We start from the raw sequence: 57,671 nt of genomic DNA, 5'->3' as shown, positions 1-57,671 counted from the left end.
CCGCCGACTCTTTGAGACGACCCAGTGCTCTAGCCACGTTCGAGGAGCCACTCTCGCGCTGGTACTCTTTGAGATCCTGATCCAGCAACGGATCGTCAAGCCGAGCAGCAAATCCCGGCTTGTTATTATCAAAGAGCCAACGACCAAAGCCGAGAAGAGAATTTACATGGTCCGTGACCGTGCGCTCCCCGACCTTACCGGCATAGAGTGCTGACCGCAGCCCTTCGACAACGGTCGCATCGTTGGAATAAAGAGGACGCTTGTCGCGACCGGAGACCACTACTGGAGGATCTGGCTGCACCGCCGCCGGCATAGAACGAGCATGGTCACGCAACTCGAACGGTGCGGGGGGATTCAGATCAACCACTGACGAATCCGGCGCATGATGATGGCGTGTTTCCCCGGGAACAACGTCCCGTACGAACACCGAGTCTGGGTTGCCTTGGTCCGGCGCGACTGGAGCCAGGGCTCTGTCGTGCAACGCTCGCGCTGACTGGCCGAGCCGCTTGATCCGCTGGTGAAACGTCCCAACGGGGCTTTCCTTAACCGCGTCTCGCGCCTGTCGGTCCATGAGTTCAAAGTTCGTGAGATAATTTGCCGTTCCAGATGTATCGTCACCCATGAGTCGGGTTTGTAGTGCCTGCCGATTGACGACGAGGTTGTTGAGGTTCAGGTCTGGCTGGTCTGGCTGCCATCTTTGCAATCGCCCAACCAGCGCCCGCGTGCCGTCCACCACGTAGACTCCGCAATCCCACTCGTTGCTCTGCTGGGCGATGCGGGGTAAGTCCACGCGGGTCTCCAGGCTGGCGCCCAGCCTTTCTGCGAGGTGTTTTGCAAGCTTGTCATGCCATCCGCTGACGGAGTCATAATGATAGGCAACCGGCCGTTCCCGGTCGCTGCGATCAACGAACAGCAGCGACCAATGTTTGCCGCGCTCCGCAAGAGTCTTACCGCCATCGCTCACTGGCACGAACAGGAAGTCGGCTGTGTCGTTACCGTTCTGATTATGGACGATGCGCTGGAATGCGCTTAGCTTGTCGCTCTCGGAGCCCAAGCGCAGATGATAATTGGCTACGAGGGGATCCACGAACCGCGTCCGGGCGGCGAGTTCTGGATTGTTCCCCTGCAACTCCTGCTCCAGGAGCTGGTAATCCCTCTGGATATGTTCGTCGCCTAGCAATTGCAATGCGCCGAGCACCCGCCCGCTGGGGTCGCCGAAAACACCAAAAAACCCTTCGACCGCGGGGGACATCCCCTCAGGAAAGAGCTCTGGCGAGGCGGAATTCCCCGCCCGCAAGCTGGGCGGAGCGAATTCCGGTGGCCTCAGTGGCACCTCCTCGCTTGGTAGCAGGTTGCTCCTGTCCTGTGCAGCGATCCGCTCGTCCGGCGCGCGCTGGTCGCCGTCGCGCCAGATCAGGGGACGAAAGGACTCTGCGGGATCCGAGGCTTGGTGATGGTGCCCAGTTGGTACGAAAGACGATGGCAGAACAGCGGCGTCTTCATTAGCTTCCCCAGGGAGCTTCTCTGGCCGACCCAATGCCTTCTGCGGCCCGCTGTGCTGCGCAGCGGCGTCCCCAATGGCACGAGCCTCCATGCCGACTGCGTCTTCCGGACGAGCAGCAAGGGCAATTTCGCGCCCGAGTGCGGCGGACGGCAGGAACTTCCGGAGATGAGCTAGTGCAATGATCCTCCGGTCACCACTGGAGTCCTTATAGCGCTTGGCATCTTCATCCAGCGACTCCTCGTGAAGCCGAGCCGCAATCCCCGGCTTGTTGTTTTCAACCAGGTATTCACTGAAACGTCTAAGAGTAGCTCCATAGTCGTGAATGGTTTGGCGATTCGGCCCGGTCGCAGGCGCTCCCTTGTACTCTTTGATGAGAGCCGCTTTGTACTCTTTGATGAGCACGGCGTCGGCAGGGTCGGGATTCAGGACAGCGCGGCCCACCATTGGCACTCCGCCCGCCGACTCTCTGAGACGACGCAGTGCCACAGCCACAGTCGAGGAGCCACCACTGCTCTCGTACTCCTTGAGATCTTCATCCAGCGACTCCTCGTGAAGCCGAGCAGCAAATCCCGGCTTGTTATTTTTAAAGAGCCAACGACCAAAGCCGTAAAGAGAATTTACATGGCGCTTGACCGTGTCCTCCTTGGCCTTACCCGCGTAGAGTGACCTCAGCCCTTCGACAACGGTCGCATCGTTGGAATAAAGAGGACGCTTGCAGCCGCGACCGTCGGAGACCACTATTGGAGGATCTGGCTGCACCGCCGCCGGCACGGCGGAACGAGCATGGTCACGCAACTCGAACGGTGCGGAAGGATTCAGATCACCCACTGACGAATCCGGCGCATGATGATGGCGCGCCGTTGAGTGACCCGGCTGCAGCACCGAGGCACCTAGCATCGACCCACTGCCTCCGGCGTACGGCGCCGCGGCGTGTTCTTGTCCGCTCCCTTGCATCATGGGCTGCGCTTCCCATGGGGCCGCGCCTTCGATGAGGCTCAGGTCTCCCTGAGACGGATGAGGATGGAACGGGTCTGGCAGAGCCGGAACGCCGGGGGCGGGAATTTGGGCAGCGGCTTGGCGCGCCTCGCCCGAGCGCTGCTCAAAGCCCTCTTGCCCGGCCTGTGCCGCTTGCTCTTGAGATGCCGGGGGCTGCACCTGCCGCCAACCTGTTACATTGGATAGGTCAAATTTGTGCCGGTTCACGCTAGCCTCACGTCCACAGATCAGCTGAGCAACCTACTCGGGCATACTTACGAGAAGCTGACGAGGTCCGCGGTCCCGGAGCGGGTAGGCCTAATTTTCTGCGCGCCGATTGCGCTGGCGCGACGTAGCCCGGCCTTTTGCCAGCTCGGCAGCTACGGCTCGCAAAGAGCGTCGTAAGGCTTGCGGAGCCGCCCCTCAGCTCCCGTCGAGGAGCAATCCACAATTCACATATTTGGAGATGGCTCGCTGGTTTACCGGTCTGCGAGCCCTGCAAGCCCATGCTTCAGATGCCGCCCGTGCAGAGGTATTTCATTTCGAGGTAGTCCTCGAGGCAATGGCGGGAACCCTGCGTCAGCGGGAGCGTCAGCTACATAGTCGATAACACGCGCTTTTTACCTCGGTCTCGGCTCGCAACGATGGATTGCTAACGGCGAACTCATGCTGGTCGGCAAGGCGATACTGGCTGGAGCATCAACTCGGCCGACGAGAGTGGCCACACCATCCTAGACAGGATCGGCCGATATGCCCGGCATCGCCGCTCTGCAAAAAGCACAGCGGGCATCCAGACGTTGCCGGGTTGACTATGGGTGTCCGAACCGCGAAAAGAGGCCGCTCTTTATGAGTGGCGTGCGCTGGCAGTCTAACCCCAAGCCCCCCGCCCGGGCTGCCGGCGCGCTTCTAGGAACATCGAGGTAGATGACGAGACTCCGAACTACATTTCCAAAGCTATCGGTGGATTCACATTTCAAGCCCAATCGATTTCCTACAGCCAGGCGCGAACGTTCGATTGGAACATTCAGAATTCACATCAAGGTGCACCGCTATTGCGTCCCGAACAGGTTCGGCTGCTCGATGACGACTACGAGATTGTTCTCATCAAAGGTCTGCCACCATTAAAATTGAGGAAGGTGCGATATTTTTCGGATCGCATTCTGAAACGCATCTTTGAACGCCAGACAGGCGCCCTCCCGGAGCCGGCGCCCTTGACGGGAGCAGAGGAGGCGCTCTCCGCAGAATCTCAACTCGATGACCCGCTGTGTGAATTGGCGCAGGACTTTGACGATACAGTTTGATGTGAGGCTAGTATGAACCCGCGAAATAGTAATCCATCCCGTGTAACAGCTTTGTCGCAGGTGCAGGACGCCGGCTTGGAAGACGGGCAAGCGGTCCAGGCCCGGCGAGTGGGCTTTGAGCAGCACGTGTCCGAGGCGCTCCGGCCGCTGTTCGATGGTCGAGCTGACGAGCCGCCTACCGGTCCAGAGGAGCTTCTGCGACTGGAAAAGGGGTTTCGCGAGGTGCTTCAGCGAGGGCAGGATCATCAAGCCGCCTCGTCTTTTTTCAGCGATCCAAGGATGCCCGCTGGACGGGATGACCCCAAGGGAAGCGTGTCGGACGCTTTCGCAGCAGCCGGCTCTAGGCACGCCGGAGTTGAGGCCGCCGCCCCGCCAGTGTTAGCTGCCAGCCAACAGCAGATCCGGCCCTCGCCAGTTGCGTTTGACCGACCGGTATCATCCTCGGCTGCTGCAGGCGTGCGCTTGTATGCCCCTTCGATGATCTCTCGGAAGACCAGTTCCGAAAACTGCGATCAGTTGCCCGCCTTGTGCTGCCGCCTCGCCGTCGAGGTCGAAACGCCCGCGAATCAATGGAAGGTCAGCGGGCCATCGGGGCAGAGTGCAACGGCGTCTACACCGCCTATTTGAGGGGAGAGGTACACTTGGCTTTCCTGTTCCAGCAGCATCCGGCCGCACACCGACGCGATGGGGAGCTAGAATTCAAATCGGACCTTCGCAAGGCACGCACCGCGGATCAAACGCCGTTCGTTTGGGAAAAATGGCTCAGTACCGACAAAGCTTCTGTAATGGCCCTAGTGGCCTCGGTTGCGCTCTTGGTCGCGATACAGTGGCAAGACCCCCAGATCAACGAGGCGGTCCTAAGCGAACTGCGGACGATTCAGATCAACTACGCATTGCTCCAGCGAGACGTCGCCCGCGCCGACATGGTATTGGACTTCCGTTCCGTTGCTTCTACCGGGCAAGCATTAAAAAGGAACCTCCAAAACTACCAACGCCTTGTTGAGATTTCGCCCAATGAGAGCTCCGGGGTGCACTCCAGGTTGGTTGCACAGCTCAAAAATTCCCTCGAAAACACAGAAGCTGCCATCTCGGCCTCGGCCGCGCAAAATGAGCTTCTGCAAAGCTCTCTCGTACGCTTTGCTCGCTCGGCTAATCGCCTTCGGGGGGGAGTGTCGAACAGGCCTGAATTTTCCAATCTGATCCTTCAATTTTCGGCCAGACCGGGATTCAGCCTCGCATTACAAATCGATCAGTCTCTCCGCCGACTTCCTCCTAGCCAGGACCAAGTCACGGAGGATGTTGCCCGCGAGGGCCGCGCTATCCTGTCCTCAATGTTGAGGTTGGACCGCGCTGTCAATCGGATCCCATCCTTCGACACGTTCGCCAAGGCTGCCGAATTGGAGCGAGAACATCTGAAAGCCTACAGCTTCGCCAGCGCGCAAGCGCAGCGTACACGACTTTTCTTTGGCTTGGTGTCCATATGCCTCTGCTTGTTTGCGACCATTCGAGCCTCCACGCTGCATGTGCGGACGAACCGGTTGGAAAGGCGGTTAGAGCTTGAAGCGGCGATGAGTGAGATCGAAGCTTGTTTCATCGACAGTCAAGCAACGAAGGCTTCGCGGCGCTTCTCCACCGAAGCAGCGCTTAGACTCATTCAATGCGTTTTCGATGCGGATCAATGCGCGCTTGCTCTGGTGGATCCGAGTATCAGCAGGAATACCGAGTACTTTGTCGCGAACAAGCGCATGCGCGTCTGGAACGCCACGCTAATCAATGAAGTCGTCTCACTTGTACACCCGGAACAGCCAGTGTTTCGCGTCGTTCCCGCGTCGGAAGTGGTTCGGACTGCCGTAGGCACTACCGGTGTTTGTCAAATTGTTGGTTGCAGGGCCTCCGATCAGCAGGCTGCGGTTTGTATCCTTGTTTTTGAAGGAGATCGCTCACCACCCTCCACAGACGACCTCCTGGTTCTGGCGAGCGCTACTGTGCGTTTAGGCAACCATCTTGAAATGCAACGTGTACACACGGAACGTAACCTTTTTGAGAGTCGATGGGAGCATGCGGAAAGGCTGACGGCTGTCGGCACAATCGCAAGCGGCGTTACACATGAATTCAATAATGTTCTAGGAGCAATAGTCGGCTACGCAGAGATGGCTAAAGGTCTTGTGCGTCGCCCCTCGAGAATTCGGGGCCACATCGGCCAAATTATCTTGGCCAGCAACCGAGCCAAACTGATTATTGATCAAATTTTGTCACTAAGCCGAAATCGGAAGCGCGTGACGATGCCTTTCGACGTCTCGGAGAGTGTAATGGATCTCGCGCCATTGCTGCGGGTTGCACTTCGTGTGGATGTTCAGTTGAACTTCAAGATCAACGAGTGGCAAACGGTGATCGAGGGCAGCCCGACCGAGATACAGCAGATCCTTATGAATCTATGCAAGAACGCGTCGGAGGCTCTCTTGAATGAGGGCCGTGTCGAGATTAGCGTTTCTCGCGCTCACGTCTGTCAAACGAAGCCCGTGGCTAAGGGCACCTTGAAACCGGGAGATTACGTTCTCCTCTCCATCAGCGACGATGGCCAAGGAATCGCAAGTTCGGTGCTTCCGCATATCTTTGAGCCCTTTTTTACCACGCGCTCTCGCGTCGGCGGGACCGGACTGGGTCTTGCTGCAGTGGACCGCCATGTGAGCGCGCTCGCAGGATGCCTTGACGTCACCTCGGCTGTTGGCCGAGGTACACGCTTCGATCTCTACTTACCGGCCTGCGCTGAGGAGCAGGTCAGAGCTGATAGCGCTTTCGGCCCATGCGATGGATCACTTGGCAACGGAGAAATCATTGCAGTCGTTGACCCCGATCCAGCAGCGTTGGAGATCTACAAGGATAAGATCGCCGCGCTGGGTTATAAGCCGGTCGGCTTCGCGACCTTCGAGAGTCTTTGCGACTGGATCGAGAGCGGGAAGGCAGCCGACCTCCTAATTTTCGATAAAGCGACTTTCCTCGGGCCAGGACAGCCCGAAGCCGTACGTACCACCCTGATGACGGTGCCCATCATCGTCGTTGGTGGAAGCGACCCCATGCCGATCACATCTGGTAATCAGACCTTCGTCCTTTGGCTAGCCAAACCGGTCTCGTCCAGGACGATGGAGCATGCAATTCGTAGGATGATAATGGCATGATGCCGCCGACGCGCTCAGGATACCGAGCTACCGAGGCAGTCGGAGGCGGAGCCGGCTGGGATCCAGCAAATACAAGAGCGTCGGACGATCTCTGCGCACCCGGCTCATGGCGAGTTCCCCTCGAACACTGTCGTCGGCTTCCGCCCAAGGAAGGGCTCCCCGACCACGGCAAACCTGCCGCCGTGCTCGTTACCGTCAAGGACAAGTCGCCGCGCGATGGGGTCTGCGGGCCTCCATCCTTGACAAGTCACTGCGCGCTGGCGGCGACAGGCGACGGGTAATATAAGGTCGGGACGAGGAGATGGTCGCCAATCGGTCACGCAAGATGGTTGACGAAATGACTCGAGAGCAAAGATTGACAATCATCGCCCCATTCACGCCAGACTTCTCCTGTGCGTTCATCATCGGCTACGGCTCCTCGCTGCCCCGACAAGGCTATCGCCGCCCGGCCGGGCAAGCGATATCCCAGGTTCCGACGTGTTCCTTTCATGCTAGATGGACCTAGGCCCGGCAGGGCGGGAGCATGAGGCTGGGTTCTCGGTCGCGGATCTGTGAGGCAAGCACGGGGTAAGCGACGGCTCGACCCACCATTGGGAAGGCCGGCTTCGGCACGGAGGTGCGGCCTCGGCGTTGAGAGGCATCGGATCGGGTGTAGCAGGACTTTCGAACTAACTGCCGACAACACACTGGATAGGCTGTTCTCGTCGTTCGGTCCAGTTCACCAACGCCTATGTCGACATTTTACGGCGCTTCACTACTAACCGGGCACCGCACGATGGCAGCTCGTTCTCTCCGGCAAAAGATACTCCCTGTGTTAGCTTCCGTGTGTGTGCTTGCCCTCACCTGCGGGATACGTAAGGCCATCGCTAAAAGCATCGAATGCGGCAGCGACAGCGCGAATCCCAAAGCGATGCTCCCGCCGTACGCGGACAAAACCGTTTTCGAAGTCCACTATTCCGTCCTTGGCCAGCATCGCCAAGCGCTCATCTGAACCGCGAAGACGGATCGGATCAGATCCGTGGGCGACACAGATTGCCGGCACGTCAGCCTCGAAATCGCACATTAATCGCTCGATGATTGCGGCTCGCACGCGGTCGTCGTCTGTGAGGCGATGGCCCTTCGATGTCGCCAGTCGGCCAGCTGCGATGTGCCGGATGTAGAAATCCCGTGTAACTTCGTTTTGAACGTACCCTGGCCGATGCGGCCGATAGCCGACGCGCCGAAACCGATCAGGGTTCTGCAGGTATCGGCAGAGTAGCCCAACGAGTTACGTCGCAGGCGACCTGTTTCCTGTGCCAGCGCGAGCTCGTCGTGCGGCAAGGCGAAATGGTCGAGCCCGATCTCCCGGTAGCCGGCGGCAACCAGCGTCACGGCGACAGCCGCATGCTGTTCAGCGCGGGCAGCGCTGTGGGGAAGAAATTCCGCCTCGATGAGGCGCTGGTTCTTTATTTGGGATGGGATATGCGAGTAGCCGAACAAGGCAAGCCGGTCGGGGCGCATGGCGACCGCTGCCCTCGCCGTCTCGACCCACGACACCACCGTTTGACGCGGCAGGCGTCCCATGGTGATAACAAACCACCTTGCCGCTGAGCTCGCCTGTGTCTTTGCGTTATGCCAGTCCGTTCCGCTTAGATGTCTTGGCTGTTCCCGCCGAGACCTCACGCGCACCGTTTTATTCCCACCATCCCTCCCCGTCAGCTCCGCCTGGGAAATTCTGCCAGCTTGCCGGATCCGACGAGATAATGCAGCGCTGGGACGGACTTTGCTCGCCAGCTAGCGACCGTGGTGATCTCTGCCAAAAGGACGAGGCCATGAACGCGATCGGCGCTAACGGTGGCGGTTTGTATAAGCCTTGGGGTGGGAACTGGGCCTTCTATGCTGGCGCCACATACAAGCTCAACGAGACAACTTCGTTCTACCTTCGGCTCTCCCGGTGACCAGCTCTCAGTAGCGTCGCGGCAAACGTTGCCTATGGGCTTCTTTTCGATTTCACAGCTACGGCCACTCCAAACTCAGCAGTCGGCAAGATGGAAGGCTCCAACGGGAACTGCCCAATGCGAACAAGAAGAGCAGTGTCGGCAGTAATCCTGCGCCTCGAACGCTCATCCTAACGCCGTGAAGCGTTGAGCTCCGAGGTTGAGCAGACCAAGCCCGCAACACGCTCCAAGAGAACGGCGCATAGAAGCCATACGAGATTGCAGCCTAGCCTCGGGGCCGGACGTTGTTTCATATCAGACCGGTGGGGATGAAGCCTGCCATCCAGCACCCGGTCAGTTTCAGGTCAAACTTGAACTCCCAGTCGGGTCAGAACGCGATCAACTGGCAGTCCGGGCACTTAAAAATGACAAATGGATCGCCTGCTTTTGGGCCATCCATGGGGAATTCGGGCGCGAGAGAACAAGCTCACACAGCATAAGCGAAGCTCCAGGCGAATGTTGCGCTGGCCGAGGCAGAACCATGTTTAAAGCTGCCTGTTTTCCACCTCGAACCTGTCTGAGTCCGGCCGATCGTCATGGATCGGCCAAAGCATCGGCCAGATGGCTCCCTCAATTACGGTTTGTGCATAGTTGTCAGTGCGATAGGCCTGCCGAACATCGGCCATGATCATCATCGGCAGCATCGATTTGTGTCCAAGCCTGGCAGCGGTGGCAGTGCCGAGGCCCGCAAGTCCGCATGCCGACGATCGGCCAGAAGATCGGCCAAACAATCTGGTCAACTGAAAATTTAGGTTAATAATCATGCATTTGGCGGAACCCAAGATCGGCCAATATGGAAGAGAGCGTACAGCGCATCGAACCGGCACGCCTACCCGATCTATCCGAAACTATCTCGGATGCGCTGGTAGAGCTGTCGGCGACGTCGGCTGTTTTGGGCAAAAGCCTGCACTCGCGTACCGCAGCCAACCTCGCCCATCTCGTGCGCATCATGAACACCTACTACAGCAACCTGATCGAAGGCCACGATACGCGCCCGCGCGACATCGAACGGGCGCTGGTCGGAAATTTCGATCGAGACGAGAACCGCCGCAATCTGCAGCTCGAGGCGGCCGCGCACGTTCGCCTGCAAGCCGAGATCGACCGCCTGGCTGCCGATGGGCAGTTGCCGGAACCGGCATCGGTAGGTTTTCTTCGATGGCTGCACGCGGAATTCTATCGCGATGCCGAAGCGCCCATGCTGACCATCAAGGGTGCCGGCCGTGAGTTCGTCACGGCGCCAGGTGAGTGGCGATCGAAGCCAGAGCATGATGTCGCCATCGGCCGGCATGAACCGCCTTCGAGCGATCGCGTCAACGATTTCATGCAATACTTTGCCATGCGTTATCGCTTCGTTAAGCTGGGCAAGGCCGGACGCATCCTGACCATTCCTGCCGCGCATCACCGCTTCAACTACATTCACCCGTTTCCGGACGGCAACGGACGCGTCAGCCGATTGATGAGCCACGCCATGGCCCATCAGGCCGGGATCGCCGCGCACGGGCTGTGGTCGATCTCACGAGGCTTGGCACGTGGCGTGAAAAGCCGAACGGATTACAAGAGCATGATGGATCATGCCGATATGCCCCGCCAGGGTGATCTCGACGGACGTGGCAACCTCTCCGAACGCGCACTCGGCGATTTTACCTTATGGTTCCTGCAGGCGTGTATCGATCAGGTGAGCTTCATGACCGGACTGTTCGATCTCGACACGTTGGCCAAGCGGCTGTATCGGCATGTGGAGCGCAGTGGTCTGAAGCCCGAAGCCGGCCGCCTCGTGGAGGAAGCGCTCACGCGCGGTGAGTTTGACCGCGGCGAGGCATCCCGTATTAGCGGACTACCCGAACGTACGGCGCGTCGAGTGTTCAATGACGTAATCGCGCTCGGACTATTGGCGTCGGAAACGCCAAAGGGCCCAGTGTCCCTACGCTTTCCGGCGGACGCTCTGGACGCGCTGTTTCCGAAGCTTTTTCCGGAAACGTAAGAGCATAGGGCGCACACGATCTTAGGTCACTTCTCCTCGGAACCAGAAAGATTTTCACCGGATCACCCGCGGGTTCGTCATTCCGCGTTCTGAGACGCGGGAAAAGCCGGCGCACTAGAGCCGAGGCCGCCGATGCAGACATATTTGGTGTCGAGGTAATCCTCGATGCCCTGATGTCCGCCTTCCTTGCCGAGGCCCGATTCCTTGACGCCGCCGAACGGTGCCTCCGGCGTGGTGATGAGGCCTTCATTGACACCGACCATGCCATATTTCAGCCCTTCCATGACGCGGAAGGCGCGGCCGAGATCGCCGGTGTAGAAATAGCAGGCGAGGCCAAATTCGGTGTCGTTGGCAAGCGCGACGGCTTCCTCTTCGGTCTCGAACTTGAACACCGGTGCGACCGGGCCAAAGATCTCTTCCTTCATGAAGCGCATCTTGGGTGTCGCGTTGGCGATGACCGTCGGCTGGAAGAACGAACCGCCGAGCGCATGGCGCTTGCCGCCGGCAACGATCTTACCGCCCTTGGAAGTCGCGTCCGCGATCAGTTCCTCGACCTTCTCGACCGCCTTCTCGTCGATCAGCGGTCCCTGCTGCACGCCGTCCTCGAGGCCGGAACCGACCTTCAGCCCGTTGCTGGCGGCGGCGAGCTTCTCGACGAATTTTTCGTAGACGCCAGCCTGGACCAGGAAGCGGTTGGTGCAAACGCAGGTCTGACCGGAATTGCGATACTTGGCGGTGATCGCACCGGCGACGGCACGCTCGATGTCGGCGTCATCGAAGACGATGAACGGCGCGTTGCCGCCGAGCTCCATCGACACCTTCTTGACGGTGACGGACGACTTCTGAATGAGAAGTTTTCCGACCTCGGTCGAGCCGGTGAAGGTGATCTTCGACACCAGCGGATTTGCGCAGATCTCATCGCCGATCTCGCTGGCCGAGCCGGTCAGGACATTGATGACACCCTTCGGGAAACCGACCTCCTCGGCGAGCGCGCCCCAGGCAAGACCCGAGTACGGCGTCTGCGAGGCGGGCTTTACGACCGCGGTGCAGCCGGCGGCGTGCGCCGGGCCGAGCTTGCGGGCCAGCATCGAGGACGGAAAATTCCACGGCGTGATAGCGGCGATGACGCCGACCGGCTCCTTGGTCACCAGAATGCGGCGATCCGCCCAGGGTGACGGCACCACGCCGCCATAGGTGCGGCGGCCTTCCTCGGCGAACCAGAGGATATAGGCCGCGGCCGAGCCGATCTCGCCCTTCGATTCGAACAGCGACTTGCCCTGCTCGATGGTCAGCAGTTCGGCCAACACGTCCTGATTGTCCATCATCGCGTCATGCAGCTTGCGCAGCAGCTTCGAGCGCTCGAGCGCGGTCGTCTTGCGCCAGGTCTTGAAAGCTTCTGCAGCGGCTTCGATGGCGCGGCGGGTCTCGGCCTTGCCCGACTTCGGCACGGTGCCGATCTTGAGACCGGTGGCCGGGTTGTTGACGTCGACCGTCAGTCCGCTGTCGGCCTGCACCCACTCGCCGTTGATGAGATTGGCCTGGCGCATGAAATGGCTGGTTTTCTGAAGCATGGTCTGGCCTCCGTTCGGATAAGACAATCAGGATCCTGTATGCTGGCTGCGGCTCGCGCTTGCCCAAGCGCCTTTCGCGCGGCCGGCCCCTCCAGCGATGTCTCGCCGCCTCGCCGGGCGGGTTCATGCCGACTGGTCAGTCCGCGCATGGGCCGCCGCGGTCTCATCAAGAGCCGCGCGAATGCCATCAATCATGTAATCGATCTCTTTAGGGGCGATGACGTAGGGCGGGCAGATTGCCAGCACGTCGCCCATGTTGCGGATCATGACTCCGTGCTCGCGGCACCGCCGCTCGACATCGGTGCCAATTCGCAGCTCCGGCGCAAAGGCGCGACGGGTGGCGCGATCCTCGACGATCTGGATCCCCGCTATAAAACCGCGGCCGCGGACCTCGCCGACCAGTGTATGGTCGTTGAGCGCGTCCGCGAGCGCTGCATGCAGATAATCGCCGAGACGGCGCGCCTGGCTCACGAGATCGATCTCGCGGTAGATCCTGATCGCCTCGGCGGCGACGGCGGCTGTCACCGGATGGCCGGAATAGGTGAAACCGTGGCCGAACACGCCGACCTTGTGGGCCTCATCGGCGACGCACTGGTAGACCTTGTCGGAGATAATGACGCCGCCAATGGGCAGATGACCGGATGAAAGCCCCTTGGCGACCGACAGCATGTCCGGTTCCATGCCAAAAGTCTGGCTGCCGAACCAATTTCCGGTGCGTCCGAAGCCGCAGACCACCTCGTCGGACAGCATCAGGATGTCGTATTTGCGCAGCACCGCCTGAACCTTTGGAAAATAACCCTCCGGCGGTACCAGCACGCCGCCGGCGCCCATGACTGGCTCGGCGATCATCGCGGCGATCGTCTCTGGCCCCTCCGCCAGGATCAGGGCCTCGAGTTCCTGGGCCAGGCGCGTGGCGTAGTCATGCTCCGCCTCGGCCGGCAGACCGTCGAGATAGTGAAATGGCCGCGCCGCGAATATGACGGGAAGCGGCGGCAGGTTGAAGGACTTGTGCATATGCGGCAGGCCACTCAGCGCCGCGCCCATGATCGTACTGCCGTGGAAGGCGCCAAACCTGCTGATGATCTTGCGTTTCTCCGGGCGCCCCCGCGCGGCTTGGTAGTACCAGGCGAGCTTGACCATCGTATCATTGGCTTCGGAACCGGAGCCGACCAGAAAAACGCGCGCGTTGTCGAACGGCGCCAACGCGGTAAGCTGCTCGACGAGTTCGACGGTGGGCTCGTTCGAGCGGTGGTTGAAGGTGTGGTAGACGGCGAGCTTGCGCATCTGGCGGTCAGCAGCGACAGCCAGCCGGCTGTCGCTGAAGCCAAGCGAGGCGCACCAGAGTCCGCCCATGCCCTCGATATAGCGGTTGCCCGCGTCATCCGTGACGGTCGCGCCTTCGCCGGCCACGATCGTCAACGGACCATGATCCTCATGCAGGCGTGGATCGGTTTGGGAATGAAAGTGCCTGGCCATGTCCAGCACGCGCGATTCGTTGTTCATCAAAATTCTCCTTGCGACCAGATAGGCGGTTGCTTCAGCGACAAATATCTTATAACTTATAAGTTGTCGAGAAAAAATGATCCCGAGAGTGACGTCCAATGGCCAACGCACCCACTCCTTCAAACAACACCCTGCCACCCGACGCGGAGCGGATCGCCCTGTTGCGCGACAGGGCAGAGTTCGTCCGCCTCGAGACGCTGCGTCTCATCCAGATCGCCAAGGTGGGCCACTATTCGTCGGTGTTCTCCTGCGCGGAAATATTCGCCACGCTCTACTACGATGCGATGCGGCTGAGGCGCGGCGAGCCGCAATGGCCGGACCGCGACCGCTTCCTTATGGGCAAAGGGCACGCCGCGGTCGGCCTTTATCCGCTGCTGGTCGACTGGGGCTTCTTCTCCAAGGACGTTCTCGATGGCTATACCCGGCTCGGCAATCCGCTTGGCGATCATCCCGACATGCGCAAGGTGCCCGGCGTCGATTTCAGCTCCGGCTCGATCGGCCATGCTTTGTCCGGCGGCCTCGGTATGGTGCTTGGCGGCCGTGCGGCTGACCGGCGCTTCGATGTCTATGTCCTGCTCGGTGACGGCGAGATGCAGGAGGGCCAGGTCTGGGAAGCGGCGCTGTCTGCCGCCCACCATAAGGCCGGCAATCTGATCGCCATCGTCGATCGTAACGGATACCAGCTCGACGGGCAGGTCGACGACATCATCGGCATCGAACCGTTGGCCGACAAATGGGCGGCGTTCGGCTGGCAGGTGCACGAGGTCGATGGGCACGACGTCGTCGCTCTCGCGACGCTGCTGCGACAGTTGAAGGCCGAGGCAGACCGCACCCGGCCCGTCTGCATCATTGCCAAGACCTCCAAAGGCAAGGGCGTTGGTTACATGGAAACCGAACCCGGCTGGCATCTGGGCTATCTCGCGCCATCGGACGAGGCCCTGGCCGCCGAAGAGATCAAGCGTGGAGGCAAAACACAATGAACGGCCCGATCGATACCAACTCCTGGCAGTACCGCCAGATCAACGCGCGCGCGCCTGGCCTGAGTTACCTGGCCAATGCGCTCATCGATCTGGTCGAAGACGGTTATCCGGTCGTGGCCGGTACGGCCGACCTTCAATATTCCAACGGGCTGGTGCGGTTCGCGCAACGCTTTCCCGAACGCTTCACGCAATTTGGCATTTCCGAGCAGAACATGGTTTCGGCTGCTGCCGGCATGGCCAGCACCGGCGCCATGCCGTTCGTCGCTACATTCGCTTCTTTCCTGGCGCTGCTGTGCTGCGAACAGATCAGAACCGACGTCGCCTATTCGGCGCTGCCGGTGCGGCTGATCGGTCATCATGCCGGTATTTCACTCGGCTTCTACGGCACCTCCCACCATGCGACGGAAGATCTTGCCATCATGCGAAGCATCGCCGACCTCACGGTCGTCGCGCCGGCTGACGGCCCGCAACTGGCGGCCGCCGTCAAGGCGTCTGTCAATCATGCCCAGCCAATCTACTTCCGCATTGGCCGCGGCCAGGAACCGCTGGTCTATGAAGACGACGGCGTCGACTTCCAGTTCGGCAAGGCGATCGTTCACGGCGAAGGATCGGACCTGACCATCATCGCCTGTGGCTCGATGGTCCATCCCTCAAGGGAGGCTTACCGCGCGCTGCGTGCGGCGGGCAAATCCGTCGGACTGATCGACATGCATACGGTGAAGCCACTGGATACGAAGGCAGTGCTCTCGGCCGCGGCTCACTCCCGCTTCATTCTAACCATCGAGGAACACAATATCCTGGGCGGTCTGGGCGGCGCCGTGGCGGAAATCCTGGCGGAGGCGGGCAGCCCGGCACGGTTGATACGCCATGGCATCCGCGACGAATACAGCCTGATTGCGCCGCCAACGCATCTCTACAAGCACTACCGGCTGGACGCGGCGGGAATCGAGGCCACCGTTCTTGAAGCCCTCGGCTGAGCCGGCGGACAACCATAGCCATGCACGGACACGGACATTCCGATGACCGATCAGAATAACACGGCCCGACTCATCGAGCGCGCCGGTGCGGTGATGCCGGGCGGATTGCTCAGCCCGAGCCGCAGGCTCGGCGCGCCGCATGTATTTGCCCGGGCGCAGGGTGCGTTTCTCTACGACGTCGAGGGACACCAGTACACCGACTTCCACTGCGGCTTCGGCGCCAACGTGCTTGGCCACTGTCATCCGGCGGTGCGTGAACGCATCGCTGCGGTCTCCCAGGACATCGATCTTGTCGGCGCGGGAACGATGCGGCTGGAGATCGAGGTGGCGGAGGCGCTGGTCGACTGCATCCCTTGCGCGGATCTCGTCGCCTTCTGCAATTCCGGATCAGAGGCGACCTATCACGCCCTGCGCCTTGCCCGCGCCGCCACCGGTCGCAAGCGCATCATCAAGTTCCAAGGCGGATATCATGGCTGGCACGACTATGTCGCCATGAACGTACAGTCGCACGCGCAGGCGATCGGCAAGTACGATCCCATCAGCGCCGGCATCCTCGAGGATGCCGCCCGTCACACCATCGTGCTGCCTTACAACGATGCCGGCGCCGTCGAGGATTATCTCAAGGCCAATCCGGGCGAGGTCGCGGCGATCATCATCGAGCCAATCGCTCACAATATGGGGTCGGTGATCGCGACGGATGTTTTCCTGCGCGAGCTGCGTCGCCTGACCAGCGATCATGGTGTCGTGCTGATCTTCGACGAGGTCATCACCGGCTTTCGCCACGCGCTCGGCGGCTATCAGTCGATCGCCGACGTCACGCCTGATCTCGCGACCTTCGGCAAGGCGGCCTCCTCAGGCTATCCCGTTGGCGTGGTGGCCGGTCGTCGCGATCTCATGGCGCTCGTCGGCCGGACCGGGGAAGGATCCGTGTTCATGGGCGGTACTTTCAACGGCACGCCGTCGACGCTCGCCGCCATGCAGGCGACGATCGAGGAGCTGTCGAAACCAGGCTTCTACGACCGCCTGTTTGCCCTCGGCGCTTTCATGCGCACGCAGCTGGATGGCATTATCGATCGCCTCGGCCTGCCCGCGCAGAGCGCCGGGTTTGGCTCGGTCTGGCTGATCTATTTCCTCAGCGGTCCTTACCGCGACTACCAGGACTTGCTGGGCAACGACGATGTCTTCGATCTTGCATTCCGCAGAGAGATGGTGGCGAACCGGCTGATCGGCCAGCCGCTTCCGCTCAAGCGTCTCTACCTGTCAGGGAGCCATGACCGGGCGACAGTCGAGAAATCGCTGGATATCATCGAGACAATCCTGCGCAAGCTCTCCGCTGGGAAACCCGCCAGCTCCTAGCCATGTTTCGCAACGGACTTATAGGATATAAGAGCGTCTCGCACTATCCGTTGTCGATTCGGTGCGGCCAAGATTGCAGCGGTGGACCATGAGCACGATGCAGCCAATCGAGCAAGGCAGTCTGTCGGCGAGAACTTATATCTCGCTGCGCGAAGCCCTGATCGCCGGCAATTTCCGGCCCGGCGAAAGACTGTTGATGCAGGATCTGGCGCAACGGCTGGGCACCAGCGTCACGCCTGTGCGCGAGGCCTGTTTCAGGCTCGTCAGCGAGCAGGCGCTGGAACTGCGGTCGGGGCGGTTCATCACCGTTCCAGAGCTGACCCGGTCGCGTTATTGGCAGGTCCGGCTCATTCGCATCGCGCTCGAGGGACTAGCGGCCGAACTCGCCGTCGAGCATGTTTCGGAGAAGGACATTGCAAAACTGGTCGAGATCCATCGCGATTTCGTGGCCGGCGAAACGTCCGGCGACGCTGACCGCGCCCGTCGCGCCAATCGTGAATTCCACTTCGGCGTCTACCGCCTGTCCAAGATGGATATGCTGATCGCCCAGATCGAAAGCCTGTGGGTCTCGATGGGCCCTATCCTCAACGTGTATTATCTGCAGGCCGAGAACGATTACATCGGCGCGGAGGAGCACGAGACGCTGATCGAAGCGTTCCGGACCCGCAACAAGAAGGTGGCGCGTAAGGCGATCGAACGCGACATCGTGCGCGGTGGCATGAACCTGTTGCGGTACTTCGACGAGCAGGACGCGGCCGCCAAGCGGGCGTGATCGAAGCCGCCGGTCATTTGCTGGCGACCTCTCTTCGCGCTGGCTCAGGCCGCCCGAAGGCGCGCGGTGGCATCCTGGTCGACGACCCAGACGCCCTGTTCGGCGTCCAGCACCAGGGCCGCCTTGTAGGATTGGCGAGCCGCTTCGCTCGTCAGCCAGCCGCGGTCAACGCTGGCCGCGACACGGCGGACATCGCGCTTGGTCGGGTCGCCATAGCCACCGCCGCCACAGGCAACGAACTCGATGCGCTCGCCGGCGCGACACGCCTCCTCATGGAACGCAGGCAATTCCACCAGCTTGCCGTCCGTGCCGCGCTTGGCGCTGCGACTGGCCTTGGCGTCACCGCCGCCGAGCACGCCGCGCGGCGGAAAGGTTGTGCCATCGGCCGAGTAGACCAGTGTCATCTCGTGGTCGACGGGATAGAAGACACCGCCCACCGCGGGAGCACCCTCGAACTCGCCAATGCCTTGGGTATCCGCCACCACGCCGCGCGATTCAATGATGATGGGATACATGGATTCGTCCACCTCCACGGAATCCAGCGCGATCAGGCCGCCATTCGCCGGCCCGCAATATGTCAACCAGCCGTCATAGCCGTGACGCGCCCCGCCGCCGGCGTAGCCAATGAAGACCTGGTTGACGTAGGGCTGCCCGTCCTTGAACGGATCCTTGCCTGAAATCACCCCGATCCCCGCCGGCAGGTGCGAGCCGCTCTCGGCCTGGCCATAGGGTTCTCCCATCGTCGAGAACACGCAATTGCCGGCGATGATCAACCGGTCGTTGACATTGGTGGTCGCCACCGAGGTGCCTACGGGGTAGCGGGGTTTGCCAACCACGCTTCCCTCCCGCATCAACACCTTGATCCGGCTCTTGGCGCCCTCGTTGTGCGGGATGCCGTCGTCGAGATTGTTGAAGACGCCAATGCGGCACGAGCCCGTGCAGGTGTTTTCCGACAGATTGAGACCGCCAGGGACGTTGTCCATGTTGTCACGCACATCGACCGTGATCTCGCCGGCTTCAGGGTCGACATCGATGGTGATCCTGACCGGGATGCCCTCCTCCGCCACGCCGGGGACCGGGTCATGGCGGACCTCGTAGGAGAACTTGCCCTTCGGCAATTTGGCGATTTCGGCCATGGCGCGACGTGCACCGTAGTCGAACCAGTCCTCGACAAAATCCAGCAGCGTGTCGCGGCCGTATTTTTCAAGCAGTTCCAAGAGACGGCGTCGACCGGTCCTGCAGGCGCCGATCTGGGCTCGCACGTCGCCCAGCCAGATGTCTGGAACACGGTTGCGCATCATGCCGATGCGCAGGATGTCCTGCTTCTCCCGGTGCTGTTCGACCACACGCACGCAGGGAAAGTGGATGCCTTCCTCATAAACGTTCTTGGCAAATGGCAGATAGGTCGAAGGTGTCGGCGCGCCAGTATCGGCGTGATGGGAAAGCGCCACGGCCCAGAACAGCGGCTTGCCGTCGAAAAAGATCGGCATCGCCATGATCAGGTCGGCATGATGGGTGCCGCCAGTGTATGGGCAGTTGTTGAGGAAGATGTCGCCGTCGGCGATATCGTCGAACAACTCCGTTATCGGACGGGTCGCCAGATCCATCGACATGACGTGGATCGGCAGCGCGTCCTCGGTGGAAACGAGGCGGTGATCATAGGTCAGGATCGCACAGCTCAGGTCGCGGGCGTTCTTGATCACCGCTGAGCGGCTGGCCCGCATCACGACCAGCGTCATTTCCCGCACGACGGCCTCGAACCGGCTTTTCAGAACCGACATCAGAAACGGATCGACGCGGCGCGTTGGTGTCTCCAGGCGAATGACAGGTGAATTCATTTTGCGGTGCCTTGTTAGCGAAGGTTGGAGTCAATCGACTGTCACGACAATGTTGCCTTGCGGGTCGACGCGCCCACGGTGTCCGTCCTTGAGGAAGGCGGTGAACGTCGTCGCCTCCACCAGGCAGGGGCCGTCAAGCGCCGCCCCCGCGCCCAGCTGGTCCATGTCGTAGACGGGCAGAGAACTCGTCCGCCGGGTTTCATGCAAATAAGCTGGCCGATGGGCCTTGGCGACCGGCGACGTCGCCTGGTCGGCCAGCCTGAAGTCCTTCCAGGCATCCTGATTAGCCCGCTTGCCGACCGCGCGCAGCTTCCAGTTGGTGAATTCGACGACGTCGCGATCGGATCTGATCGAATAGATGCGTTCGTGCATCTGATGGAACGCTTCGACCAGACTTGGGAGTTTTTCCGCTTCGAGGCGCGGCTCATTGGCCTCGAAATGGACCTCGATCTCCCAGGACTGGTACTCGTAGCGACCAAGAAAGGAGAACTCGAAACGCCGGAGATCTGGCTCAACACCAGCCTGTTCGAGGAATGCCTCGCCCGACACCTTCAACCGCGCCAGGATGTCGGAGACGCCAGCGGCGTCGAAGCGCCGGGTCGAGGTCAGGAAAACCGCGCTTTCCTCGCGCGTGATATCAGAGATCAACCCGCCGAACGCGCTCAACCCAGCCATGAAGCGCGGGATCATGTAGCGTTTCAAGCCCAATATGTCGGCCATCTCGGCGATGTGGATGGCGGTCGCGCCGCCGCCGCAGACAAAGAAACTGTCGCGTGGGTTTATGCCCTCGCGAATGGTGATTTCCTCGATGGCCCCGACCATGTTGTGGTTGCTGGTGGTCTGGATGGCGTAAGCCGCGTCGAGCAGCGGGATGCCGAGCCGCGTCGCGATGCTCGCGACCGCTTTCTCGGCCAGTTCGCGGCTGATCTTGATCCGCCCGCCAAGAAAATAATCCGGGTCAATGATGCCGAGCACGACATTGGCATCGGTGACCGTCGGCGCGGTTCCGCCCGCTCCGTAGCATGCCGGCCCGGGCCGCGCGCCAGCGCTCTGTGGACCGACCCGCAGCAGGCCGCCATCATCGACCCAGGCAATCGACCCGCCGCCGGCGCCGACCGATCTCACATCCACCTTCGCGATGCCGAGCGAGTCGTCGTGGATCATGCTGTCCGGGGTGACGATGATCTGGTGGTCACGCAAAGCCGAGACGTCGAAGGTGGTGCCGCCCATGTCACCGACGATGACGTTGGCTTCGTCGCTCAGCGCCAGCGCCGCCATCGGCGCCAGCGTCGGCCCCGACATGACGCTGTAGATTGGCCGCCGCAGCATCTCGGCGGGAGGCATCATTCCACCGACGCAGTTGGCCAGCAGCAGCTCGCCCTGGAAACCAGCCTGCGAAAGTGCTTGCCGCAAGTCCTCGATATAGGTTCGCACGATCGGATTGATCGACGCGTCGATAGCGGCCGCGATGATGCGCTTGTACTCGCGCGACATCGGATTGACTTCATGGCTAAGCGTCACCGGGATCTCCGGCCATGCCTGCGCGATGATATCGCGCACCGTCGTTTCATGGATGGGATTGACGACCGACCAAAGCAGACCGACCGCTATCGCTTCGACCCCATAGCGCCGGAAGTCGGCTATCGCCGCCTCGACATCGGATCTCGACAGAGGCGTGAGCTCCCGCCCGCGCGCATCGACGCGGCCCCGCGCCGTCTTCGTCAGGTGGCGCGAGACGTAAGGCTCCGGATAGTCGAGCCGCCACTGGAAGGCGCCCTTGCGCGGGCCCTCGCGCAAGACGAGGATGTCCTGATGTCCTTCGTTGAGGATCAACCCGACCTTGACGGTCTTGCGCTCGACCAGCGCGTTGGTCGAGACGGTCGAGCCGTGTACGATCAAGTCGATCTTGGTCATGAACGTCGCGGGATCGAGCCCGTATCCGGCCGCCGCCACGTGCAGCACGTTGATGAACCCCTTCTCGAATTCGCCGGGCGTCGTCGGCGATTTGAAGATCGAGATTTTCCCACCGGGCTCGGAAACCAGGCAATCGGTGAACGTTCCGCCGATATCGATGCAGACTTGATAAGCCATTTATAGGTCCGAAGCTGTTAGCGTTTCTTGTGATCGCGGCCCAGTATCAGGCTGGCCAGAATGATGAGGCCCAACAAAACCTGCTGGAGATACCCGTCGACCTGCATGAGGTTCATGGCGTTGGAAATGACCGTGATGAACAGGGCACCCAGCAGAGCCGCGGTGACGCCTCCCTCGCCGCCGGTCAGCCGCACGCCACCAACCACCGCCGCCGCTATCGATTCCAGGGTCAGGTTGCCGCCGAGATTGGGCTCGCCCGATCCGGTGCGCGCGGTGAGCAGCATGGCGCCAATCGCGGCCAGCAGCGAGCAGACCACGTAGTCGATCGCAACGACACGTCCGGTTCGAACGCCCGCCGCCTTCGCCGCGCGAGGATTGGCGCCGATGAGATACAGGCCGCGGCCGAACACGGTGAAGCGCAGGACCAGGAACAGCAGTGCGAAACACAGCGCGGCGAACAGGATGGGCACCGGAATGCCGATCAGCCGTCCCTCCGCCAAGGCGTCCGTGAAGGCCTCGGGAATGCCCGGCACGGGAAAGCCGCCGCTGACGGTTGACGCCAGTGCCATGACAATGTTGGCCATGCCAAGCGTCGTCACGAGTGGATTGATGCCGACACCGGCGATGAGGAAGCCGTTCAGCCCGCCGATAAGCAGCCCGACGCCAAGGCCGGCGACGATTCCCCACAGGATCGGCATATCGCCGCTTCCGGTCATCACCATCGCCGATATGACGCTGACGAGCGAGACGGTAAAACCAAGCGAAAGGTCGAAGCCGCGCGTCAGCAGCACCATGGTCTGCGCCATGGCAAACAGTGCGAGATAACTGGTCTGGATCGCGATGTTCCAGAGATTGCCGCTTGAAACAATACGCGGGTCGAGCAGACCGAGAACCAGCAGGGCCAGGAATACAAGCCCCGGCAGCTTGGCCTGCGCCGCGAACTGGCGGATGTCCGGGCGAGCGCGGTCAAGAACAACCGGAGCCGCCATGTCTGGACGATCAGACATTGGCCCGCCTCCCCTGAACAATTCGGTCGAAAGCCAGTGCGCCGATGAGCACCGAACCGAGAACCAGCGTCTGGAATTTGCTGTCGATCTGCGTGAGGTTCATCGCATTGGCGATGATTGAGAGGCACAGCGCCGCCATGGCGACGTTCTCGGCGCGGCCTGAGCCGCCGCGCAATGAAACGCCGCCGATCACCGCCGCTGCGATCGTCTCCAGTCCCAGCGTGCCGCCGATCGTCGACTGGCCAGAACCGATGCGAGCGGTGATCAGGACGCCGGTGAGCGCGGCCAGGAGACCGGAGACCACATAGGCGGTAATCAACACGCGGTGAGTCCGCACGCCCGACAGCCGGGCGGCGCCGACGTTGCCGCCGACGGCGTAGAAGTGGCGCCCGAGCGCGGTCCGACGCTGCAGAATGATGGCGATGGCGATCACCGCGATCGCCAGCAGCAAGACCGGCGGCAGGCCAAGCACCTGGCCTCGCCCGATGGCATCGACGAAAGCGTCGGAAACGCCATAGATCGGGATGCCCTGCGTGTAATAGAGCGTAATTCCTGCGACGATCGACAACGATGCCAATGTCACCATGAAGGGTGAGAGGGAAAGCCGCGCCACCAGCGTGCCGTTTACCAGGCCAACACAAGCGCCGCTGGTCAAGGCCAGCGCCACTGGGACCAGCAGTTGGACCCCATTTGCGTCGGGCATCGCGGCCATCGCCGCGGCCGTGACCACGGACGCCAAGGCCATGGTGGCGCCGACCGACAGATCAAAGCCACCGGTGGTCATGACGATCATCTGGCCGATCGCCGGAATCGCCAAGAAGGAAAAATTGCGCAGGACGTTGAGGATGTTCAGGCGGTTCAGAAAACGCGGTTCGACGATCGCGGCCACGGCCGCGACCGCGACCAGAAGCAGGATGACGATCCCGCCGGTTTCCAGAAAACGGCGCCGCAGCGTGTCAGGGCTCATGCCGCCTCCGTGGCGCCGGTTTCGGCGTCGAAATAGTGACGCAGCACCGCGGCCTCGGTGATGCCGTCGTCTTTGAGTTCGGCGACAATGCGCGCTTCGCGCATGACGTAGACGCGGTTCGCCAGGTGAACGAGTTCTGGCAGTTCGGACGATGACAGCAGAATGGCCGCGCCGTTCTCGACCAGGGTCTTCATAAGCCGGTAGACCTCGCTTTTGGCGCCGACGTCGATGCCAACCGTCGGTTCATCGAAGATATGGACCGAGACCGGGCGCATCAGACCGCGCGCCAGCACGAGTTTCTGCTGGTTTCCTCCCGAAAAGGACGACGCCGCGCGTTCGGGCGCCATCGGTCGCAGACCCAGGGTCTTCAACGGCGCGGCTATCGCCCGGCGCTCGCGCCACGACTTGAGCAGTCCGGCCTGGGACAGTCTCGGGTCGTCGAGCGCCGCCATGGTCACATTCTCGCGGCCTGGCCGGCCAAGCGCCAGTCCCTCGGCGCCGCGATCGGCCGGGTAGTAACAAAGTCCAGCACGCAACATGCTGTGCGGCACTGGCGCTCTGACCACCTCGCCATGGAGTTCGATCTCACCGGACGTCACACGCTCCAGGCCGAATACGGCTCGGCAAAGTTTGCTACGACCGCAGCCAACCAGGCCCGCCAGGCCGACGATTTCGCCAGCTCTGACCACGATGGAGGCATCGGATAGGGTGCCGGAGACACTGATCCCCCTGGTCGCCAGCACTATTTCGGCGGGGCGCTGGCTGATTGACGGATAAAGTCGTTCGACCGGCTGGCCGACCATCATCTCGATCAGCGTCGCGTCCGATGCCGCGGCGATGGCCACGGTGTCGATCTTGCGCCCTCCTCGCAAGACCGTGACACGGTCCGCGAGCCGACGGATCTCGGCCATACGGTGCGACACATAGATGATCCCGACACCCCGTGCCTTGAGGCCCGCGATGGCGGCGAACAATTTTTCCGCTTCACCGTCGGTAAGCGACGCGGTCGGTTCGTCGAGGATGAGTATCTTGGCATCCGAAAGCATGCCTTTGGCAATCTCGACCATCTGCTTTTGCGCCCGGGTCAGCGTTTCGATCTTGCTGTCCAGCTCGACGTGGAAGCCAATGTCGCGGAAGCGTTCTTCCGCGCGGGCACGCATCGCGCGCCGATTCAGGAAAAGCCTTCCTTTGATCTCGCGTCCAAGAAACAGGTTCTCCTCGACCGTGAGGTCGGGGACGAGACTGAATTCCTGGAACACAGCCGCGACGCCCGCATCGCGGGATTTCTGCGGGGTCAGCGCGGAAACGGTTTGGCCGTCGATACGGCACGAGCCTTCGGTCCAGCCATAGGTTCCCGCTATCAGATTGATGAGCGTCGACTTGCCGGCGCCGTTTTCGCCGAGAAGGGCGTGGACCTCACCGCTCAGCAGTGTGAAATCAACGCCGTCAAGCGCCACCACACCCCCGAAACGCTTCGTCATACCCGTAAGTTCAAGCATCGCTGACACCACCGAACTCGAAGCTAAAAGGGCGGCAGGCCAAGGCCGAGGTCTACCGCCCATCGAAGATGCGACTATTGTACCGAAAATTCAGGCTTCCACCCATCGGGCGCGAAAATCTGCGTCGGGTCGATTTTGTCGACGTTGTCCTTGGTCACGATACCCGGCGCGACCAGCAGAACCTTCTCATAGTCCTTCTTTTCCAAGGCGCGCACCGCGAGGTCGACGCTGATGCGGCCCATCATCACCGGATACTCGGCGGCAAAGCCAAGCACCTTGCCTTCCTTGACCAGCTTCAGCATCGTCTGGTTCTCGTAAGACGACATGATCACGACATCGTCGCGGCCAGCGTCGGCGACGGCGCTGACGGCCGCTTCCGCCGCAGCAGCCCCGCCCCAGATGACATTGAGATCGGGATAGGTCTGCAGGGCGTCCTCGACGAGGCGCAGGCTTTGCGGAACGCCGGGCTCACCATAGAGCTCGGCCGCGAGCTTGATGTTGCCGGTTTTGATGCTGTCGCGAAAGCCCGCCATATAGCTCTCCGCCCAACCCGATCCCTGCGGACCTGGCAGGCCGATCGCGGTCGTCTTTTTGTCGCCGAGGTACTTCTTGAGGTACTCACCCTCCTGAAAACCCTTCTGGTAGGTATCGGGAGTGATGCGCGCGGTGATCGGAGTTTCCAGAATGGGATTGGCGACGGCGATCTGGACAAGGCCTGTGGCGTCGCCCTCCTTCAGCTTGGCCGCCAGACCGGCTTCCGAGATGGCGGCGACGAGGATACCCTGGGCACCGGATGCGACGCAATCGTCGTATTGCGACAGCTGCTTGGGCAGCGCGTCATAGCCGCCAGCCTGCAGGACCGTCACTTTGACACCCAGGCGCTTTGCTTCCTCAACAATACCGTAGTCCACCGAGACCCAGTAGCTGTCCTTGAGGTGCGGAAACAAGACGCACAGGTTCCAGGGCTTCTCGGCCTTTTCCAGCGGCACATAGTCGAGTGCCTCGACTTTTTTCAGATCGCCGCCTCTGGCCGCGTTGATCTTGAAGGGCCACCAATCCTTGGCCTGCGCGGCGTTGGGCAGGACGGCCACGCCGGTGACGAAAGCCGCCGCGAGGATGGATCGGAAAGCGTGATTCTTGGTCATGTGATTCCCCATTTTCGTGTGTTCCCGGGTCCGGAGCCGGCGATTTCGCCGGCTCCGCGGTCTGCCTTGGGAGCAGAGGCTTGCTGGCGGATCGTAGTACCGTCTAGGCGAGTTCGCCTTCAGGGCCATCCGCGCCGTTGTTCATTTTCACAGTGCTACCGTACTACTTATAAGTTATAAGTCAATAGGGTTTTCATTAGCCGGTGCTCAGCCGGGAAGGTGTCTTCAATCGCGGTTTCGCTGCCTCGACCGGGATCACAATCCATTTGACGAAAGACGAGGTCGGAGACAGCAGCCATGCAACTGGCCTCGGCGATGTGGGCTTCCTCGCGACCGACCGGTATGCGGCTTGTCGATCGAGTTGCCTGACATCAAGCGCCGGCGAATAAGTCAAAGCGATCAGCGTGGCCTTCGAATACAGAGCCATTGGTCAGCAGCCGCACTTCGCTATCGACCAAATCGTCATAGGGTCTTTAGGGAGGAGATGTGCCCAGTGCATTCGCGTGCTGCAACAGCCGCGCTGAACCGCACGGCAGCGTGCCATAACACGCTGCGGTCGGATGATTGTTGAAATGACGGTTCCCCGCGCACGACCGTGCCGCTTTCCAACTTCTCTCGTCTGGCGCTTGCCAGCCTGAGTTCTTCCTAGAGGTCGGCGCCCGGATTGCGGGTGTTGTCTTGCGACTTCATTCTCCCGGCAGCCGGGCAAAGGCCCGCAACGTGGAGGCTTCTAAATGGAACGCGGGTTCCCGATGCTTAGTGGGTGGTGCTGCTTGAGCAGGGGCAGGGCAGCACAGCCTCCGCCGGCAAGCCGTCGCGGCCGGTTCCCTTGATAGCGTGCCGGCGCAAGGTCCCGCGTCACCAGGCTCGCAAATCGCGATGCACGTCCAGCCATTGCGACATGGTTTTGTCAGCTGAGAGACCGATCCCGTGTGCCGCGAACAGTCGAAACACTGATTGGGGGTGTGCGTTCTTGGCGTTGTGCAGCACTTCTGGCATTACTGGCCTTGCGGGGATGACGAGTCGGTCATGCGACAGTATGGATGTCCCCATCGGAATAGCCGGTCCGCCTTATCGGTCGTCACACCCGCATATCGCTCCGCTTCTAGGGAACACCCCATCACGCGAGGAAAGACATGGCCACATGCGCAGTGTCGCCAATCTAGCCGTTGGACCGACGGCCCGGCGCTTGGGCCAGTCCACCGGCTTTAACCTGCGTCACAACTTGATCCACTGATCCTAGGAGACGACAACGTTGTTCGTCATGATTTGATGGGGCGGGGATTGGCCCAAAAGCGAGCCCCACAAACTGTGCGGTTGCCAAATGCGTAATGGAGTGAATTGGAATGATCATCGTAACAGGCGCCACGCACGGGATTGGGCGGGCCTGCGTGGAGAAACTTGCGTCTGCCGGTTCCAGAGTGGTGGCGACCGGCCGAGATGCAGAAGCGGGCGCGGCGCTCGAACGCGCCAATCACGGTGTCACGTTCGTTGCCGGTGACATCATCCGTGAAGACGATTGCCGCCGTGTCGTCGACCGTGCGCTTGAACTTGGCAACGGCCGGCTCGCGGGGCTCGTGAACAATGCCGGCATGTCGAAGCGCATTGCCTTCGCCACCGCCACCCAGGACGATTGGGATGAGGTCCTTGCGGTTAATGCACGCAGCGTCTTTTTCTTCATCCGTCATGCGCTGGACGGCTTGCGGCATGGGAGGGGTTCAGTTGTCAACATGGCCAGCATCGCCGGAAAGACGGGCGAAGAAGGGCTCGCTGCCTACTGCGCCTCGAAGGCCGCGGTCATCGGGCTGACGCAGGCACTCGCGCTGGAGTTCGGCGAGGAGATCCGCTTCAACGCTGTCTGCCCCGGCCAGATCGAAACACGCATGATGGGCAACATCATAAGCGATGCACTGCGCAAGAAGCAGCTCGAACTGCGGATCCCTGCCAACCGCTTCGGTGCCCCTGAAGAGATCGCTGATGTCGTCGCTTGGTTACTTTCGAGTCAATCGAGCTATGTCAACGGCACGGTGGTGACTGTAGACGGCGGGGAAACAGCCGGCCTGCGCACACCGCGCGTCGCGCAAATCGATGGTGCTTAGGGCAATTCAGCTCAGACGGAGCCGCGCTCGTCGAAATAGCGCAGAAAACCATGTGAGCCTCGCTGGATGTCGTTCTCGATCGCCTCGCGGGCCCTCTTCCTGTCGCCAGCCCTCAAGGCCTCGATGAGATGGTCATGTTCTTCCGCGCCGGTGTACCCGCGCGGAATTTCCCGATCGTAAACGTTAAGGATTGGACCCATCGAGGCCCACATGCTTTCGATCTGTCCGATCAGCATCGGCATACGCGACAGGCGGTAGACGCCGAAGTGGAAAGCGCGATTGGAGGATCGCGCTTCCTTGATATTACCGGCCTTATTGCTCTCTACAAATGAGGCGCGGAAGGTCTCAAGCTGTTCGAGATCGGGGGGGGCAAAATGGTCGGCAGCGTGTTCTGCCGCAAGCCCTTCAAGTGCCACGCGGATCAGCTTGATCTGAATGTAGCGGGCGCGGCTGAGGTCTGGCACCGCGGCGAACCTGCCGGAGCGCAACTCGAGCGCCTGCTCGCTGACGAGCCGCAGACAGGCTTCGCGCACCGGCGTAATGCTGGTTCCGAGCTGCCCGGCAAGATCCTGCATAAGGAGACGGTCGCCCGGCGCGAAATTGCCGATGATCAAGCCATCCCGCACCTTGCTGTAAATCCGCGCGGACAGGCTGCCCATCTCCTCAGGCTGCATCTTCATAGGGCCCATGGGACTCCCCTCGCCTCTGCTGCAGATGTACGGAAATGTCCGATTGACGCGTTTCACTACGTTTATAAGTTATAATCGCTGTCTATATTTTGTTATTCAGCAGCAGACAAGTACGTGTACGTTAATTGTCTGCAGCAAACATGTCCGTTTTCATAATTATTTGTGAAATTATTGTTTCAGCCATATAAAAAACAAGGAACCCCTTCTTTTCCGATCCTGATAATGGAATGTGACCAAAGAAGAAGGCGCGATCTCATCTGCGTGGCATGAGATGGTGTGCGAGAGATGATGACATCTGAAGGAGCCGGGAAGCTTACATGTCAATTTCCAGTCTGATGGGCAGAAAATTCCGATTCTGAGGCGACTCCGAACCGGCTGGACCGACGATGACGTCGGCACCGTCGAGATGATCCGGCAGGCCAGCAAGTCCAAAAGCTGCGTATGGCGTTGGCAGAGCGTTTCGCCGCCGAAGGGCTTCAAGGGCTGTTGCGCGACAAGACGCGGCCCTCGCGCATTGCGGCTCTTGGGCCCGAAAGCCCGCCGAGCGCAGCTCTGACAAGGCCGCGACAGGAATCGAACGACGACTGGCCAGAATTATGAAATCCCTTGCGACACTATGCAATTTCAGACATTTCAGTAACAAATGGATTTAACATTCTCTTCACTTGCACTTTGGGGCGCGTTACCCGAATTAGCTGGAGCGCCCGAAACCCCCGCAAGATCAAGCGCGTAGTCGAAATCCAATCTTGCTGGTGCTTGTCGAGGGATGCGACGCGATGGGCCGGCGCAGGTGCGCTGTGAAGCAGCACTGAGCGCGCCGAAGAACGGCTTCCCAACAGGAGATTGATTTGGATTATGTGCAGTATTTCGCCGGAAGAATCGAGCAACTCAAAGGCCGTGGCGGGTATCGTGAATTTGCCGATCTGGAGCGTCAGTCTGGCAACTTCCCAAAGGCCTGGCTCAATAGGCCCGACGGCCGAAAAGAGATAACCATTTGGTGCACTAATGATTATCTCGGTATGGGGCAGCACCCCAAAGTGCTATCGGCAATGAAGCGCGCCATCGATGCCAACGGCGCAGGATCGGGAGGATCCCGCAACATTGGTGGCACCAACCATTATCACGTGTTGCTCGAGCGGGAGCTTGCAGGTTTCCACAATAAGGAAGCAGGATTGATTTTTGTTTCCGGCTTCAGCTCAAACGATTCATCATTGAGTACATTGGCATCTTTGATGCCGGACACAATTATTTTTTCTGACGAGCACAACCACGCTTCAATTATTAGTGGATGCCGCAACAGCCGGGCCGAAAAGCGCGTCTTCCGGCATAACGACGTTGCGCATTTGCGGGAGCTTCTGCGCAGTGTAAATCCTGCAAGACCCAAGATCATTGTTTTTGAATCGGTATATTCAATGGACGGTGACATTTCACCGATCAAAGATATCTGTGACATGGCGGACGAATTTGGCGCAATGACGTTTCTGGATGAAGTTCATGCATCGGGAATGTACGGTCCGAAAGGCGCCGGCATTGCCGCGGAACTTGGCATCATGGATCGTCCAACCATCATCGAAGGAACGCTAGGTAAGGCGTTCGGCTCGATGGGGGGTTATGTGACCGGACCTGCCTCCATTGTTGACAGCATACGAAGCTTCTCGATAGGTTTCATTTTCACCACGGCGCTTGCGCCAGCCCTAGCGGCTGGTGCGCTGGAAGCGCTGCGCCATCTTCGCGATTCAGATTCAGAACGAATTGATCTGCACCGGAAAACGAAACTTTTAGTCGGATTGCTGAAAGAGGCGGGCATCCCCGTCATGCCGACCCGAAGCCACATCATTCCTGTGCTTATTGGTGATCCATTCCGTTGCAAGGAAGCGTCCCGCCAGCTTCTAGATCAGCATGGAATATACGTTCAGCCAATTCTGGCGCCGAGTGTTCCGGTGGGAACCGAGCGGTTCAGGGTGACGGTTACGCCTGCCCATAGTACGACAGATATTCGGACGTTCGTCGATGCGCTCAGGCAGGTTCTGCAGCGGGACAATCTTGGCAAGGCTGCCTAATGTAAATGCTGGGAACGACAGGGCGCGCAGCCTCAGACCTGATTATATCAGCCGGGCTCGCCGAGGTGGAAGCGGCGGTCCGCGATCCGGTTCTGACGCCCGATCGCATCTTCGAATGTCATCGGAAAGCAGTTCCGTAACCCGCAATGACAGCTTTCGCGATCTTAAATGATGTGACTCCATGATTGAATGGGGCCGTTTGACGACTCGCTGCTTACACATCGGGCCGGTTCCAGATTCAGGGCTCACCATGAGCCGGTATGACCAGAGCGCATGTTCTTGTGCTGCGAGTTTGATGTGGCTTGGCGTGCCCTACCCGAGGGGTAGGTCACGCCCAGGCCCACGGGATCACACACCAACCGCAGCTAACCTGGTTTGAACGGAGCAAGCCTCCGACGCCGCCCTAATCAACAACGCTGCAACAGATCCTTCAAATCAATTTACAAGATTTTTACAACCGTCAGTCGTTGACAATGGTACGGCACCGCGAGTCTGAGGTCCGGCACGGCCATAAAAGTGACGCCGGTACCCTCGGACCGCCGCCAGCACGCAACATCGGGATTAACAGCAATGGTAAGAAGAAGAGCGCTCATATTGGTCGAAGGCCATAGGGGTACTGGTCAGCTATACGTCCAAGCGGCTCAGTGTCTTGGTCTTCATCCAATTACTCTGACGGCTGATCCACCTCGGTACGACTATCTTTCGGCGGAAAACGTTGAGGCAATCCGTGTCGACACTGGCAATCTCGAAGCGTTGGTCCGCGAATGTTCGCGGCTGCGTGCTACCCACGACATTGCTGGCATTACTGGCTTTGCCGGGGACCATGAATCGATCTATGCGACAGTTGGCAAGCTTTGCCGGCATTTCGATCTACCGGGACCGAACCCTGAATCGATTGAACGAAGCTGCGACAAATTCAAGCAACGCCAACTCCTCGCGCAGGCCGGCGTTCCAATACCGGCCTATCGGTTGGCAACGAATGCGGCGGAGGTAGAAAGCTCGGCTGCAGAGATCGGCCTGCCCGTGATTCTTAAGCCGGCAGTAGGCAGCGGCAGCATCGGTGTCCGATTGTGCCGCAGCCTCGAAGACGTAGCCGAACATACGACTTATCTATTGGGCGGAAAGCACATATGGCGGTCTACACCGAAAATACTCGTCGAAGAATTCGCACAGGGCCCGTTCTATAGCATTAATGTTATGGGGAATGAGGTCGTTGCGATTTGCGCCAATGACTTTGGTCCCCTCCCCCATTTCGTCATTCGTGAGGTGACCTATCCGGCCCTGCTGACTGATCAGGAGCGTGAGCGCATCGCCGATGTTTCGCTGAGCTGTTTGCGGGCTCTCGGCCTTGGCTGGGGGCCAACTAACATTGAACTCCGGTGCACGAAACGCGGTCCAGTTGTCATTGAAATCAATCCGCGTCTTAGTGGCGCGCCCGACCCTCAGCTGGTCCAGTTAGCTTACGGTGTCGACCTCGTAACCGAGCACATCAAGCTTGTCATTGGCGAGGAATGGGATCTGCGCAAAAAGCATTCGCATACTGCGGCCGCGCGATTCCTGCTTCCTGATCAAGATGGCACCCTCGACTGGATTGGTGGCGACACTCAGGCAGCTGCTATATCAGGTGTGGCCGAGGTCAAATTGAATGTTGAACCCAAGACACCGATCGTCAGGAAGGGGGATTTCCGAGACTGGATTGGACATGTCATTGCCACTTCGCCCAGCCGTGCTGAAACCGAGGGCGCCCTTCAGCGAGCGGTCGACTTGATCGATTGGTCGATCACCCCTTTTCCGGCGACAATAAGAGGTGATCGAGAGCACGATGTTTGTGGGGCGTTCGGGCGGCCCACCAGTTCTGTTCCGATCAGGCGTTGACGGCTTAAGATCCTTGAAACGCAGCAGTTCCGTCTACGTCAATGTCACATCAAGTTTGACGAGGCAAATGCAGCTTTGGCCACACCTGCCCTATCTCCCGCGGAACTTCTCCGCGACCCATGGCGAGGCCGTCGGCCCAATTTGGGCCCAATTTGATTGCCGCCCACCGCCGCCGCAGGACGAACATGCGCTTGACAAGACAACGCCGGCCCGTTCAACTTGAGGCATTCACCAGGGGAGTCCCGGCAAGGGGCTGAGATACTGCTGGCTTTCGCGGCGCAGTGACCCGTTGAACCTGATCCAGTTCATACTGGCGTAGGGACGGTGCAAGCGCTCTGCGGGAGTTCACGCCCGAGGTCCTGTTTCGGCAGGTCGACAGAAGCGTCTTTTCATCCTTCCGGCACAGAACTGGGTCTCCAATGCATGAGCAAAGGAGCCTCAAGATGAATGCCCTCACCCCAGCCGTCTCAACGGGACCGCTGCCTGCTTCGCGTAAGATCCACAAGCCCGGTGCCATCCACCCGCAGATCAGGGTGCCGATGCGCGAAATCTCCGTCCATCCGACAGCCGGCGAACCGCCCGTCACCGTCTACGACCCGTCGGGCTCCTATACCGATCCGGCTGTCGAAACCAGCATCCAAAAAGGCCTGGCCCGGCTTCGCCACGAATGGATCTTGGCGCGCGGCGATGTCGAGGACTGTGACGGCCGCCACGTCCGGCCGGAGGACAACGGATTCGCGACGGGCGAACGCCTGACGCCAGAATTTCCCATCCGCCACCGACCGCTCAGAGCCAAAGCAGGCAAGAGGGTGACGCAGCTTGCCTATGCACGCGCCGGCATCATCACACCCGAAATGGAGTTCGTCGCCGTCCGCGAGAACCTTGGCCGCGAGATCCGGCGCGGCAAGCTCGAGCGCGACGGCGAAGCCTTCGGCGCGGCGATCCCCGACTTCGTCACGCCTGAATTCGTGCGTGATGAGGTGGCGCGCGGACGCGCGATCATTCCCGCCAACATCAATCATCCCGAGAGCGAACCGATGATCATCGGCCGCAATTTCCTGGTCAAGATCAACGCCAATATCGGTAACTCCGCCGTCACATCGTCGATGGCTGAAGAGGTCGAAAAGATGGTGTGGGCGATCCGCTGGGGCGCCGACACGGTGATGGATCTGTCGACCGGCCGCAACATCCACAACATCCGCGAATGGATCGTGCGCAACTCGCCGGTGCCGATCGGCACGGTGCCGCTCTACCAGGCGCTCGAAAAGGTTGGTGGCATCGCCGAGGACCTGACCTGGGAGGTCTACCGCGACACGTTGATCGAGCAGGCCGAGCAAGGCGTTGACTATTTCACCATCCACGCCGGCGTGCGGCTGCATTACATCCCGCTGACCGTTGACCGGGTCACGGGTATCGTCTCGCGCGGTGGCTCGATCATGGCAAAATGGTGCCTGCACCATCACCGGGAAAGCTTCCTCTACGAGCACTTCGCGGAGATCTGCGACATCTGCGGCGCCTATGACGTCTCCTTCTCGCTCGGCGACGGCCTTCGTCCCGGCTCGATCGCCGATGCCAACGATGCGGCGCAGTTCGCCGAGCTGGAAACGCTTGGCGAGCTGACGAAGATCGCCTGGGCGAAGGATTGCCAGGTGATGATCGAGGGGCCTGGCCACGTGCCGATGCACAAGATCAAGCAGAACATGGACAAGCAACTCGCCGTTTGCGGCGAGGCGCCGTTCTATACGCTTGGACCGCTGACGACCGACATCGCGCCGGGCTACGACCACATCACTTCCGGCATCGGCGCGGCGATGATCGGCTGGTTCGGAACGGCCATGCTCTGCTACGTCACGCCCAAGGAGCATCTCGGCCTTCCCGACCGCGATGACGTCAAGACCGGCGTGATCACCTACAAGATCGCAGCGCACGCGGCCGACCTGGCGAAGGGCCACCCGGCGGCGAAAGTCAGGGATGACGCCCTTTCCCGCGCGCGCTTCGAGTTCCGCTGGGAGGACCAGTTCAACCTGTCGCTCGACCCCGAAACCGCACGGTCCTTCCACGACCAGACCTTGCCCAAGGAGGCGCACAAGCTGGCGCATTTCTGCTCGATGTGCGGGCCGAAATTCTGCTCGATGCGTATCTCTCACGACATCCGCGCCGAGGCACAGAAAGAGGGCATGGCGGCGATGGCGGCGAAATACCGCGAGGGCGGCGATCTCTACGTGCCAGCGGACGAGACCGTCGCACCGCTCACGCCTCAGCCAGGTAAGCCGTCATGAAGGTGCTGATAAAGGGGGCCGGCGTCGCCGGCCTCACCGCCGCCTTCGAACTCGCCGCCCGCGGCGCGACGGTCACGGTCGCCGAGATCCGGCATGGCCTTGGAGGCAATGCGTCGTGGTTCGCCGGCGGCATGCTGGCGCCATGGTGCGAGCGTGAAAGCGCCGAGCAGCCGGTGCTGGACCTTGGACGTGACGCTGCCGACTGGTGGGATGCGGTGCTGCCGGGTCAGGTGACACGGGGCGGAACACTTGTCGTGGCCGCCCCGCGTGATGCCGGCGAGCTCGACCGCCTCGCCAGCCGCACGTCGGGCCATCGGCGTGTCGACGAAGACGAAATTGCGCTCCTGGAGCCCGACTTAGCCGGCCGCTTTCGCCGCGGATTGCTCTTTCCCGATGAGGGCCATCTCGATCCGCGCCAGGCGATGGCAGCACTTCATGACAAGCTCGCAGCCATGGGTGTCAAATTCCACTTCGGCACCGACGCCCGGCATGTTTCCGGTTTCGATCGTCAGATCGATTGCACGGGAATGGCAGCCGCCGATGACAGGCTTCGCGGCGTTCGCGGCGAAATGCTGATCCTAAACACGCCAGACTTCTCGCTGTCGCGCCCGGTCCGGTTGCTGCATCCGCGCTTTCCGCTCTATGCGGTACCGCGTGCCGACGCCCAGTTCATGATCGGTGCGACGATGATTGAAAGCCGGTCCGCCAGACCGGTCACGGCGCGCTCCATGATGGAGCTTCTGGGTACCGCCTATGCCCTCCATCCGGCCTTTGGCGAGGCCGAGATCGTTGAAACCGGTGTCGGCGTCCGTCCAGCCTTTCCCGACAATCTGCCGCGCGTCGAAATGAGCGGAGACACCGTCGCGATCAACGGGCTCTATCGCCATGGCTTTCTTCTCGCCCCCGCCATGGCGCGCCTGGCGGGCGAAATTGTCTTCAATCACGACAAACCCGTGGAGCTTGCTCATGAAACTGATGGTCAACGGCAAAGTGCATGAGGTTGCCGCCACCACGCTGGCCGAGCTGCTTGCCGCGCTTGACTATGAGGGCGATTGGCTCGCGACCGCGGTCAACAACGACCTCGTGCACAAAGCCAGCCGGGCGGAATTCCAATTGAACGACGGCGACCGGATCGAAATCCTCTCGCCCATGCAGGGAGGCTAGCATGTTCGATCTTCTCGGGACGACGCTTCCCTCCCGCCTGCTTCTCGGCACCGCTCAATATCCTTCGCCGGCCATCCTTGCCGATGCAGTCAGGGCATCGGGCACCTCGGTGGTGACCGTCTCGTTGCGCCGTGAAATGGCAGGCGGCAGGGCTGGCGAAAAATTCTGGTCGTTGATCCGGTCGCTTGGTGTCAGAATCCTGCCCAACACTGCTGGCTGCCACTCCGTCAAGGAAGCGGTCACGACCGCACAAATGGCGCGCGAAGTCTTCGGCACGCCCTGGATCAAGCTCGAAGTGATCGGCAATCACGACACGCTGCAGCCGGACGTGTTCGGTCTGCTCGAAGCCGCCCGCATCCTGTGCGAGGACGGTTTTGCGGTGTTCCCGTATACTACCGACGACCTTGTCGTCGCCGAGCGGCTGCTTGCGGCGGGCTGCAAGGTCTTGATGCCCTGGTGCGCACCGATCGGTTCCGCCCTCGGGCCGGTCAACATCATGGCGCTGCGCTCGATGCGCGGGCATTTCCCTGATGTCCCGCTGATCGTGGATGCTGGTCTCGGACGGCCATCGCACGCGGCAACAGTCATGGAGTTCGGCTTTGATGCCGTGCTCCTGAACACAGCGGTCGCCAAGGCGGCCGATCCGGTCGGCATGGCGCGTGCGTTCGGCAAGGCGGTCGACGCCGGTCGAGAAGCTTTCAGCTCGGGGATGCTCGAACCCCGCGACGTCGCGGTGCCATCGACACCGACATTCGGCAGGGCGGTTTTCTCATGAAGCTCGATCCCTTCTACCTGGTCGTCGACAGCGCCGCCTGGATCGAACGGCTGGTGCCACTTGGCGTCAAGCTGGTTCAGTTGCGCATCAAGGATAGGGACGAGGCCACGCTGCGGACGGAAATCCGCCGCGCGAACGGCGTCTGCGTGGTCCATGGTTGCCAACTGATCGTCAACGATTATTGGCGGCTCGCCATTGAGGAAGGCTGCGACTTCGTCCATCTCGGCCAAGAGGATTTGGCTGCGGCCGACCTGCTGGCGATTAAGTACGCCGGATTGAAGCTCGGGCTCAGCACGCACGATCATCTCGAACTGGAAACGGCCATCGCTGCCGAGCCCGACTATATCGCGCTCGGCCCCATCTATCCCACCATCCTGAAGCAGATGAAATGGGCGCCGCAAGGGCTCGAGCGGATCAGCGAGTGGAAGCATCGGGTGGCGCCGATCCCATTGGTCTCCATCGGCGGCCTCAACCCCGACCGGCTCGACGGCGTCTTCGAGGCTGGTGCGGACAGCGCGGCGGTGGTCACCGACATCACGTTGAATGCCGATCCCGAAGCGCGCACGCGAGAATGGATCGAAAAGACAAAGCCATGGCGCTGAGGCGAGAACCGCATGTGCTCGTGGTCAGCGGATCAGACCCCAGCGGTGGGGCTGGAATTGCACGTGATATCGAGACGATCTCTTCCATTGGCGTGCGCACCTGCCTGGCTGTCACAGCGCTGACGGTGCAGACGCACGAAGCCGTAATGGAAATCCATCCTTCGCAGCCCGATCTTGTGGCCGATCAGATGTGCGCCGCGCTACAGGCCAACAAGGTGGCGGCAATTAAGATCGGCATGCTCGCAACGGCTGAGATCGTCGTTGCCACTGCCGGCGTGCTGCGCGAAAATCCGCAGGTGCCGGCAGTGCTCGACCCGGTGCTGGCGTCGACGTCAGGCCGGGCGCTCCTGGAAGCCGGCGCCATCGCCGCCCTGAAATGCGATCTGATGCCATTTTGCCGTCTGGTCACCCCCAATCTCTTCGAGCTGGCACTCCTTGTTGGCTCGGAGCGGGCAGTGGATGAGGACGGCGTAGTGTGGCAAGGCCAAGAATTGCTGGCAGCCGGCGCGCGGGCTCTGCTGATCAAGGGCGGCCATGCATCGGGACCGCAATCAACCGATATTCTGTTGCGCCCCGATCACGAACCAGTCCGCTTTGACACGCCGCGTCTTGCCGCATCGATGCGCGGGACGGGCTGCATGCTGGCCAGCGCGATTGCAGCGCATCTGGCGAAGGCGCAATCAATCGAGTACGCCGTGCGCCAGGGCAAGCTCTTTGTGTTAGAAAAGCTTCGGAAAACCCCAGCCGAATAGCCGTAGAGCCGGCTCAAGCGTTCAGCGGCTGACGCTGAAATGGAAGCCGTAGCCCTCCTGCCCTTTTTTCACAGGGCGTGACGGGATGAGGCCGCTTTGCAGATCGGAATTCAGCGGCGCCGAGACAAACTGCCCTGCCAGGCCGGGAAAGTCACGGGACTCTTCCTGCGGCGAAGCGCACTGCCAGTCAGGCATGGGGATGCACTTGTGCGGTCTTATGTAGCAAACGCACCAACTTCCCGCACGACTTAAAGGGTCGGTTCCCATAAAATCCGGGGATGCCGAGAGTAGCGCCCACCGTCCGTTCCACCCGATACCAACACGCTATCAATACGCTGGTAGCCAAGCGATCCGAGATATCCGGCGCGATCCGGTTCAAGGGTGCGGACCTGGCTCACCAACTACAGCACATTGACGCGGTGCTGCTCATCCTTGGCTACAAGGGCGATCCGTCGCTTATCGTGCCGCTACGGCGCACGCCAAGCCGCTTCCGCAAGGGCGAGCTTTACCGGCTGATTCTCAGGCATGAAGCGGAAGGCAGCGCGTCGAACCGGGAAACCGCAACGCGTATCGCTCAGGCGAAGGGATGGGATACCGCGCTTGTGAAGCCGCTCATGAATAACATCAAGACGGCGAAGGGCTGGCGACGGCGGCGGGCCGAAGCGGTCGGCCATGACAGCCGACCGCAGGAGTAGAAACTATGTCAAAGTTTCATATCGCTGATGAAGCGATAGGTGCGATGTGGGACGGGGTTGCCAGAGAACTTGACGTTCTTGCTCCCTCGGAACGCGCCGCTCAGGCTTTTCTGAAGACCGCGCGCCATCGCTTCCTCGGCATGCTTCGTGACTTCCCTCACGACGTTTTTGAGTGTGTCACTGCGCCCGCACCGGGGACACGCAATCACGTCATGGTCCTTCGCATTCGCGGGTCCTTCAAGGTCGACCTTGCAAGAGCCGCAAAGAAGTTTCACGGAACTACTAGCCATTAGGCAGCCCTCCTTTTCGAAGCGGCGACCTGTTCGGCACCTGCGTGTTTCCGCCCTTTGAGAACGTCATTCACGCGGCCCGGATTGACGCCATAGACGGCGGCAATGTGATGCTGATATTGCCCAGCCCAATGACGTAGCCAAACGTCGACTGCATCATCATATGTGAGCTGGTATGGTGGTTTATTGTCGGTCGTCATTATCCTAAACTCCTTTTAGGACGCTTGGACGACTTGACAGCGAGTCGATTGCGAGTAGGGTCCCGCGTGTACATACGACTAGCCGCAAGCCGTCCAAAGCACTGCGGTTACCGATACGGAGCCGGGGTCGGAAGCCCCGGCTTTGTCGTATTGGGCGAAAGGATTCTTCCCCTCACGAGATGGATAAGAGTCTCGCGGCCTGCCGGAGTCAAGGCAGCGGCAAATGCACCCTGCCACATAATAGTGTGGGTGCAAAAAAGCTATCTAGATTCAAAGGCTTGGCTGGTTTCCTCCCACCGCGCCCGTTTTGCGATCTTCGCATATTTTGCGCCGTATAGCCTGATTCTGGCCGACTCGTCTAGATTGTGCATTGCACAAAGTGCAACCTGATTCGACGCCAGTCTAGCGTTGCCAGTAGCCAGCCCAAACGCGACTCACGGAATGATTGAGCGCACCACCAAGCAGAGCGAAGGCATTGCCACCATTTGACCGGCGACGGTGATCTTCAAGCCATGCGGCATGATTGGCGTACTGGTAGAGGTAGCGGTGCGAAACGTGGTGGTGCTGACCGGCGACCATCCGACGAAGGCGGCTGAAATAGCTCTCCACCATGTTCGTATGCTTGCCGTGGCCGTCGCTGTAGCTTTCCGAGTGATTGATGCGGGTCGAAGCGTAATCAGCTTCCAGCGCGTCCCAATGATTGGCTTCGTCCGCGAACAGCTTGGAACCGGCCAGCATACGAGCGCGGGCGATTTCGACGCCTTCGGCTTCGCGATGACGGACAAACGTCAAGGTGCGGCCAGCGCGCTCGCGCAGGGCGATCACAACGCGGCGGAGGTCTGACTGGTTCTCCTTCATGCGGCGGTCCTTGCGGTCCTCTACGCGGTTCTCAGGGCGCACCACGCCGCCGAATAAGCGCCATCAATCTCGACCTCGCCTTCAAGGGTTTCGTTCTTGGTTTCAGCCCACAGGACTTCGCGCAGCTTGTGAGCCAGCACGAAGGCTGTCTTGTATTGAACGTCCAGATCGCGAGAGAACTGGACCGCCGACATGCCTTTGGCACCGTTGACGAACAGGCAGATCGCGGCGAGCAGATCGACAAACGACAGCTTGCGCGAGGCGAAGATTGTGCCGCTCGTAACCGAGAACTGCGCACCGCAAGCGGCGCACTTGAACTTGCGACGGGTCGGAATGTCGTAATGATCCAAGCACCCGCATTTCGGGCAAACAGGCTCGCCTTGCGTCGAAGCCCAACGAAGGCGCTTGAACGTGTCGTAAGCCTTTTCCTCGCCACCCTTGTAAATCTCCTTCAGGGAGAGGGTGCGGCTTTCGGCGGAAAGGAGGAAGTGTTGGGCCATTGTCATCATATCTGGTGATATTGGCCACCGTATATGCGGGCTTGTATCGCCAAATACATGGGCTTACATCATCGAATGTGATGATATTTTTTGAGGCGAGGCTATGGCACGTAAGGACGACCCGCAGACCGTCGAATACGAGACGAAAGCCAAGAACCTTTTGAAGTCAGAGTTGAAGCGGAAGGGCGTCACCTATGCACAGCTTGCCGAAAAGCTGGCGGCGGTCGGCATTCATGAAACGGAACGCAACCTGAATAACAAGATCAGCCGTGGCGGTTTCACCGCCGCATTCCTGTTGCAGTGCCTAACGGTCATAGGAGCCGACACCATCCATTTCGACTGGTGATTTCCCTGAGAATCTGTCAAGCGGTCTTTTAAAGTTTCCCACAGCGTTCGCGGCGTTTCGCACAGGGACCGTCTAACCTTCTGTATTTATTGACGAAAAGTTAACAACTCGTCTGTTGACAAAGACTCAGTTTGAATTATTCTCGCGGAGCGCGCGGCGGAACAAAAGACCTTCAGCCTCGTTGGGGGTGGTTATCACAATGAATGCTTACCGAGCACGCCTTAGACTAGCGGCCGCCCTTAGGGACGGCAAGCCAATTTACAATGGATCGCAGGACCATGCGTCAGCCATAGTTGAAGCTATGTTTGAACACGCAAATGAATCTGTGTCTATTCTTTCTGGCAAGCTTAATCCGCGCGTTTACGGGCAGAGCGAAGTTATAGAGCAGGCCTCTCTATTTTTGGCTGAGCCCGACCACAAGCTGAGGGTTCTGGTCGAGGACGGCTCTGAATCAAGCATTCAAGACCATCCGTTTTTTGAAAAGTTCATTGCCTATAAGAATGTTGAGGTGCGCGAAGTTCCCGCTGCTTATCAAGACTTGTATAAATTCCATTTTCTAGTAATGGATTCGGACAGCTATCGATTCGAGGCGGATAAGAGCGAGTGTGTCGCCGTTGCCGTCTTCGGAGATAAGGCTGGGGCGAAAAACATTGCAAATATTTTTGAAAGTTTGTGGGCCCCATCCACACCCATTGGCGCCTCTAGCCAGTCAGAAGCCATTAGGTCCGTCGCCTAGTAGCTGCTTGCACTGTGGGGCGTAGCTTTGTTGGCAGAGTGCGCCGCAGCAACTTCACTCGCACCAATGCTAGAGCCGGTTGCCGGCACTGCGTTGGCGGTAAACGTTGCATATCTGGCCCTTGTTAGATTCCGCTACCGAAGCAAAATACGCGATCACGCCAAGCAGAAAATTGAGAGCTTCCGAGGCGAGGACGGGCAGATTGCTGCAAACATATGCGACAACTTGTGGTTCCAGCGCGTAGCGCGGCTTGGTAGCCTATACGACAACGATGAGGACATTCCGGAGCCAAAGAAACGGCAAAAAATGCCAGATGGCTTTTGGGGTAAGTTCTATTCGAGCGTTTTCGAGTTTCACAGAGACGTAAAGGCGGTATCCGCCCTAGGATGTTTCTGTGCTTTCGTCCTCGCCGCTGGGACGGCCACCACGGTCAACCAATGGCTGTGGATGAACTGTTTATTTTCTACAGACTGGATCTGGATTTCGTTTTACCTGACGCTCCTAAGCGGCTTAGTCCCGGTTATGTGCGCACTCAGCGGGAAGAGAGTTGTTAAATGGGCTGCTGGCTACACGAACGAATGTGTTGGAGGCATAGGACAGCTTCTCAAAACCGAAGTGCAACAAGCTAAGCTTCCAGTGCTCCCGGTCGAGAAGGCAAAGGGCCCACGCTAAAGGCGCTTGGTGCGTTTGCTACATAAGACCGCACTTGTGCCTCCTGGCGAGTGTGAGGCCGCAGGAGCGAGGCATTTCAGCGCGGCGGGGGCCGCCGGATCTGGCCCCGCAGTGCTGGAGCAAAGCAAAGGCCGGTTTGAGACGATTCCGGGGATTTCTACGAGGCTGCTCGCGACGCCGGCATTGAGTTCAACAGCTCCTGAGCGGCATACGCGACCAAACCCGGTTGAGTGTCACCGCAGGGATGTTCCACGAGTGGGACAAACAGCTGCGGGACTGGCTGGTCCGCGAATTACGAAACTGGCATCGAGGGGATACGGCAGCTGCGAAGGTCTGGTCAGCGGATTTCGCCGAGATTGCAGACCTCCTGGAAAGTTTCGGCTGGAAAGTCCGAAGCACGGACTACTTCAAGACGCTCGATTCGCGCCGGTTGGTGGTCAACGTCTACAAGCACGGCGCCGGAAAATGAGCTATGACGGATTTTGGGTGACGGGGTTGATCAAGCGGCGCTTTGCGGCTTCATTTGATGACCTCGATCCCGTCCTGGAACCTCGCAACTGCGAGCAGTTTCGGCAACTGATTTTGTCCCTTCAATCGATGCCAGTATTTGGCGGCGGCCATGACGAGCTTGAAGACCATCAGCCTGGCGGTCTTCGACGATAGGGAGCCGTTCGTGTGTACCGTTCGGCGGCGAACGGTGCAAAGACGCTCTCGATCGGGTCCGACGTTTGCAGTTGATCCCAGTGTTCGACGGGGGAATCGTAGAACGCCAGCAACGTCTCGCGATCCTTCTTCAGGCAGTCGACCGCCTTGTTGTACTTCGCGCCGTATTTCTCGGCGAACACTTCGATCGCCATTTCGGCTGCTGAGCGTGCCGGCGCGCCGTAAATCTCGCGCAAATCCGTCTTCATGTCGGCCTGCACCGAGAGCGGCACCTTGTTCAGGACGTTGGCGGTCTTGTGCACCCAGCAGCGTTGGTGCCTAGTGCCGGGAAAGACCTCGTCGAGCGCCTTCCAGAGCCAAGCGCGCCATCGCCGACGGCAATATCGGGCGCGATCTTCAGGCCACGCCGCCTCACGTCGACCAGCAGCTCGCGCCAGCTTTGCGCACTCTCGCGAATGCCGGTCTGGAAGCCGACGAGTTCCTTTTTGCCCTCGGGCGTGGCGCCGATCAGGACCAGCATGCATTCGGCTTGGTCTTCCATCCGCGCCTGCAGGTAGACCCCGTCCGCCCACACATAGATATAGCGGCGCGCCGAAAGATCGCGCTTTTGCCAACGCTCGTAATCGGCGTTCCACTCAGCCGCGTGATCACCGAGGGTGAAAGGTTCGGCGCGTCCTTGCCCACAAGCGCGCTCAGCGCTTCCTGAAAATCGCCCGTCGAAACACCGCGCAGGTAGAGAACGGGAAGCAGCGCATCCAGACTTCGCGCCCGACGCGCCGATTTCGGCAGGATCGATGAGGCGAACCGCACCCGATCAAACCTCGCCATTCGCGCCGCGATCCCGGATCTTCACCCGCCTGACTGGCACCAGACCGATGCCCGTCTGGATGCTCCGCTCCGGGGCTTAGGAAACTCTATGCTCACGCAACAGGCGATGACCGGCCTCGCGAATATGGAAGTCCTCGTCCTCCCGTAAACGATGTGCCCAAGTAATGATGTCGTTTCTGCCCAGGAAGGGCTCCTTCAGCAGTGAGATTACCCTTTCTCGCTTTCCCGCCACTGGGCTGTCGTACCACGTCAGAAGTCGCGCAAGTCGATCAGGCGTTAGTAATTTTGGCCGTTTCAGCAGTAGGTCTAGAGCGGATAGACCCAGTCGACCATCGACTATCGCCTCAAATATGCGCCCGGCGGCCATTGGATCTGCTTCAAGGCGCTTATCTAGATGTTCACGCGCCAAAGTGGACACTTCGCTACGGCGATCCCCACTTAGCGCAATCAATCGATCAAGCTGTGGTGGCTTTAGAGAGCGAAGATCGCCCTTAGCAGGATGTGTCTCGGCGTGGGCGGAACAACGTTGTTTTCCTGTGTGGGACGCTCAGTCGTGACCCAATGTTCATATCCCGCTTCAAGCGTCTCGGTAAGTTCCGTGCAACCTTGTTCGGCGCCGCAGTTATTGAGGCGGCCGGCTTGGAAGCAGTTCCTTATGGCCCTCATGCATAAACCAGAGCACCCGTTTGAGATGACTGCGAAGGGCCTTACGGGCGCGGATGGGCTCTTTGACCGGATCGATACCCAGTACATCCAGCGCCATCTCCTCTTCGCTGGCACTGTCGGCGCAAGCGTCCATGAGCTTCAAATAGAGCTCGAAATGCTTGTCATCATATGCGGTTAGGCTTTCCGACCAGGGGACTTCCGTTGCAATGGTTGGATCAGGCGTTGGGCGCGATCTGCTTTTCATCCATGTCTCGCTTTGGCGATGAACCAGGCCCCCGTTCCAATTCAGAATATCTCCATCTAGCGCACTTTCAACCGTTCTCGGCCTTCTTCGGACAGTGCCCAATCGTTGCATATGGTCGTGGGTTCCAAATTGGCGCGCGGCTGCTCGCGACCAATACATCCTCAACTTGGCGAGGCGATGTAACGCCCGGCTGAACCAGAATGGCGCGGCTATTGAGCATCGCCGATTGGATCGAACCTCTTATTTTAGCTTCGCGATAATCTTGTCTGGATGCTTGCAAGCGTCCATCATGCCGCCGTACATACGCTTAAGGATCTCGCCCATCACCGTACGAGCAGCAAACATTTCCAAACTCGATCTTGCAACTTGAGGCTTTGCGTTACTGCATAGCTGCATTGCACAAAGTGTGTTTGCGCATTGCACAACTTTTAGCCATTAAGCTTACAGCTGATGCACGCGATGGTTTCCTCCCATTCCATCGTATCAGCTGTTCCCCTCTGAAGGTTTTGACTTTACACCTAAAGGGCCTCGGTTTTCCGATGGCCCTTTTTTTTGGCGGTCGCCACGTCGTCAATTGCAACGCGGCGCGATCGCCGGTTCAGCCATCAGACTTTGGAACCATTTCTGCCCGGCCAATCCCTCCCGACAAAAGTCTGATCTTCACCAGCCTTCTACGGGCAAGCGTTCGCGCCAGGAGTTCAAAGCCGCGTCCGTAACATTCGACAATGAAAGCCAATGTCATCAGGTCGAGCAGAAACTCGTCAATCGCATGTGTGAGCGCATCAGACTTTTGTTCGAATTGAAGTAGCAGGGCGCGGGCGTCTTCGATCGCGGCGTGGCAATCGTCTGCGTCAAGCAGGGAATTGATCCTGTCAAAGATCTGCAAGCGTCCTCACTTTTCGGAAGCCACACTCAGCATCGAACGCCGCTGATGAGTGAGTTTCCAACAAAAGAACAGGGTAACGTTTCGCGAAAAATCGCTCGGCAGCGCGTCGAACGAGCATGATGCCTCAAATGACATGTGAATTCCGGCTCACCAACATGTCGTCGAAGGCGAGTGAGCCGGCCCATGTCTGCGTCCCGGCCGCCAGACCACTGGTCAGGAGGAACTGTGGCCACATCGTCGGAGACAAATGGGTCCATCTATTCTTCCAGCCGCCACGGTTCAGCCTAGATTACATGGGAAGCGACAATAACGGAAAGCAAAGGATCGCAAAATGAGTAGGGTGGCTGGATCAAACGAAGATTTGGCTGCACCAACGACCTTTGGGCCACTTCTGCAGCCCACCTTTCGCTCGATCTGGCTCGCCACGCAGGTTTCAAGCCTCGGCTGGTTGATGCAGACTGTCGCCATCAGCTGGCTGATGGCAACGATCTCGACTTCCGATCTGATGGTTGCGTTGGTTCAGGCTTCATCGAACCTGCCCGCCTTCGTCTTGTCTGTCTTCGCCGGGACTCTCGCTGACAATTTCAGCCGGCGCCGGGTCATGTTCGCCGGTCGGTGCCTTATGGTGACTGCCTCCGCGATGCTGACCGCATCGGTGGCGCTGGGCTTTGTCAGTCCGTGGATGATCCTCGGCTTCAGCTTCTTGATCGCAAGCGGCGGTGCTCTCAATGATCCGGCCTGGCAAGCGTCGGTTGGCGATATTGTGGATCGACGAGATGTTCCCGCTGCCGTCACCCTGCTTTCTGTTGGATTCAATACCGTCCGGACTGTGGGCCCGGCGCTCGGCGGCATTGTAGTTGCCTCGTTTGGCCTTATGGCGGCATTCGCGGTGACCACGCTCACCTATTTCGTACCCTTGGCCACTATTTGGCGCTGCAAGTGGAAGGTTCGTTCTTCCCCTCTTCCACGCGAGTCGATGAGGACGGCGATCTATGACGGGCTGCGCTTCACGGCGATGTCATCGGAAATCAAGGCCGCGATCGCGCGCGGAACCCTCTTTGGCTTGGCGAGCATCGCCATACTCGCGCTGCTGCCGGTGGTTGTCCGCGACCAGCTGGGAGGAGGCCCGCTCGCCTATGGTGCGCTCATGGCCGGCTTCGGGACCGGAGCCGTCTTCGCTGGCCTCTCCAACAGCCTGTTCAGACGGAGCTTGTCGCAGGAGCGGCTGATGAGGCTCTCCTGCGTCGCCTGCGCGGCGTGCTCACTTTCCCTGGCACTGACAACTTCGATCGGGGTGGCGGCAATTGCACTCGCTTTGGGCGGCGCGGGCTGGGTCACCGCCTGGTCAGGGGTCGGTGTGAGCGTGCAGCTGGCAAGCCCGCGCTGGGTCGTGGGGCGCACCATCTCGATCTACTATGCTTTGATAGATGGTGGCATCGCGCTCGGCAGCTGGGTGTGGGGCACGGTGGCCGAAAACCATTCGCTGGCCCTGGCGCTGGAGGGTTCCGCTGCCTCCCTGATGTTCGTCGCTGCAGCCGGCGTTCTGTTTCCTCTTCGCGAGCGCCGCGACTCAGAGCCCGATCCTCTGGAGGAATTCGATGCCCCGGCTGTCGCTCTCAATCTGAAGCCGAGAAGCGGCCCGATCGTGGTCAAGATCGAATATCTGATAGCCGAGAGAAATGTCGAGGCCTTCCTCGACCTCATGCGGCAGCGGCGTCATGTACACAGCCGCGTCGGTGCTCGGAACTGGACGCTCCAGCGCAACCTTCAGAAGCCTATGCAGTGGACAGAAACGTTCCGAACGCCGACCTGGACCGACTACCTTCGCCTCAATCATCGTCTCACGGAAGTAGACAAGGAACTGGACGAGCGTGTCTTCCAGTTACACGCGGGAGAGAAAGCGCCTCAAATGACGCTTTCGATTGAGCGGCCGACAAGCTCGGCCCGGAAACCCGACCAGTCAATCCTTCACCTTCCCCGTCATTGAAGCCTGACCTTCCCATATCTGGGCATCAGCGATCGTTAAAGATCCGGGTGATGGATGAGAATCTCGGCGGCATCCGTGTCGTGCGTGCCTTCGCCGCGCAGCCGCACGAGCTGGAAAAGTTCGACCGCCCCAAGCAGGACGCGCCTTGATCTCGCCAATGAGCGCGTTGACATCCGTGTCGGCAACACCAGCGCCATGAATTTCTCGTTCCTGACCGCCATGGGCCTGGTGCTCTGGTTCGGTGGCCAGAAAGTGATCGCAGGTCAAATCAGCGTCGGCACGCTGGCCCTGTTGCTCCCCTTCATGACCATTCTACAGATGCCGGTGCGCTAGCTCGGATTGATGGTCAACTCGTTCGCGCGCGCCTCGACCTGCGGCACGCGGCTGTTCGAGTTGCTCGACGCCGAACTTGACATCGAGGACGCGGCGGGCGCCAGGGATCTCGTCGTCACCGACGGCGTGCTGCGCTTCGACAATGTCGGTTTCTGCTACGCGGGCTCGGGCGACCGCCCGACGCTCTCCGGCATCTCCTTCGAGGCGAGCAATGCATCGCCGTCTAGGCAAGGCGAATGCTCCGGACTTCCCAGCCTTTCTTGCCTTGCCCGCATTCGACAAACACCTTCTGTCCCGCCACCAGCACGCTGAGCCCTGAGCGCGTCAGGGCGCTGGCATGAACGAAGACGTCCTTCTCACCGTTGTCAGGAGCAATGAAGCCGAAGCCCTTTTCGGGTTTGTACCACTTGACCGTGCCCCCGCTCTCCAGCTGCGCACCGGTTTCAACGAAGGTCCCTCCAGCGACGCGCGTATGTGACGGAGTTTTCGCGCGGTGATCGCCGATCTCCAGCACCTGCGCGACTTGATGACCTTTTGGACTTTTTTCGACCGTGATCTTGAGAGGCGTTCCCGCGGCAACATCCCGGCTTCCGGCCGCCTCTAACACTCGCACGTGCAGATAGGCCTCCGTGCCGTCCGACAGTTTGACGAAGCCAAAACCCTTGCTGACTGTGAACCACAATACCTCCGCATCGACAGGATCTGCCGTCACGGTCGGCGGGCGCTGAAAATAGCTTGGCTCGGAAGTCCGTTCCGAAAAGGAAACGGGGTCATCGTCATAGCGATGCCGGCGTGGCTCGCGATGGTCTCGATATTTGCCCATGATCATCTCGAGTGGCATGGATGGCGCACTGCGCTACCGTCAAGATAATCTCAATCGGGCGACGCGTTTATGTCAAAAAGGCCGTGAAGACCGCAGCTGTGCCCGGCCTATCGGCCGAACCCTTTGAAACTAGATTCATTTCCCCTGAAACAATAGTGCCGGCGAGTCGATTTACTGACTCGCATAGGTTGTGTTGGAGCGAGAGTGCGATGATGCTGGCGCGGGCGCACTGGAAGGGCTTTATCAGGCATTGCGGAAAGCCTGCTCCGGGTTTCTTCAAAAGGAACCGAACGGCGGGTCGACGACCATTTGCGCCGGCTCCAGGCCACGGGGCAGGCCTGACCGTGCATGATCATCATCTCCAGCGTCACGCCCAGCGTCGACGCCAAACCGTGGAGAACCATGCCGCGCTGTCGCCGACGAGAACAACGTCGCAATGTCGATCGACGAGCTTTGAATCGGCGCACTCAATGGGCCTCCTTCCCCAAGCACGGATGTCGCGTTGGCACTTTTTGTGCAGCTGCGAAGAGCTAAAATCGCCACGACGGGTGGTGTTGACGCGCCGACAATTATCAGACAAAAACGCAATTCAATCGGTTCAGCCGCCTACGCGGCAGGGCTCTGCTCAACGACGTCGGGGACCATGGACGATCGCGCAAAAGGGATTAGGAAAGGCGGAGCTGGAGGCAAGGCCAACGACGTCAATGCGGACTTGATCGCCGTTGTGGTCGCCATGGACAGCAGCGCCCCCTGCGTTCTGACCATCCCGCAGGCAAACGCCCTGCCCTCCGGCCCGTTCGAGCTTGCTCACCGTTCGCTGCAGTCGGGCCTCAGGGGATGGGTGGAACAACAGACCGGCCAGCCGCTCGGCTATATCGAACAGCTCTACACCTTCGCCGATCGCGACAGGGTTGGCGCTGACGACCGCGTGGTCTCTATCAGCTATCTGGCGCTCACCCACCAAGACGAAGCTGGCGACCCGGCCGGGCGACACTGGGGAAGCTGGTACGACTATTTCCCGTGGGAGGATCACCGCTCCGGCACACCGGCGGTCGTGTTGGACGAATTGCGGCCGCGCCTGATGGAATGGGCGGATGGCACTGACGACGGTACGACACGCCTCGACCGACGACGGCGGGCGGCGATCGCCTTCGGCTTTGACGACCGCCCTTGGAACGAGGAACTCGCGCTTCAACGTTATGAGCTGCTCTACGAAGCCGCCCTGGTGGAGGAAGCAATACGCGCCGGACATTCCGCTGCGCCCACCTCGGTGTCGGGCAGATCGATGATCGCCGATCATCGTCGCATCCTGGCGACCGGCATTGCGCGGCTGCGCTCCAAGATCAAATACCGGCCGGTCGTATTCGAACTGATGCCGCCGGTCTTCACGCTTTTGCAGCTGCAGCGCACCGTGGAGGCGCTTGCCGGCAGGCTCGTGCGTAAGCCGAACTTTCGCCGGCTGATCGAGCAGCAGGAGCTGGTCGAGGAGACCGGTGAGACAACCTCGGAAACCGGCGGCCGGCCGGCGCAACTTTATCGCTTCCGTCACGCCGTTCTCGACGAGAGGGTGATAGCCGGAACAAAATTGCCGCTCTCGCGGGCTTGACCCGCCTTGCGCCAGCAGCCCTGAGGATGTCGCGGACGGCTTGGCCCTTGTGAGAACCGGGATTGTCGAGAATGACGATGTCGCCCGGCTTCAGTGTTTTGTTGAGTTCGGTTTCGACATAGACGCGAAAGGCCTGCGTATTGATGGGTCCGTCAATGACCCAAGGCGCCTCCACCCGATCATGCCGCAGCGCGGTGATGAAGGTCATCGTCTTCCAATGGCCATATGGTGCGTGGGCCATCAGCCGCTTGCCGCGCACACCCCAGCCGCGCAACGGCGCCATGTTGGTCTTGACCCATGTTTCATCCAGGGAGACCGGGCGCGTAGGGTCAATGCGGGTCTGATAGTGCATCCATTGCGCACGCCCGCGCATCAGCTTTGGCTTGAGCTGCTCGGCCGGCAGAACGGTTTTTTTGAAGCTCTTGCCCTCGCGGTGCAGGAAGCGACCGACGCTCGCAGGAGACCACGTTCAGCCAGTGCCGCCGTCAATTGATGAAGCGTCATGTTGGCATCTCGCTCAACCTCGCCCAGGACGAAAGCACGGTGCTCCCCGTCGATCAGGCCGATGACCACCCATCTTGCCGGGTGCCGCACTGCCACGGCGACGCTTGCGGCCTCGGGCGTTTCCTGGGCGAAGGCGGTGGCGATGAAAGCCGAGACGACGCCACAGACTGGGCTGGCGGATAGTAGTTCGCGAGTCAGCCACGGTAGCGGTCGCTACGAAGCGCGCAGCACTTTGTCATCGGTACATTCCGTCCCATGCCTGAAATGAGCAGTGCAGCCATGTCGCCTCCTCCGCAGTCACCGTGGCGAAAGCAATCCTTCCGCTGCCACACGGACCTAATGTCGCCTGGCACTAGCTTGCTTCAGCAAACCACTTAGCGCAATTCTCAGGAGCTACCGTGCCCGCACCGCAGGCGAGGTCCGGGGAGGCTTGCTCACTCAGTTTCCCATTCTGGAAAGTCGCGTTCTTGCCAACGCGCATATTCGAGATATTCTCTCGCAATCGCCTCTACAAGATCTTGTTGGAGCTCTTTGCGAAGGCACGGCATTTCGCTGATTGCCAAGCTGTGCTCTCTCGCAAAACGAATGGCGCAACGATATCCGTCAACGTCTTCCAAAGTGGGACGGACTGCATCTTCCTTCCACTGATCCGCAAGTTCCTGCAGCAATGAAGGTTGTCCTTCTCTTGTGACAAACATGTCTGTGACCCGACGCTTGGCTCTCTCCAGAAAGGCGTCCGAGTTGCCGAGCCGCAACCGCCTTACATGCCACCGAAAAGCGCCATCCCAATGCTGACTCGCGCCATTAAATTGAGAAGGGAGATCGAACCGCCTTCGAGGATGAGCCCCGGCTGGGAACTACGCTCATCCACTTGCATTATCAGCTTACGATGGGCGGTCTCGGCGTCGATTATGCCCGCGGTTAGCGGGCGCGAATCCAAGTAGATCCGCTGGGTAGATTGCAGTTCGGAATCCGAGGGACGCCCGCTGCCGGTGGCGATTTGAGGACAGCATTGTACACGATCCAGCGCAATGACCGGCCATCCGGTCTCTCGTGCAATTTGGATTGCCGCGTCTGTTTTGCCGCTGCAGGTCGGCCCGTAAATCAAATAGATTAGCATGTGTATGCCGCTTAGGTTATCGGAACTAACCGCCCCCCAAGCACAAGATACTCGGTAGGCTTTCACCGGACTTGTCGCAAACATTTTGACAAGCGGCGATTATGCCCTGAAACGACGCCATTTTCGAACTTTGTGAAGTCCGAAAGGGCGCAAGCAGCCCGTTCTGGTCGTTCAGTCCAGTCACCAACGCCTCTGTTTGACGTTTGACGACGGTCCACTTAGCACATCTCATGCCGACCGTGACGCAACGCGGCACCGCAGGATGGTGACCTCGTTGTCTCCGGCAAAAGATCCTTGCGCGTCTTGGGTTAATCGAGGCGGCGGCGCACGGGCGCCTTATTGTCTCGGAACATGGCCAGGAAGGCGGCTGATCAACAAAAGTGGAAGACGGTGTCCCGACGACCTCACCGATTTGTGAGGCGACCGAGGATCTGCCCGACATCGTCGATCTCGTCCTCGAGGTGGGCCGTGTGCCGGCCGCGCCGCCAAAGCCTCCTCCCCTGCCGGTCCGGCTGGAAGCCTCGTCGAAACGGCACAGGAGTACACCAAAGCCGCCAGCGCGCAAACACACAGACCGCCGGCGGAAGGATTTGGCGCTTTTTGCGTGGCGTCCGCTCCGATTCCCCGGAAGGGCAGCTGGCTGCTGTTTTCTGGGCACTCGCTGCGCATCGCCGCTGCGCAACGCCGAACTGGACATCGAGCGGCTACGCGATGAACCGCATGGTCTGCCATTGTGAGGCTCTTGCTCGACACTAATGGCCTCTCCGAGGTGACGAGGCCGAGCCCTGACGCGCGCGTGCTGGAATGGATCACGGGCTCGATGAAGACCGCTCATTTATCAGCGTTGTGTCGATCGCCGAGATCCGGCGCGGCGCTGCCCTCATGGACAAAGGTCGGAAACGTGACGCACTGGCCGGATGGCTCGCCCGGGACCTGCCGCAGCGCTTCGAGCCGAGAGTCCTGCCCGTGGAAAACTGGTTGTCCTGGCCTGGGCGACCTGACGGGCCTCGCGAAGCGGCGTGGCCGCGGTCTGTCATCGATGGACGGGCTGATTGCAGCCACCGCGATTTCCTGACCCATCACATGGCGGGGATATTCATGCGCTGACGGCGAAACACCCAGATGCCCCGCACCTACCACGATCAATATGGAAACGCCTCGGTGGCAGCCACGAGGTCGATGTCATTGAAGATGAGATGAAATAGGCGGATCAGCTCTGCTTTTCGCATCCTTGACGCGCGCTTCATGACAGGCCTCGGCCGAGGGCGTCGAGTTTAGCTTCCGGTTGGATGCTTGCCCTCACCTGTGGCTATGCCTACGGCCATCCCGATCGAGAAAAGCATCGAACGCGGCAGCGACAGCGCGAATTACAAAGCGATGCTCCCGCCGTACGCGGACAAAACCGTTTTCGAAGTCCACTATCCCGTCCTCGGCCAGCATCGCCAAGCGTTCAGCTGAATCGAGAAGACGGATCGGATCAGATCCGTGGGCGGCACAGATTGCCTGCACATCGGCCTCGAGATCGCACATTAGTCGCTCGATAATTGCGGCTCGCACGCGGTCGTCGTCGGTGAGGCGATAGCCCTTTGACGTCGCCAGACGGCCAGCTGCGATGTGCTGGATGTAGGAATCCCGTGTAACTTCGTTTTGGACGTACCCCTCGCCGACGCGGCCGATAGCCGACGCGCCGAAACCGATCAGGGTTCTGCAGGTGGTGGCCGAGTAGCCCAGCGAGTTACGCCGCAGGCGACCCGTTTTCTGTGCCAGCGCGAGCTCGTCGTCCGGCAAGGCGAAATGGTCGAGTCCGATCTCGCGGTAGCCGGCGGCAATCAGCGTCGCGGCCACGGCCGCATACTGTTCGGCGCGGGCAGCGCTGCCCGGAAGAACTGCCTCCTCGATGAGGCGCTGATTCTTTATAAGCGACGGGATGTGCGCATAGCCGAACACCGCAAGCCGATCGGGGCGCATTGCGACCGCCGCCCTCGCGGTCTCAACGCAGGACTGCACCGTTTGATGCGGGAGACCGAAGATGAGGTCGAAGTTGATGCGGCTTACTCCATGCCGGCGCAGCATTTCCACGGCAGCCGACGTCTGCGCCTCACTCTGAACCCGGTTGATTGCTTTTTGAACAATGGGATCGAAGCTCTGCACGCCGAGACTCACACGGTTCACGCCGGCTGCTCCTAAGGCCTCGGCCATCTCGGCCGTGAACGTGCGCGGATCAATCTCGACGGCAACCGTAGCTGTTTTCGTGAGAGCGAAGCGGCGTCGCAGGAACTCCATCAGAGCCAGGAACTCGGCTGGTCCTATGAGAGACGGCGTTCCGCCGCCGAAATGCATGTCGCTCACGGGCAGCGTCTGCGGCGCTCGCTCCGAGACCAAACGGATCTCGTCACGCAGGGCCGCCAGATAGTTGAGGATCGGCGCATCATGGCGGGTGATGGTGGTGGGGAAGCCACAATACCAGCAAGCTGATCGGCAGAACGGAACGTGGAAATAGAGCGACACCGGATGGTCAGCCGGCAGGTTCCTGAGCCATTCCTCATAAGCCTCGGCGCTGACCGCCCCAGAGAACTCCGACACAGTCGGATAGATAGTGTACCAAGGCAGGCCGGCCTCGCGATATTTTGTGGTCTGCAACAGTTACCGTCCCATGCTGATAACCGCCAACCTTACCGCTGCGCTCGCCTGTGTCTTTGCGCTATGTCAGTCCGTTCCGCTTTGGGCTCGAAACTTGTATTTCTCAGCAATAGCGGCCGTTCAGTCTTGGCTGGACGGTCAGCGACTGGCCATGGCTGTTCCCGCCGCGACCCTCACGCGCACCGTTTGGTTCCACCATCCCTTCCCTTCAGCCTGGGCCTGGTCGACTAGATTCTGCTGAGCGCGGCTGCCGCATCCAACGAGATAACACGGCGTTGGGACCGGACTTTGCTCGCCAGCTAGCGCAGCCCCATAGTGATCTCTGGCATCTCGATGAGCTCGTTGTGTGAATTGCTGGCAAAGAGCACTAGCTGTGGCGCGCCGTCTATCAGGACGAGAGGCTGCTCGACGCGACCGTCAGGTCGGCCGCAATGCCAAGGCCGGCGCGCCTACTGACTCCGTGGTGGAGGCAAGGCTGCGCGTCAGCGCGTGATTACCGATCATCGCGCTCGCCAAAATGACGGCGTCGTACCGAGCGGTGCCGCCGCATGATGTCTCAACGTCGGGGCTCACAGCAAACAAAGCTGTCGCCATTGAACGAAACTGTCGCGAAGCGAACAGACGAACCGTAGCCGAAACGTTTGCCGTTCGTGCTTGGGTTGATCCGCAAGGCAAAAAGGAAGGAAGAGCGAACCAAGGTCCGCCGGCACACTTGAGCTTCAAGCCGCAGCTGCGTCGTCAGGATGGCACGTCATTTGCAGTAGAAGCCTTTGTGACGGCCCGCCCACAACTAGCGGAGATGACGGGGATGATTTGTACAGAAATGTTGGATGGAGTCGTTTCGGCGATTATTATTTTTGTAATAACAATCGCATGTTTGTAACAATAACACCCAATAATATTCTCAATTTCTGATGAATATCTGGCGTGACGAGCGCATCAAAACTGCTCAAATTCAACTCGATGCGCATCGTTATCGACTGTTTCCTTAGCAAGAGTTCATCACTGACGTCCATTCCTTTTACTCTTTGAACGGAGATCAACAATGAACATTAGGAGCCTCCTCCTCGGCTCAACTGCGGCACTGATTGCCGTTTCCGACGCTCGCGCCGTGACCGCCGTTGCCGAGCCTGACCCGACTGAGTACGTTAAAGTCTGCGACGTCTACGGCTCGGGCTACGTCTACATTTCAGGCACTGAGACCTGCGTGCGCATCGGCGGCTATGTCCGTTACGACGTCGGCTTGGGCCATGTCGGATTGGTTGATCACGCAAGAACCTCGGATGTGAGGACTGGTGAGGATCAGGGCACATGGCAAAACAACACGCGCTTCACATTGAAAACTTGGACCGGCCAGGAGACCGAACTCGGCACGTTGAAGACCTACACCGAAACCCGCATGAACTTCGGCAACCGCGGCGCTTCGGTTTCGGACAGTTCTCGGCCCTATGCCTTCAACGGAGACAGCACCTTGACTTTCGCCTGGATTCAGCTTGGTGGCCTCCGAGTTGGTAAGGACTGGTCGGCCTTCGACATGTTTATTGGCGGCGCAGGTGACGTACTCAACCAGACGCCGGTTCCGTACGGCCCTTTCGATACCAATGTGGTTCAGTACTACTTCGACGCCGGGAACGGCTTTTCGGCCGTGGTTTCGCTCGAAGAAGGCTCGGGCGTGGTCGGCACAATCGACAGCTACGCACCGCACGTAGTCGGCGGCTTGAAATACACACATGGCTGGGGCGCGATCACCGGCGTTGCCGCTTATGATAGCAACTACGAATCGGTGGCCGCCAAGGTCCGTGTCGACATCAATGTCACCAACGAACTGTTGCTGTTCGGAATGCTCGGCTACGGTTCCAACGGCAAGCTCAACGACGACTCCACGAACGCCATCGACGCTCATGGTCGCGGCTTCTATAAGAGTTGGGGCGGGAACTGGGCTTTCTGGGCTGGCGCCACTTACAAGCTCAACGAGACAACTTCGTTCAACCTTCAGCTCTCCGGTGATCAGCTCAAGAACCATGGTGTCGCTGCAAACGTCGCCTATGCGTTTCTTCCAGATTTCACAGTTACGGCGGAACTCGACTATGGCCGATACGGTAACTTCGCCGTCGGCAAGGTGGACGGCGCTTCCAACATGAATTGGACCAACGCCAACAA

Annotated in this window: 41 protein-coding genes, 11 pseudogenes and 1 riboswitch (2 of these 53 cut by a window edge); of the genes and pseudogenes, 28 read left to right on the top strand and 24 right to left on the bottom strand. The window is 60.0% G+C overall.

Annotated features, from left to right (window positions below; all coding sequences use genetic code 11):
- On the bottom strand, nucleotides 1–2,332 hold part of the coding region annotated (locus NKI95_RS23730) for a Ulp1 family isopeptidase (protein ID WP_352719593.1) (this coding region is incomplete at its 3' end). The annotated region extends 542 nt beyond the left edge of the window; 2,332 of 2,874 annotated nt are visible.
- A 1,070-nt stretch (nucleotides 2,333–3,402) separates the two neighbouring features.
- On the opposite strand from NKI95_RS23730, the pseudogene NKI95_RS23725 reads away from it, so the two are divergent.
- Together NKI95_RS23725 and NKI95_RS23720 are read left to right on the top strand one after the other, a co-directional pair.
- Nucleotides 3,403–3,780: pseudogene (locus tag NKI95_RS23725) on the top strand (type IV secretory system conjugative DNA transfer family protein); the annotation flags it as partial.
- A 641-nt stretch (nucleotides 3,781–4,421) separates the two neighbouring features.
- A complete protein-coding gene (locus NKI95_RS23720; RefSeq protein WP_352693030.1) occupies nucleotides 4,422–6,956 on the top strand; it encodes a two-component system VirA-like sensor kinase in 2,535 nt (844 codons plus the stop codon).
- Between the two features lie 814 nt (nucleotides 6,957–7,770).
- Here the strand turns inward: NKI95_RS23720 and NKI95_RS23715 are convergent.
- A pseudogene (locus NKI95_RS23715) lies at nucleotides 7,771–8,510 on the bottom strand (oxygen-independent coproporphyrinogen III oxidase); the annotation flags it as partial.
- 907 nt (nucleotides 8,511–9,417) lie between these two features.
- Nucleotides 9,418–9,576: a hypothetical protein gene (locus tag NKI95_RS23710; RefSeq protein WP_352480533.1), complete on the bottom strand. Its 159-nt coding sequence runs from the start codon at nucleotides 9,574–9,576 to the stop codon at nucleotides 9,418–9,420.
- Nucleotides 9,577–9,725: 149 nt separating this feature from the next.
- On the opposite strand from NKI95_RS23710, the gene NKI95_RS23705 reads away from it, so the two are divergent.
- Complete coding sequence (locus NKI95_RS23705; RefSeq protein WP_352693032.1) at nucleotides 9,726–10,913, top strand: Fic family protein; 1,188 nt, start codon at nucleotides 9,726–9,728, stop codon at nucleotides 10,911–10,913.
- 77 nt (nucleotides 10,914–10,990) lie between these two features.
- Here NKI95_RS23705 and NKI95_RS23700 read toward each other — a convergent pair whose 3' ends face one another.
- Nucleotides 10,991–12,484: an NAD-dependent succinate-semialdehyde dehydrogenase gene (locus NKI95_RS23700; protein ID WP_352719590.1), complete on the bottom strand. Its 1,494-nt coding sequence runs from the start codon at nucleotides 12,482–12,484 to the stop codon at nucleotides 10,991–10,993.
- 123 nt (nucleotides 12,485–12,607) lie between these two features.
- Complete coding sequence (locus NKI95_RS23695) at nucleotides 12,608–13,987, bottom strand: aminotransferase (protein WP_352693036.1); 1,380 nt, start codon at nucleotides 13,985–13,987, stop codon at nucleotides 12,608–12,610.
- A 98-nt stretch (nucleotides 13,988–14,085) separates the two neighbouring features.
- Here NKI95_RS23695 and NKI95_RS23690 point away from each other — a divergent pair, with 98 nt between their 5' ends.
- The 4 genes from NKI95_RS23690 (at nucleotide 14,086) to NKI95_RS23675 (ending at nucleotide 18,072) form a co-directional block, all read left to right on the top strand.
- Nucleotides 14,086–14,967, top strand: a complete 882-nt coding sequence (locus tag NKI95_RS23690) for a transketolase (RefSeq protein WP_352693038.1) — start codon at nucleotides 14,086–14,088, stop codon at nucleotides 14,965–14,967.
- The gene (locus NKI95_RS23685) at nucleotides 14,964–15,944 is read left to right on the top strand and encodes a transketolase family protein (protein WP_352693040.1); all 981 of its coding nucleotides are present in this window, start codon (nucleotides 14,964–14,966) and stop codon (nucleotides 15,942–15,944) included. The genes NKI95_RS23690 and NKI95_RS23685 overlap by 4 nt, the downstream gene beginning before the upstream one ends.
- A gap of 42 nt (nucleotides 15,945–15,986) precedes the next feature.
- On the top strand, nucleotides 15,987–17,300 hold the full coding sequence (locus NKI95_RS23680) for an aspartate aminotransferase family protein (protein WP_352693042.1): 1,314 nt from the start codon (nucleotides 15,987–15,989) through the stop codon (nucleotides 17,298–17,300).
- A gap of 88 nt (nucleotides 17,301–17,388) precedes the next feature.
- Nucleotides 17,389–18,072, top strand: coding sequence for a GntR family transcriptional regulator (locus tag NKI95_RS23675; RefSeq protein ID WP_023737066.1), 684 nt, complete (start codon nucleotides 17,389–17,391; stop codon nucleotides 18,070–18,072).
- Nucleotides 18,073–18,116: 44 nt separating this feature from the next.
- Here the strand turns inward: NKI95_RS23675 and NKI95_RS23670 are convergent, their stop codons facing one another.
- The 7 genes and pseudogenes from NKI95_RS23670 to NKI95_RS23640 all read right to left on the bottom strand — a co-directional run.
- Nucleotides 18,117–19,910: a hydantoinase B/oxoprolinase family protein gene (locus NKI95_RS23670; protein ID WP_352719587.1), complete on the bottom strand. Its 1,794-nt coding sequence runs from the start codon at nucleotides 19,908–19,910 to the stop codon at nucleotides 18,117–18,119.
- A 30-nt stretch (nucleotides 19,911–19,940) separates the two neighbouring features.
- Nucleotides 19,941–22,001, bottom strand: coding sequence for a hydantoinase/oxoprolinase family protein (locus tag NKI95_RS23665; RefSeq protein WP_352693044.1), 2,061 nt, complete (start codon nucleotides 21,999–22,001; stop codon nucleotides 19,941–19,943).
- Nucleotides 22,002–22,018: 17 nt separating this feature from the next.
- Nucleotides 22,019–23,008, bottom strand: coding sequence for an ABC transporter permease (locus NKI95_RS23660; RefSeq protein WP_352693046.1), 990 nt, complete (start codon nucleotides 23,006–23,008; stop codon nucleotides 22,019–22,021).
- Entirely contained in the window at nucleotides 23,001–23,975 is a 975-nt protein-coding gene (locus NKI95_RS23655; protein WP_352693048.1) for an ABC transporter permease, read from the bottom strand. The genes NKI95_RS23660 and NKI95_RS23655 overlap by 8 nt, the downstream gene beginning before the upstream one ends.
- Nucleotides 23,972–25,474, bottom strand: coding sequence for a sugar ABC transporter ATP-binding protein (locus tag NKI95_RS23650; protein ID WP_352719585.1), 1,503 nt, complete (start codon nucleotides 25,472–25,474; stop codon nucleotides 23,972–23,974). The genes NKI95_RS23655 and NKI95_RS23650 overlap by 4 nt, the downstream gene beginning before the upstream one ends.
- 74 nt (nucleotides 25,475–25,548) lie before the next feature.
- Complete coding sequence (torT, locus tag NKI95_RS23645; protein ID WP_352719583.1) at nucleotides 25,549–26,619, bottom strand: TMAO reductase system periplasmic protein TorT; 1,071 nt, start codon at nucleotides 26,617–26,619, stop codon at nucleotides 25,549–25,551.
- A gap of 476 nt (nucleotides 26,620–27,095) precedes the next feature.
- Nucleotides 27,096–27,598, bottom strand: a pseudogene (locus NKI95_RS23640) (ISNCY family transposase); the annotation flags it as partial.
- A gap of 367 nt (nucleotides 27,599–27,965) precedes the next feature.
- Between NKI95_RS23640 and NKI95_RS23635 the strand changes: the two are divergent.
- Entirely contained in the window at nucleotides 27,966–28,718 is a 753-nt protein-coding gene (locus tag NKI95_RS23635) for an SDR family NAD(P)-dependent oxidoreductase (protein WP_352693054.1), read from the top strand.
- A gap of 11 nt (nucleotides 28,719–28,729) precedes the next feature.
- Here the strand turns inward: NKI95_RS23635 and NKI95_RS23630 are convergent, their stop codons facing one another.
- Nucleotides 28,730–29,464 (bottom strand): GntR family transcriptional regulator, encoded by a 735-nt coding sequence (locus NKI95_RS23630; RefSeq protein ID WP_352719581.1) that lies wholly within the window; start codon nucleotides 29,462–29,464, stop codon nucleotides 28,730–28,732.
- Nucleotides 29,465–29,792: 328 nt separating this feature from the next.
- Between NKI95_RS23630 and NKI95_RS23625 the strand changes: the two are divergent.
- From NKI95_RS23625 to NKI95_RS23585, 9 genes and pseudogenes are all read left to right on the top strand, one after another.
- Nucleotides 29,793–29,941, top strand: a pseudogene (locus tag NKI95_RS23625) (IS630 family transposase); the annotation flags it as partial.
- A gap of 314 nt (nucleotides 29,942–30,255) precedes the next feature.
- Complete coding sequence (gene hemA, locus NKI95_RS23620; protein ID WP_352719579.1) at nucleotides 30,256–31,467, top strand: 5-aminolevulinate synthase; 1,212 nt, start codon at nucleotides 30,256–30,258, stop codon at nucleotides 31,465–31,467.
- Between the two features lie 570 nt (nucleotides 31,468–32,037).
- Nucleotides 32,038–33,342, top strand: coding sequence for an ATP-grasp domain-containing protein (locus tag NKI95_RS23615; protein ID WP_352693060.1), 1,305 nt, complete (start codon nucleotides 32,038–32,040; stop codon nucleotides 33,340–33,342).
- A 223-nt stretch (nucleotides 33,343–33,565) separates the two neighbouring features.
- Nucleotides 33,566–33,682, top strand: a riboswitch (TPP riboswitch).
- Between the two features lie 103 nt (nucleotides 33,683–33,785).
- Entirely contained in the window at nucleotides 33,786–35,621 is a 1,836-nt protein-coding gene (thiC, locus tag NKI95_RS23610) for a phosphomethylpyrimidine synthase ThiC (RefSeq protein ID WP_352719577.1), read from the top strand.
- Nucleotides 35,618–36,619, top strand: coding sequence for a glycine oxidase ThiO (thiO, locus tag NKI95_RS23605; protein ID WP_352470529.1), 1,002 nt, complete (start codon nucleotides 35,618–35,620; stop codon nucleotides 36,617–36,619). The genes thiC and thiO overlap by 4 nt, the downstream gene beginning before the upstream one ends.
- On the top strand, nucleotides 36,588–36,785 hold the full coding sequence (gene thiS / locus NKI95_RS23600) for a sulfur carrier protein ThiS (protein WP_023679205.1): 198 nt from the start codon (nucleotides 36,588–36,590) through the stop codon (nucleotides 36,783–36,785). Before thiO ends, thiS begins: the two co-directional genes overlap by 32 nt.
- 1 nt (nucleotide 36,786) lies before the next feature.
- Nucleotides 36,787–37,560, top strand: a complete 774-nt coding sequence (locus tag NKI95_RS23595; protein WP_352540067.1) for a thiazole synthase — start codon at nucleotides 36,787–36,789, stop codon at nucleotides 37,558–37,560.
- Nucleotides 37,557–38,162 carry a thiamine phosphate synthase gene (locus NKI95_RS23590; RefSeq protein ID WP_352719575.1) on the top strand — a complete coding sequence of 202 codons (606 nt, stop codon included), beginning with the start codon at nucleotides 37,557–37,559 and terminating at the stop codon, nucleotides 38,160–38,162. The genes NKI95_RS23595 and NKI95_RS23590 overlap by 4 nt, the downstream gene beginning before the upstream one ends.
- The gene (locus NKI95_RS23585) at nucleotides 38,153–38,914 is read left to right on the top strand and encodes a hydroxymethylpyrimidine/phosphomethylpyrimidine kinase (RefSeq protein ID WP_352719600.1); all 762 of its coding nucleotides are present in this window, start codon (nucleotides 38,153–38,155) and stop codon (nucleotides 38,912–38,914) included. The genes NKI95_RS23590 and NKI95_RS23585 overlap by 10 nt, the downstream gene beginning before the upstream one ends.
- Before the next feature lie 21 nt (nucleotides 38,915–38,935).
- Here NKI95_RS23585 and NKI95_RS23580 read toward each other — a convergent pair whose 3' ends face one another.
- Nucleotides 38,936–39,109: a hypothetical protein gene (locus NKI95_RS23580; protein ID WP_352719573.1), complete on the bottom strand. Its 174-nt coding sequence runs from the start codon at nucleotides 39,107–39,109 to the stop codon at nucleotides 38,936–38,938.
- 83 nt (nucleotides 39,110–39,192) lie between these two features.
- On the opposite strand from NKI95_RS23580, the gene NKI95_RS23575 reads away from it, so the two are divergent.
- Nucleotides 39,193–39,609, top strand: a complete 417-nt coding sequence (locus tag NKI95_RS23575) for a hypothetical protein (protein ID WP_352719571.1) — start codon at nucleotides 39,193–39,195, stop codon at nucleotides 39,607–39,609.
- A gap of 289 nt (nucleotides 39,610–39,898) precedes the next feature.
- Here NKI95_RS23575 and NKI95_RS23570 read toward each other — a convergent pair whose 3' ends face one another.
- Both NKI95_RS23570 and NKI95_RS23565 read right to left on the bottom strand, forming a co-directional pair.
- Nucleotides 39,899–40,099, bottom strand: a complete 201-nt coding sequence (locus tag NKI95_RS23570) for a hypothetical protein (protein ID WP_128290069.1) — start codon at nucleotides 40,097–40,099, stop codon at nucleotides 39,899–39,901.
- A gap of 402 nt (nucleotides 40,100–40,501) precedes the next feature.
- Nucleotides 40,502–41,457, bottom strand: a pseudogene (locus NKI95_RS23565) (IS1595 family transposase).
- 103 nt (nucleotides 41,458–41,560) lie between these two features.
- On the opposite strand from NKI95_RS23565, the gene NKI95_RS23560 reads away from it, so the two are divergent.
- The 4 genes from NKI95_RS23560 to NKI95_RS23545 all read left to right on the top strand — a co-directional run bounded on the left by NKI95_RS23560 (nucleotide 41,561) and on the right by NKI95_RS23545 (nucleotide 43,680).
- Entirely contained in the window at nucleotides 41,561–41,803 is a 243-nt protein-coding gene (locus tag NKI95_RS23560) for a DUF6471 domain-containing protein (protein WP_352693078.1), read from the top strand.
- A 199-nt stretch (nucleotides 41,804–42,002) separates the two neighbouring features.
- Complete coding sequence (locus NKI95_RS23555; protein ID WP_352693080.1) at nucleotides 42,003–42,539, top strand: DUF7931 domain-containing protein; 537 nt, start codon at nucleotides 42,003–42,005, stop codon at nucleotides 42,537–42,539.
- 30 nt (nucleotides 42,540–42,569) lie between these two features.
- The gene (locus NKI95_RS23550) at nucleotides 42,570–43,211 is read left to right on the top strand and encodes a hypothetical protein (protein WP_352693082.1); all 642 of its coding nucleotides are present in this window, start codon (nucleotides 42,570–42,572) and stop codon (nucleotides 43,209–43,211) included.
- Between the two features lie 226 nt (nucleotides 43,212–43,437).
- Nucleotides 43,438–43,680 (top strand): hypothetical protein, encoded by a 243-nt coding sequence (locus tag NKI95_RS23545; RefSeq protein ID WP_352693083.1) that lies wholly within the window; start codon nucleotides 43,438–43,440, stop codon nucleotides 43,678–43,680.
- A gap of 30 nt (nucleotides 43,681–43,710) precedes the next feature.
- Here the strand turns inward: NKI95_RS23545 and NKI95_RS23540 are convergent.
- The 3 genes and pseudogenes from NKI95_RS23540 to NKI95_RS23530 form a co-directional block, all read right to left on the bottom strand.
- Nucleotides 43,711–44,775, bottom strand: a pseudogene (locus NKI95_RS23540) (IS256 family transposase); the annotation flags it as partial.
- Nucleotides 44,776–45,324: 549 nt separating this feature from the next.
- Nucleotides 45,325–45,612 carry a hypothetical protein gene (locus NKI95_RS23535; RefSeq protein ID WP_081726247.1) on the bottom strand — a complete coding sequence of 96 codons (288 nt, stop codon included), beginning with the start codon at nucleotides 45,610–45,612 and terminating at the stop codon, nucleotides 45,325–45,327.
- A 598-nt stretch (nucleotides 45,613–46,210) separates the two neighbouring features.
- A complete protein-coding gene (locus NKI95_RS23530; protein ID WP_352567760.1) occupies nucleotides 46,211–46,498 on the bottom strand; it encodes a hypothetical protein in 288 nt (95 codons plus the stop codon).
- A 331-nt stretch (nucleotides 46,499–46,829) separates the two neighbouring features.
- On the opposite strand from NKI95_RS23530, the gene NKI95_RS23525 reads away from it, so the two are divergent.
- The gene (locus NKI95_RS23525) at nucleotides 46,830–48,485 is read left to right on the top strand and encodes an MFS transporter (protein WP_352719567.1); all 1,656 of its coding nucleotides are present in this window, start codon (nucleotides 46,830–46,832) and stop codon (nucleotides 48,483–48,485) included.
- 32 nt (nucleotides 48,486–48,517) lie between these two features.
- A pseudogene (locus NKI95_RS23520) lies at nucleotides 48,518–49,067 on the top strand (ABC transporter transmembrane domain-containing protein); the annotation flags it as partial.
- On the opposite strand, the gene NKI95_RS23515 reads toward NKI95_RS23520, so the two are convergent.
- Together NKI95_RS23515 and NKI95_RS23510 are read right to left on the bottom strand one after the other, a co-directional pair.
- Nucleotides 49,042–49,641, bottom strand: a complete 600-nt coding sequence (locus NKI95_RS23515; protein WP_352492847.1) for a cold-shock protein — start codon at nucleotides 49,639–49,641, stop codon at nucleotides 49,042–49,044. The pseudogene NKI95_RS23520 and the gene NKI95_RS23515 sit on opposite strands and share 26 nt — an antisense overlap.
- 279 nt (nucleotides 49,642–49,920) lie before the next feature.
- A pseudogene (locus NKI95_RS23510) lies at nucleotides 49,921–50,137 on the bottom strand (3-methyl-2-oxobutanoate hydroxymethyltransferase); the annotation flags it as partial.
- Between the two features lie 147 nt (nucleotides 50,138–50,284).
- On the opposite strand from NKI95_RS23510, the gene NKI95_RS23505 reads away from it, so the two are divergent.
- Entirely contained in the window at nucleotides 50,285–51,247 is a 963-nt protein-coding gene (locus NKI95_RS23505) for an NUDIX hydrolase (protein ID WP_352693089.1), read from the top strand.
- Nucleotides 51,248–51,254: 7 nt separating this feature from the next.
- On the opposite strand, the pseudogene NKI95_RS23500 reads toward NKI95_RS23505, so the two are convergent.
- Nucleotides 51,255–51,530: pseudogene (locus NKI95_RS23500) on the bottom strand (transposase); the annotation flags it as partial.
- Between the two features lie 655 nt (nucleotides 51,531–52,185).
- Nucleotides 52,186–52,871: pseudogene (locus tag NKI95_RS23495) on the bottom strand (isopentenyl transferase family protein).
- A gap of 733 nt (nucleotides 52,872–53,604) precedes the next feature.
- Here NKI95_RS23495 and NKI95_RS23490 point away from each other — a divergent pair.
- Nucleotides 53,605–53,943 (top strand): annotated as a pseudogene (locus NKI95_RS23490) (PIN domain-containing protein); the annotation flags it as partial.
- Between the two features lie 227 nt (nucleotides 53,944–54,170).
- Here the strand turns inward: NKI95_RS23490 and hemN are convergent.
- Nucleotides 54,171–55,511, bottom strand: coding sequence for an oxygen-independent coproporphyrinogen III oxidase (gene hemN / locus NKI95_RS23485; protein ID WP_352693091.1), 1,341 nt, complete (start codon nucleotides 55,509–55,511; stop codon nucleotides 54,171–54,173).
- A gap of 517 nt (nucleotides 55,512–56,028) precedes the next feature.
- Here hemN and NKI95_RS23480 point away from each other — a divergent pair.
- Together NKI95_RS23480 and NKI95_RS23475 are read left to right on the top strand one after the other, a co-directional pair.
- Nucleotides 56,029–56,394, top strand: a complete 366-nt coding sequence (locus NKI95_RS23480) for a hypothetical protein (RefSeq protein WP_352693093.1) — start codon at nucleotides 56,029–56,031, stop codon at nucleotides 56,392–56,394.
- A gap of 162 nt (nucleotides 56,395–56,556) precedes the next feature.
- Nucleotides 56,557–57,671: the 5' portion of a porin gene (locus NKI95_RS23475; protein ID WP_352693095.1), read on the top strand. It continues 46 nt past the right edge of the window; only the first 1,115 of its 1,161 coding nucleotides appear in the window; it begins with the start codon at nucleotides 56,557–56,559; its stop codon lies beyond the right edge, outside the window.

It is taken from the genome of Mesorhizobium sp. M0306, assembly GCF_040321655.1.
Lineage (GTDB): Bacteria > Pseudomonadota > Alphaproteobacteria > Rhizobiales > Rhizobiaceae > Mesorhizobium.
Note: the sequence above shows the minus strand (reverse complement) of the source record. Positions and strands in the feature narration are given on the sequence as shown.

What these genes read in the sequence shown, in the direction of transcription:
- NKI95_RS23535 (WP_081726247.1), bottom strand. Translation starts at nt 45,612, where the DNA reads ATGAAAAGCAGATCGCGCCCAACGCCTGATCCAACCATTGCAACGGAA.
- NKI95_RS23710 (WP_352480533.1), bottom strand. Translation starts at nt 9,576, where the DNA reads ATGCTGCCGATGATGATCATGGCCGATGTTCGGCAGGCCTATCGCACT.
- NKI95_RS23655 (WP_352693048.1), bottom strand. Translation starts at nt 23,975, where the DNA reads ATGAGCCCTGACACGCTGCGGCGCCGTTTTCTGGAAACCGGCGGGATC.
- NKI95_RS23700 (WP_352719590.1), bottom strand. Translation starts at nt 12,484, where the DNA reads ATGCTTCAGAAAACCAGCCATTTCATGCGCCAGGCCAATCTCATCAAC.
- NKI95_RS23580 (WP_352719573.1), bottom strand. Translation starts at nt 39,109, where the DNA reads ATGCCTGACTGGCAGTGCGCTTCGCCGCAGGAAGAGTCCCGTGACTTT.
- NKI95_RS23650 (WP_352719585.1), bottom strand. Translation starts at nt 25,474, where the DNA reads ATGCTTGAACTTACGGGTATGACGAAGCGTTTCGGGGGTGTGGTGGCG.
- NKI95_RS23595 (WP_352540067.1), top strand. Translation starts at nt 36,787, where the DNA reads ATGTTCGATCTTCTCGGGACGACGCTTCCCTCCCGCCTGCTTCTCGGC.
- torT (WP_352719583.1), bottom strand. Translation starts at nt 26,619, where the DNA reads ATGACCAAGAATCACGCTTTCCGATCCATCCTCGCGGCGGCTTTCGTC.
- NKI95_RS23505 (WP_352693089.1), top strand. Translation starts at nt 50,285, where the DNA reads ATGGACGATCGCGCAAAAGGGATTAGGAAAGGCGGAGCTGGAGGCAAG.
- NKI95_RS23690 (WP_352693038.1), top strand. Translation starts at nt 14,086, where the DNA reads ATGGCCAACGCACCCACTCCTTCAAACAACACCCTGCCACCCGACGCG.
- NKI95_RS23675 (WP_023737066.1), top strand. Translation starts at nt 17,389, where the DNA reads ATGAGCACGATGCAGCCAATCGAGCAAGGCAGTCTGTCGGCGAGAACT.
- NKI95_RS23525 (WP_352719567.1), top strand. Translation starts at nt 46,830, where the DNA reads ATGAGTAGGGTGGCTGGATCAAACGAAGATTTGGCTGCACCAACGACC.
- NKI95_RS23665 (WP_352693044.1), bottom strand. Translation starts at nt 22,001, where the DNA reads ATGGCTTATCAAGTCTGCATCGATATCGGCGGAACGTTCACCGATTGC.
- NKI95_RS23680 (WP_352693042.1), top strand. Translation starts at nt 15,987, where the DNA reads ATGACCGATCAGAATAACACGGCCCGACTCATCGAGCGCGCCGGTGCG.
- NKI95_RS23695 (WP_352693036.1), bottom strand. Translation starts at nt 13,987, where the DNA reads ATGAACAACGAATCGCGCGTGCTGGACATGGCCAGGCACTTTCATTCC.
- NKI95_RS23585 (WP_352719600.1), top strand. Translation starts at nt 38,153, where the DNA reads ATGGCGCTGAGGCGAGAACCGCATGTGCTCGTGGTCAGCGGATCAGAC.
- NKI95_RS23685 (WP_352693040.1), top strand. Translation starts at nt 14,964, where the DNA reads ATGAACGGCCCGATCGATACCAACTCCTGGCAGTACCGCCAGATCAAC.
- thiS (WP_023679205.1), top strand. Translation starts at nt 36,588, where the DNA reads ATGAAACTGATGGTCAACGGCAAAGTGCATGAGGTTGCCGCCACCACG.
- NKI95_RS23670 (WP_352719587.1), bottom strand. Translation starts at nt 19,910, where the DNA reads ATGAATTCACCTGTCATTCGCCTGGAGACACCAACGCGCCGCGTCGAT.
- NKI95_RS23515 (WP_352492847.1), bottom strand. Translation starts at nt 49,641, where the DNA reads ATGGGCAAATATCGAGACCATCGCGAGCCACGCCGGCATCGCTATGAC.
- NKI95_RS23480 (WP_352693093.1), top strand. Translation starts at nt 56,029, where the DNA reads ATGACGGCGTCGTACCGAGCGGTGCCGCCGCATGATGTCTCAACGTCG.
- NKI95_RS23575 (WP_352719571.1), top strand. Translation starts at nt 39,193, where the DNA reads ATGCCGAGAGTAGCGCCCACCGTCCGTTCCACCCGATACCAACACGCT.
- NKI95_RS23615 (WP_352693060.1), top strand. Translation starts at nt 32,038, where the DNA reads ATGGTAAGAAGAAGAGCGCTCATATTGGTCGAAGGCCATAGGGGTACT.
- thiO (WP_352470529.1), top strand. Translation starts at nt 35,618, where the DNA reads ATGAAGGTGCTGATAAAGGGGGCCGGCGTCGCCGGCCTCACCGCCGCC.
- NKI95_RS23560 (WP_352693078.1), top strand. Translation starts at nt 41,561, where the DNA reads ATGGCACGTAAGGACGACCCGCAGACCGTCGAATACGAGACGAAAGCC.
- NKI95_RS23590 (WP_352719575.1), top strand. Translation starts at nt 37,557, where the DNA reads ATGAAGCTCGATCCCTTCTACCTGGTCGTCGACAGCGCCGCCTGGATC.
- thiC (WP_352719577.1), top strand. Translation starts at nt 33,786, where the DNA reads ATGAATGCCCTCACCCCAGCCGTCTCAACGGGACCGCTGCCTGCTTCG.
- NKI95_RS23570 (WP_128290069.1), bottom strand. Translation starts at nt 40,099, where the DNA reads ATGACGACCGACAATAAACCACCATACCAGCTCACATATGATGATGCA.
- NKI95_RS23635 (WP_352693054.1), top strand. Translation starts at nt 27,966, where the DNA reads ATGATCATCGTAACAGGCGCCACGCACGGGATTGGGCGGGCCTGCGTG.
- NKI95_RS23555 (WP_352693080.1), top strand. Translation starts at nt 42,003, where the DNA reads ATGAATGCTTACCGAGCACGCCTTAGACTAGCGGCCGCCCTTAGGGAC.
- NKI95_RS23660 (WP_352693046.1), bottom strand. Translation starts at nt 23,008, where the DNA reads ATGTCTGATCGTCCAGACATGGCGGCTCCGGTTGTTCTTGACCGCGCT.
- NKI95_RS23705 (WP_352693032.1), top strand. Translation starts at nt 9,726, where the DNA reads ATGGAAGAGAGCGTACAGCGCATCGAACCGGCACGCCTACCCGATCTA.